The 57,671-nt window shown below is 62.4% G+C and carries 49 protein-coding genes and 1 pseudogene (2 of these 50 cut by a window edge); 22 read left to right on the forward strand and 28 right to left on the reverse strand.

The window, feature by feature from the left end; genetic code table 11:
* Window positions 1–281, forward strand: the final stretch of a protein-coding gene (locus F757_RS0120985) for a LysR family transcriptional regulator (RefSeq protein ID WP_027213109.1). Its footprint begins 601 nt before the window's first position; only the last 281 of its 882 coding nucleotides appear in the window; the start codon falls outside the window, past its left edge; its stop codon occupies window positions 279–281.
* On the opposite strand, the gene F757_RS0120990 is transcribed toward F757_RS0120985, so the two are convergent.
* The 5 genes from F757_RS0120990 to F757_RS0121015 all read right to left on the reverse strand — a co-directional run bounded on the left by F757_RS0120990 (window position 254) and on the right by F757_RS0121015 (window position 7,041).
* Window positions 254–715, reverse strand: coding sequence for a TerB family tellurite resistance protein (locus F757_RS0120990; protein WP_027213110.1), 462 nt, complete (start codon window positions 713–715; stop codon window positions 254–256). The genes F757_RS0120985 and F757_RS0120990 overlap by 28 nt on opposite strands.
* 200 nt (window positions 716–915) lie before the next feature.
* Window positions 916–2,352 carry an aspartate aminotransferase family protein gene (locus F757_RS0120995; protein ID WP_027213111.1) on the reverse strand — a complete coding sequence of 479 codons (1,437 nt, stop codon included), beginning with the start codon at window positions 2,350–2,352 and terminating at the stop codon, window positions 916–918.
* Window positions 2,353–2,381: 29 nt separating this feature from the next.
* Complete coding sequence (locus tag F757_RS0121000; RefSeq protein ID WP_027213112.1) at window positions 2,382–3,716, reverse strand: glutamine synthetase family protein; 1,335 nt, start codon at window positions 3,714–3,716, stop codon at window positions 2,382–2,384.
* Window positions 3,717–3,752: 36 nt separating this feature from the next.
* Window positions 3,753–4,538, reverse strand: coding sequence for a gamma-glutamyl-gamma-aminobutyrate hydrolase family protein (locus F757_RS0121005; RefSeq protein WP_027213113.1), 786 nt, complete (start codon window positions 4,536–4,538; stop codon window positions 3,753–3,755).
* A gap of 1,081 nt (window positions 4,539–5,619) precedes the next feature.
* Window positions 5,620–7,041, reverse strand: a complete 1,422-nt coding sequence (locus F757_RS0121015) for a UbiA family prenyltransferase (protein WP_027213114.1) — start codon at window positions 7,039–7,041, stop codon at window positions 5,620–5,622.
* A 634-nt stretch (window positions 7,042–7,675) separates the two neighbouring features.
* On the opposite strand from F757_RS0121015, the gene F757_RS0121020 reads away from it, so the two are divergent.
* Entirely contained in the window at window positions 7,676–9,286 is a 1,611-nt protein-coding gene (locus tag F757_RS0121020) for a hypothetical protein (RefSeq protein WP_027213115.1), read from the forward strand.
* A 30-nt stretch (window positions 9,287–9,316) separates the two neighbouring features.
* Here the strand turns inward: F757_RS0121020 and arcC are convergent, their stop codons facing one another.
* From arcC to arcD, 4 genes are read right to left on the reverse strand one after another with little or no spacing between them, the layout of a single operon-like run.
* The gene (gene arcC, locus F757_RS0121025) at window positions 9,317–10,222 is read right to left on the reverse strand and encodes a carbamate kinase (protein ID WP_027213116.1); all 906 of its coding nucleotides are present in this window, start codon (window positions 10,220–10,222) and stop codon (window positions 9,317–9,319) included.
* Window positions 10,223–10,230: 8 nt separating this feature from the next.
* Window positions 10,231–11,229, reverse strand: a complete 999-nt coding sequence (gene argF / locus F757_RS0121030; RefSeq protein ID WP_027213117.1) for an ornithine carbamoyltransferase — start codon at window positions 11,227–11,229, stop codon at window positions 10,231–10,233.
* A gap of 46 nt (window positions 11,230–11,275) precedes the next feature.
* Entirely contained in the window at window positions 11,276–12,493 is a 1,218-nt protein-coding gene (locus tag F757_RS0121035) for an arginine deiminase (RefSeq protein ID WP_027213118.1), read from the reverse strand.
* 25 nt (window positions 12,494–12,518) lie between these two features.
* A complete protein-coding gene (gene arcD, locus F757_RS0121040; protein WP_027213119.1) occupies window positions 12,519–14,000 on the reverse strand; it encodes an arginine-ornithine antiporter in 1,482 nt (493 codons plus the stop codon).
* A 304-nt stretch (window positions 14,001–14,304) separates the two neighbouring features.
* On the opposite strand from arcD, the gene atpD reads away from it, so the two are divergent.
* Genes atpD through F757_RS0121085 form a run of 9 tightly spaced genes read left to right on the forward strand, consistent with a single transcriptional unit; the run spans window position 14,305 to window position 20,891 of the window.
* A complete protein-coding gene (atpD, locus tag F757_RS0121045) occupies window positions 14,305–15,735 on the forward strand; it encodes a F0F1 ATP synthase subunit beta (protein ID WP_232221434.1) in 1,431 nt (476 codons plus the stop codon).
* On the forward strand, window positions 15,732–16,190 hold the full coding sequence (locus F757_RS0121050; RefSeq protein ID WP_027213121.1) for a F0F1 ATP synthase subunit epsilon: 459 nt from the start codon (window positions 15,732–15,734) through the stop codon (window positions 16,188–16,190). The genes atpD and F757_RS0121050 overlap by 4 nt, the downstream gene beginning before the upstream one ends.
* Window positions 16,187–16,504: an AtpZ/AtpI family protein gene (locus tag F757_RS0121055; RefSeq protein WP_027213122.1), complete on the forward strand. Its 318-nt coding sequence runs from the start codon at window positions 16,187–16,189 to the stop codon at window positions 16,502–16,504. The genes F757_RS0121050 and F757_RS0121055 overlap by 4 nt, the downstream gene beginning before the upstream one ends.
* Window positions 16,497–16,808, forward strand: coding sequence for an N-ATPase subunit AtpR (locus tag F757_RS0121060; protein ID WP_051376837.1), 312 nt, complete (start codon window positions 16,497–16,499; stop codon window positions 16,806–16,808). Before F757_RS0121055 ends, F757_RS0121060 begins: the two co-directional genes overlap by 8 nt.
* Window positions 16,805–17,503: a F0F1 ATP synthase subunit A gene (locus F757_RS0121065; protein WP_027213124.1), complete on the forward strand. Its 699-nt coding sequence runs from the start codon at window positions 16,805–16,807 to the stop codon at window positions 17,501–17,503. The genes F757_RS0121060 and F757_RS0121065 overlap by 4 nt, the downstream gene beginning before the upstream one ends.
* Entirely contained in the window at window positions 17,496–17,744 is a 249-nt protein-coding gene (locus F757_RS0121070) for a F0F1 ATP synthase subunit C (RefSeq protein WP_013339327.1), read from the forward strand. The genes F757_RS0121065 and F757_RS0121070 overlap by 8 nt, the downstream gene beginning before the upstream one ends.
* Window positions 17,745–17,753: 9 nt before the next feature.
* Complete coding sequence (locus F757_RS0121075; protein WP_027213125.1) at window positions 17,754–18,503, forward strand: F0F1 ATP synthase subunit delta; 750 nt, start codon at window positions 17,754–17,756, stop codon at window positions 18,501–18,503.
* Complete coding sequence (locus F757_RS33920; protein WP_035467284.1) at window positions 18,481–20,043, forward strand: F0F1 ATP synthase subunit alpha; 1,563 nt, start codon at window positions 18,481–18,483, stop codon at window positions 20,041–20,043. The genes F757_RS0121075 and F757_RS33920 overlap by 23 nt, the downstream gene beginning before the upstream one ends.
* Window positions 20,040–20,891 (forward strand): F0F1 ATP synthase subunit gamma, encoded by an 852-nt coding sequence (locus F757_RS0121085; protein WP_027213126.1) that lies wholly within the window; start codon window positions 20,040–20,042, stop codon window positions 20,889–20,891. The genes F757_RS33920 and F757_RS0121085 overlap by 4 nt, the downstream gene beginning before the upstream one ends.
* A gap of 291 nt (window positions 20,892–21,182) precedes the next feature.
* On the opposite strand, the gene F757_RS0121090 is transcribed toward F757_RS0121085, so the two are convergent.
* The gene (locus F757_RS0121090; protein WP_027213127.1) at window positions 21,183–22,871 is read right to left on the reverse strand and encodes a bifunctional aminoglycoside phosphotransferase/ATP-binding protein; all 1,689 of its coding nucleotides are present in this window, start codon (window positions 22,869–22,871) and stop codon (window positions 21,183–21,185) included.
* 314 nt (window positions 22,872–23,185) lie between these two features.
* On the opposite strand from F757_RS0121090, the gene F757_RS0121100 reads away from it, so the two are divergent.
* A complete protein-coding gene (locus tag F757_RS0121100) occupies window positions 23,186–23,503 on the forward strand; it encodes a hypothetical protein (RefSeq protein WP_027213128.1) in 318 nt (105 codons plus the stop codon).
* A gap of 275 nt (window positions 23,504–23,778) precedes the next feature.
* Here the strand turns inward: F757_RS0121100 and F757_RS0121105 are convergent, their stop codons facing one another.
* The 5 genes from F757_RS0121105 to F757_RS36860 all read right to left on the reverse strand — a co-directional run bounded on the left by F757_RS0121105 (window position 23,779) and on the right by F757_RS36860 (window position 31,196).
* A complete protein-coding gene (locus F757_RS0121105; RefSeq protein WP_027213129.1) occupies window positions 23,779–24,903 on the reverse strand; it encodes an ABC transporter permease in 1,125 nt (374 codons plus the stop codon).
* Window positions 24,904–24,905: 2 nt separating this feature from the next.
* Window positions 24,906–27,692, reverse strand: a complete 2,787-nt coding sequence (gene rbbA, locus F757_RS0121110) for a ribosome-associated ATPase/putative transporter RbbA (protein ID WP_027213130.1) — start codon at window positions 27,690–27,692, stop codon at window positions 24,906–24,908.
* Window positions 27,689–28,756 carry an HlyD family secretion protein gene (locus tag F757_RS0121115; protein ID WP_027213131.1) on the reverse strand — a complete coding sequence of 356 codons (1,068 nt, stop codon included), beginning with the start codon at window positions 28,754–28,756 and terminating at the stop codon, window positions 27,689–27,691. Before F757_RS0121115 ends, rbbA begins: the two co-directional genes overlap by 4 nt.
* Window positions 28,753–30,213: an efflux transporter outer membrane subunit gene (locus F757_RS0121120; RefSeq protein ID WP_035467285.1), complete on the reverse strand. Its 1,461-nt coding sequence runs from the start codon at window positions 30,211–30,213 to the stop codon at window positions 28,753–28,755. Before F757_RS0121120 ends, F757_RS0121115 begins: the two co-directional genes overlap by 4 nt.
* Window positions 30,214–31,067: 854 nt before the next feature.
* On the reverse strand, window positions 31,068–31,196 hold the full coding sequence (locus F757_RS36860; protein ID WP_269660468.1) for a hypothetical protein: 129 nt from the start codon (window positions 31,194–31,196) through the stop codon (window positions 31,068–31,070).
* A gap of 800 nt (window positions 31,197–31,996) precedes the next feature.
* On the opposite strand from F757_RS36860, the gene F757_RS35875 reads away from it, so the two are divergent.
* The 5 genes from F757_RS35875 to F757_RS0121160 all read left to right on the forward strand — a co-directional run bounded on the left by F757_RS35875 (window position 31,997) and on the right by F757_RS0121160 (window position 36,694).
* Entirely contained in the window at window positions 31,997–32,185 is a 189-nt protein-coding gene (locus F757_RS35875) for a hypothetical protein (protein ID WP_156923685.1), read from the forward strand.
* 635 nt (window positions 32,186–32,820) lie between these two features.
* Entirely contained in the window at window positions 32,821–33,660 is an 840-nt protein-coding gene (locus F757_RS0121145; RefSeq protein ID WP_027213134.1) for an ABC transporter permease subunit, read from the forward strand.
* A complete protein-coding gene (locus F757_RS0121150; protein WP_027213135.1) occupies window positions 33,657–34,397 on the forward strand; it encodes an ABC transporter ATP-binding protein in 741 nt (246 codons plus the stop codon). Before F757_RS0121145 ends, F757_RS0121150 begins: the two co-directional genes overlap by 4 nt.
* A gap of 33 nt (window positions 34,398–34,430) precedes the next feature.
* The gene (locus F757_RS0121155) at window positions 34,431–35,435 is read left to right on the forward strand and encodes an NrtA/SsuA/CpmA family ABC transporter substrate-binding protein (RefSeq protein ID WP_027213136.1); all 1,005 of its coding nucleotides are present in this window, start codon (window positions 34,431–34,433) and stop codon (window positions 35,433–35,435) included.
* A 14-nt stretch (window positions 35,436–35,449) separates the two neighbouring features.
* Window positions 35,450–36,694 carry an acyl-CoA dehydrogenase family protein gene (locus tag F757_RS0121160; RefSeq protein ID WP_027213137.1) on the forward strand — a complete coding sequence of 415 codons (1,245 nt, stop codon included), beginning with the start codon at window positions 35,450–35,452 and terminating at the stop codon, window positions 36,692–36,694.
* Window positions 36,695–36,740: 46 nt separating this feature from the next.
* On the opposite strand, the gene F757_RS0121165 is transcribed toward F757_RS0121160, so the two are convergent.
* Window positions 36,741–37,796, reverse strand: a complete 1,056-nt coding sequence (locus F757_RS0121165) for an LLM class flavin-dependent oxidoreductase (RefSeq protein ID WP_027213138.1) — start codon at window positions 37,794–37,796, stop codon at window positions 36,741–36,743.
* Between the two features lie 275 nt (window positions 37,797–38,071).
* Here F757_RS0121165 and F757_RS0121170 point away from each other — a divergent pair, with 275 nt between their 5' ends.
* A complete protein-coding gene (locus F757_RS0121170; RefSeq protein WP_027213139.1) occupies window positions 38,072–39,016 on the forward strand; it encodes a cupin domain-containing protein in 945 nt (314 codons plus the stop codon).
* A gap of 493 nt (window positions 39,017–39,509) precedes the next feature.
* Here the strand turns inward: F757_RS0121170 and F757_RS0121175 are convergent.
* From F757_RS0121175 to F757_RS0121220, 10 genes and pseudogenes are all read right to left on the reverse strand, one after another.
* Window positions 39,510–41,088: pseudogene (locus F757_RS0121175) on the reverse strand (amidase).
* 36 nt (window positions 41,089–41,124) lie between these two features.
* Window positions 41,125–41,889 carry an SDR family NAD(P)-dependent oxidoreductase gene (locus F757_RS0121180; RefSeq protein WP_027213141.1) on the reverse strand — a complete coding sequence of 255 codons (765 nt, stop codon included), beginning with the start codon at window positions 41,887–41,889 and terminating at the stop codon, window positions 41,125–41,127.
* A 47-nt stretch (window positions 41,890–41,936) separates the two neighbouring features.
* Window positions 41,937–42,587, reverse strand: coding sequence for an ANTAR domain-containing response regulator (locus F757_RS0121185; protein WP_027213142.1), 651 nt, complete (start codon window positions 42,585–42,587; stop codon window positions 41,937–41,939).
* Window position 42,588: 1 nt separating this feature from the next.
* On the reverse strand, window positions 42,589–43,743 hold the full coding sequence (locus F757_RS0121190; RefSeq protein WP_027213143.1) for a transporter substrate-binding domain-containing protein: 1,155 nt from the start codon (window positions 43,741–43,743) through the stop codon (window positions 42,589–42,591).
* Window positions 43,744–43,843: 100 nt separating this feature from the next.
* Window positions 43,844–44,830, reverse strand: a complete 987-nt coding sequence (locus F757_RS0121195; protein ID WP_027213144.1) for an acetamidase/formamidase family protein — start codon at window positions 44,828–44,830, stop codon at window positions 43,844–43,846.
* A gap of 13 nt (window positions 44,831–44,843) precedes the next feature.
* The gene (locus F757_RS0121200; RefSeq protein WP_027213145.1) at window positions 44,844–45,551 is read right to left on the reverse strand and encodes an ABC transporter ATP-binding protein; all 708 of its coding nucleotides are present in this window, start codon (window positions 45,549–45,551) and stop codon (window positions 44,844–44,846) included.
* Window positions 45,548–46,258, reverse strand: a complete 711-nt coding sequence (locus tag F757_RS0121205; RefSeq protein WP_027213146.1) for an ABC transporter ATP-binding protein — start codon at window positions 46,256–46,258, stop codon at window positions 45,548–45,550. Before F757_RS0121205 ends, F757_RS0121200 begins: the two co-directional genes overlap by 4 nt.
* Window positions 46,255–47,322: an ABC transporter permease subunit gene (locus tag F757_RS0121210; RefSeq protein WP_156923687.1), complete on the reverse strand. Its 1,068-nt coding sequence runs from the start codon at window positions 47,320–47,322 to the stop codon at window positions 46,255–46,257. The genes F757_RS0121205 and F757_RS0121210 overlap by 4 nt, the downstream gene beginning before the upstream one ends.
* 24 nt (window positions 47,323–47,346) lie before the next feature.
* Window positions 47,347–48,216, reverse strand: coding sequence for an ABC transporter permease subunit (locus tag F757_RS0121215; RefSeq protein ID WP_027213148.1), 870 nt, complete (start codon window positions 48,214–48,216; stop codon window positions 47,347–47,349).
* A gap of 68 nt (window positions 48,217–48,284) precedes the next feature.
* On the reverse strand, window positions 48,285–49,520 hold the full coding sequence (locus tag F757_RS0121220; protein WP_027213149.1) for an urea ABC transporter substrate-binding protein: 1,236 nt from the start codon (window positions 49,518–49,520) through the stop codon (window positions 48,285–48,287).
* 700 nt (window positions 49,521–50,220) lie between these two features.
* Here F757_RS0121220 and F757_RS0121225 point away from each other — a divergent pair.
* On the forward strand, window positions 50,221–50,925 hold the full coding sequence (locus F757_RS0121225; protein ID WP_027213150.1) for an FMN-dependent NADH-azoreductase: 705 nt from the start codon (window positions 50,221–50,223) through the stop codon (window positions 50,923–50,925).
* Window positions 50,922–51,350: a cupin domain-containing protein gene (locus F757_RS0121230; RefSeq protein ID WP_027213151.1), complete on the forward strand. Its 429-nt coding sequence runs from the start codon at window positions 50,922–50,924 to the stop codon at window positions 51,348–51,350. Before F757_RS0121225 ends, F757_RS0121230 begins: the two co-directional genes overlap by 4 nt.
* Window positions 51,351–51,423: 73 nt before the next feature.
* On the opposite strand, the gene F757_RS0121235 is transcribed toward F757_RS0121230, so the two are convergent.
* Window positions 51,424–51,735, reverse strand: coding sequence for a hypothetical protein (locus F757_RS0121235; protein WP_027213152.1), 312 nt, complete (start codon window positions 51,733–51,735; stop codon window positions 51,424–51,426).
* Between the two features lie 302 nt (window positions 51,736–52,037).
* Here F757_RS0121235 and F757_RS0121240 point away from each other — a divergent pair, with 302 nt between their 5' ends.
* The gene (locus F757_RS0121240) at window positions 52,038–53,390 is read left to right on the forward strand and encodes an MFS transporter (RefSeq protein ID WP_027213153.1); all 1,353 of its coding nucleotides are present in this window, start codon (window positions 52,038–52,040) and stop codon (window positions 53,388–53,390) included.
* 385 nt (window positions 53,391–53,775) lie between these two features.
* Here the strand turns inward: F757_RS0121240 and F757_RS0121245 are convergent, their stop codons facing one another.
* Window positions 53,776–56,367 (reverse strand): penicillin-binding protein 1A, encoded by a 2,592-nt coding sequence (locus F757_RS0121245; RefSeq protein WP_035467286.1) that lies wholly within the window; start codon window positions 56,365–56,367, stop codon window positions 53,776–53,778.
* Window positions 56,368–56,621: 254 nt separating this feature from the next.
* Here F757_RS0121245 and fabV point away from each other — a divergent pair, with 254 nt between their 5' ends.
* A protein-coding gene (gene fabV / locus F757_RS0121250) for an enoyl-ACP reductase FabV (RefSeq protein WP_027213155.1) crosses the window boundary here: on the forward strand, window positions 56,622–57,671 show its 5' portion. 147 nt of this gene lie beyond the right edge of the window; only the first 1,050 of its 1,197 coding nucleotides appear in the window; the start codon lies at window positions 56,622–56,624; its stop codon lies off the right edge, out of view.

Consider the following 57,671-nt stretch of genomic DNA (forward strand, 5'->3'; position numbering starts at 1 on the left):
CCGCGTTGCGCGGGCGGCTTGACCGCTGGTTCGATTCGCAGGGCATCCGGCCACGCGTTGTCGGCGAGTTCGAAGACAGCGCGCTGATGGCGGTTTTCGCCGCGCGCGGCCTCGGCGTTTTTCCACTTGCGGAACTCGGTGCTGAAGATCTGTCGCTGTTGCGCGGCTTGCGTCGGCTTGGACGCGCGGAGGGGGTGATCGAAGAGATACACGCCATCCGCTCGCGCCGCGGCCAGCATCACACGCTGGCGTCTCAGGTGCTCGCCACCGCGCGCTCGTAGTCCCGCAACACTTGCGACGGCAGTCCATGACGACTCGTGGCGGGCCTCAGTTCGTGTCCCCATGCGTCAAAGACGGCCGCGAGCAGCGCGATTTCACCGTCCGCGAGGTAGTCGTCGGCGACGGTTACCGCGACGCATAGGCGAACGACCTTGCGGCGCAGCGCGGGGTCGTCGATTTCGTCGATCAGCGCGGCGAGCAGCGCGGTGTCGAGACAACCCATGGGAGGCGTGCACGACAGCTGCGCAATTGAACGGTCCTCGCAAAGCGCCTGCACGATGCCGGCGAACTGCGCGGGCGCAAGGCCGAGTTCGCCGGCTATGTTCAGCTTTTCGAGCGCCCGTTCTTCGGAGCTGCATACGTAGCCGTCCGAGGTGAGGGCCAGCGCGACGATACGTGCTGCTGCTTCTTTACTGTTACGCGGATAGGTTCGCATGATCGGGTCCTTTCGCGGAAGATGTCCGTATTGACGACAACCCAGTCTGCGGCAACATCGGTATCGGATAAACCTGTTAATGGCGAAGCTACGCTTCGGAAAATCCGAATCTCCGCGCGGTGCGATCGGACACGCGGTTGCAGAATAACCGGCAAGACGCGCATTGCGCCGCTGCGCGCATTGCCGGGGCGCGCGAACCGTTACAACATGCCCAGTTGTTGTGCAGTGGCGTCGACGGCCATTTTTGCCTTCGCGACGATCTCGTCGATTTCCTGCCTGCTGATAACCAGCGGCGGCGACAGCAGCATACGGTCGCCAGTCGCGCGCATGATCAGGTTGCCGTTGAAGCAGAAGTCGCGGCAAAGGGTGCCGACATCACTCCCATTCACAAAGCGTTTTCGCGACGAAGGTTGTTGCGCAAGCTGAATTCCGGCGACCAGCCCGGCGCCGGCAATCTCACCCACAATCGGATGATCCGAGAAGGCTTCGCGCAGTTGCTTCTGGAAGTAGGGCCCCGTGTCCAGTCTGACTCGCTCGACGATTTTCTCGTCTCGCAGCAACCTGAGGTTCGCTACCGCCACGGCTGCTGCGACCGGATGGCCGGAGTAGGTAAGGCCGTGGTTGAATTCGCCGTTGTCGATAATCGCGGTCGCGATACGATCGTGCAGGCCGACCGCGCCCATTGGTACGTAGCCGCTCGTCAGCCCCTTAGCCAGCGTGATGAGATCGGGTTCGAAGCCGAAGTGCTGGTGAGCGAACCATTCTCCCGTGCGCCCAAAGCCGCCGATAACTTCGTCGGCAACCAGCAGAACATCGTATTTGCGGCAGATACGCTGAATTTCCGGCCAGTATGTCGACGCCGGGAAGATGACGCCGCCCGCGCCCTGGAACGGCTCGCCAATGAACGCGGCTACGTTTTCAGCGCCTGTTTCCAGGATCTTTGCTTCCAGTTGCTGCGCACGAGCGAGGGCGAACTCTTCGGGCGTCTCGCCGCTTGCAGCTTCACCGAAGAAATACGGCTGGTCGATATGGACAACATTCTCGACCTTTGACGGCATTTGCTCATGCATGTAGCCCATACCGCCGAGCGTGGCACCCGCGATCGTGGAGCCGTGGTAGCTGTTCCGGCGCGAGATCACCACTTTTTTCGAATGCTTGCGCTGCGTGGCCCAATATTGATGGACGATGCGCAGCACCGTGTCGTTACCTTCGGAACCGCTGTTGCAGTAGAAAAAGTGCTTGAACGGTTCCGGCGCAAGTTCGGCAAGCAGCGCCGACAGCTCGATAATCGGCGGATGAGTGGTCTTGAAGAAGGTGTTGTAGTAGGGCAATTCCTGCATCTGCCGGTAGGCCGCATCGGCGAGTTCTTTGCGCCCATATCCGACGTTCACGCACCAGAGGCCCGCCATGCCGTCGATGATCTTGTTGCCTTCCGAGTCCCACAGATATACACCCTGCGCTTTCACGATCACGCGGCTGCCGCTGCGATTGAGCGAGCCCATATCCGAAAAGGGGTGAATGTGGTGCGCAGCGTCGAGTGCGCGATATTCCGCGGTACTGCGTTGCGGTGCGGGGGCCGCGCTCGCGGCAGATTGCGCCGGTTGCACATAGGCGATTTCTTCCGTTTGGTAGCTCATTCTGCTCTCCGGGTTGTTTCTGTTTGCATTTAGACGTGCAATAGCAAATGCCGGCGTTCCCACGAACTGATTACGCGGAAAAACGCCTCGTATTCGGTCTCTTTCAAAGCGAGGTAGGCTCTCACGAACTTTTCGCCGAGCACTTCCGCAATGGGCTCGCATGCACCCATTAGCGTGAGGCCTTCCTCGAGGTTGCGGGGCAATTGATAGGGCAATTCATAGCCGTCGCTCAGCAGCGGTTCAGTGGCTTCGAGCCTTTGTGTGATGCCGAGATAACCGGCCGCGAGTGTCGCCGCAATCGCCAGATAAGGGTTGCAATCCACGCCAGGAATGCGGTTTTCTATGCGCCGCGCCGCAGGCCCCGAATGCGGAATGCGAAAACCTACGGTGCGGTTGTCGTAACCCCAGGCTACGTTGATAGGTGCGGCCATGAAGCGCGACAGTCGCCGATATGAGTTGATATACGGCGCGAAAATCGGCATCAACGCAGGCGTGTATTTCTGCAGGCCGGCTATATAGCTCGTGAAGATCGACGTCGGCTTGCCGTCCGCAGCCGTGAAAAGATTGTGGCCGGTTTCTTCATCTACGAGGCTCTGATGCATGTGCATGGCCGACCCGGGTTCGCCTTCCATTGGCTTGGCCATGAAAGTCGCGTACATCTTGTGACGCAATGCGGCTTCACGCACCGTGCGCTTGAAAAGGAAGACGCTGTCCGCAAGCTTCAGCGGATCACCATGCATGAAGTTGATCTCCATCTGCGCGGCGCCCACCTCATGAATCAGTGTATCTACCTCGAGTTCCTGCACCTCGCAGTACTCGTAGATGTCTTCGAAGAGCGGGTCGAACTCGTTCACGGCTTCTATCGAATACGACTGACGTCCCGTCTCGGGACGACCGGTGCGGCCGATCGGCGGTTGCAAGGGCAGGTCGGGGTCCTTGTTCATATCGACCAGGTAGAACTCCAGCTCCGGCGCAATGACCGGCTTCCAACCCTTCGCGCGGTACAACTCGAGCACGCGGCGCAACACACGGCGCGGTGAAATCGCGACGGGCGTGCCGTCGAAATGCACGCAATCGTGGATCACCTGGGCCGTGGGGTCGACAGCCCACGGGATCATCCGGATCGTGGTGGAATCGGGAACGCACACCATGTCTGGATCCGTGACGCCGGTTAGCGTACCGTCGTCCGGATAGTCGCCTGTGACGGTCTGAATCATCACGGCCTGCGGCAAGCGCATGGATTCGCCCGACTCGAACTTGCTGCGCGGAATGATTTTGCCACGCGCAATTCCGGCCATGTCTGGAATGATCGCCTCAATTTCGGTGACGTGGTTCTTCTTCAGAAAATCGTCGATGTGATGCATGATCTTTCTCTCTATTTCGTTGCACTACTGTTCGGGTCAAGCAGTGGCAGGTGCCACGACATAGCCGGCCTTGCCGCGCATCCGCTCGCGGCAGGCATCGCCGAATGCACTAAAAATCGCGCTGGAGAGTGCATCGCCCGCATGCTTCCACTCGGGATGCCACTGCACGCCCAGTGCGAAACCGCGCGCGTTTCTGACGCTGACCGCTTCGATCAGTCCATCGGGCGCGCGGGCTTCGATCGCGAGGCCCTCACCAAGCTGCGCCACGCCCTGGTCGTGCAACGAGTTCACACGTGCTTCGTCTGCGCCCCCTGCAAGGCGTTGCAATAAGCCGCCTTGAGTGAGCGAGATGCGATGAGCGGGTGCATATTGCAGCTCGAGGCTGTCTTCGTTGTTCTCGCGATGGTCGTGCAAGCCAGGCACCGCATGAACGCTTTGATGCAACGTGCCACCAAATACGACGTTCATTTCCTGGAGCCCCCGGCAGATGGCGAGCACGGGTACGCCGGCCCTGATCGCGGCATGCAGCAGGGGCAGCGTGGTTGCGTCGCGAGCCGCGTCGTAGAGCGCGCCGGGTTCGTCGGGCTCGCCACCGTAGCGATACGGCTCGACATTCGAGTAGCTGCCGGTAAAGAGCAGGCCGTCCACTGCGGCCAGCACGTCATCCGCCGGCTGACGCTCGCCGAGGGCAGGCAGCAGCATGGCCAGCGCCTTCGCGCCGTCCACGATCGCTGCGATGTACTTTTCGCCGACCAGGTGGGATGGGTGCTTTCCTATCGTCGTTCTATCGGCGGTGATGCCGACCAGAGGTTTATTTTGCATAACGAACCGTTGTGTTTGTCCAGCCACAAATGCGGCAGGAAAGGCTTTGAACCGGCGGGCGCTGCGCGTGCGAAGTGTGCCGCCGCAGGCGCCGCGTCAGGCCACCGAGGCAGGGCAGGAGGTCGCCGTCAACGGAACGCGCCGCGCGTCATGATCCGATGCGCAGTTCGATGCCGCCCGCGACGGTAGGCAGCAGGGCGCGCGCGTGCCAGACGGATCGAGGTCAGGCAAACGCGCACGCGCGCCAACCCTCGCCTCAGGCGAGTATGTTCTGGCAGACGGGTGGATCGAACGGCAAACAGTAGGGAGGCGCTAGGGCAACAGCGACGCGACTTCGTCTGTGCGCACCGCGATGAAGGCGCGCGCCGAGACAGAGTTGTGACGTCGAACTGAACGCCGGGACAGGATTGTGAAGACGGACAGAAAGCGGCGGAACGCAAGGCTGCCGCTGCTGCCGTTGGCGATGGCGCCGTCAGCGCGAGGACAGCTCGCCTGACTGCGGTTCCATCTCACCAAAGGGCCACGGACTCTCACGATGACACTCGATTAGCGACGTTGAACATGTTGAACCGGCTGCTGCATTGCATGGGGGCATGCACGGAAGCAGTCTGTCTGGATGATCGTGTTACCCGCTGCGAACCGGATTCGCTGCGCCGCAAAACACGATGTGTGTTTTCGTTCCGACGCCGGTTTCACGATCGCCTGTTACCAGCATATACGAGTCGGTCATGCCGTCAAATTGTTTTGTGAGCGGATATCGCTGCGGACTTTCCCGAGGGCGTCTGGTATGAGGTCGTCACATGGGGCCGGCTTTTGCGTAGTGCATCGTTCGAGGTTTCTGTGTTGTGCGCCGTCGGCATTTTCGGGTCGTTGCTGGATGATATAAATTTTTGATTTACAACGGAAACTGATCAATTCTGCCAAAAATGCCCGTTGTTCACGGTTGCACTTCTGATAAATGCCTCCCGGTGCCGAGCAATCGTGCTTGGAGTCAGCGAACGACCGCACTCGTGCATGAGTGACCGAAAGGCAGGAAGCTGAATAATTGCGCGCGTATCTGCTCTCTGCGCCGCGTCTTGTGTCAGGTCGCAACGACCACAGTCAGGACACACAACATGATGATGAACAGGCTCCCCCGGTTTTTGATAGCGAAGACGATCGGGTCGTCATTCATCTGTCCCCTGAAGGCGATCATCCATACGCGGCTGATCCAATAAAGGAGCAGGGCAAACAGAACCCAGAGCCAATGAGGGTGGCGATATAGCACGGTCACACCATCGGAGTTCATGTAGAGCGCGAGCACGAGCACCGCAACGTATCCTGCAGCCGTTCCAAACGACCGCACGATGCTCATATCGTCCGCCAGATAGCCTCGACCTGCTGCCGCTGTCTTGCCCTCCCGCCGGACTTTGTCGAGTTCCGTATAGCGCTTGACCATCGCGAGACTGAGAAAAATCATGACCGAGAACATGATGAGCCAGTCGGAAAGCACAATGTCGCCGGCCGCTCCGCCTGCCACAATACGTGCCGTATAGAGCGCGGCGAGCACGAACGCGTCAATCAACGTCATTCGCTTCAGGCGAAAGGAATAGGCCATCGTCATCGCGACGTAGCCCGTCAGCACGAGTTGGAACGCAGGCGTCAACATGACAGCAAGGCTTGCCGACACGGATAACAGCACTAGCATCAGGATGATGCCTGCGAGAAGCGGCAGTTCACCTGATGCAAAAGGGCGAGCGCGCTTTCGGCTGTGCCGCCTGTCTGCGTCAAGATCCAGCATGTCGTTCAACAGGTACACCGACGATGCGCAAAGGCAGAACGAAAGGAATGCGATGCCCTCGTCGATGAGAGTGCCTACTTGAGTGAAACGGTGGGACGCGAGCAACGGCACAAAGATCAGAAGATTCTTCACCCACTGATACACCCGCATTTCCCTAAGCGCGAGCCGTAGGAACGGACGGGACTCCTCGAAAAAGACAGTTGTTTGATTTTCCTTTTTGGCCGCCGCCTCAATGCTCTTGCTTCCTACCACAATCGCCTGGCGCGCCAGCTTCCAGACGGGAATATCGGCGCGTGCATTGCCGCAGTAATCGAAGCCTTGTATGCCAAACGCAGAGGACAATGCCTGCGCCTTGTGCACGCCGGAAAGATTGTGCGAGGCGTCGCTTGCCATTACACCTTTGAAAAATCCGAAGTGCGAAGCAACCTGATCGGCATACCGGTGATCACCGGCGGTACACAGATATAAATCGCGGCCGCTGGACCGTTCATGCCGCAAGAAATCGACCAGGCGGGCGTTATAGGGAAGCAAAGACACATCGATTGCGACGCGCGCGGCGATCTGGGCTTTCAGGTATCCCTTGCCGCGCAATATCCATGCTACGCAAAGGAAAACGTAGAGCGGGTTCTTTTTGATCAGTACCAGGAACGATTCGATCAAAATATCGCTATGGGTCAATGTGCCATCCAGATCCACGCAAAGAGGGACAGTTGCACCAGCCATCATTAGCCTCAACGGTTGCCGACCGAAGTTCATTGCTGCAGCCCTGACACCATGCGTCGCGACGCACCGTATTTAAGCTAGCACAGGTTTTTTTAATCGAAAGTCGATGAGAGATCATTGGCGCGGGGAAGGGAGGTCGTGGCTGATTTCGCCTGAAGCGCGATTGAACGCTGATTAATCACCTTTCACGAGAGAGCCATCGACGGATGAAAAAGTTAGTTTCTTATCTATTTGCAGCGTCGTCCGGCTTGAAAGCAGGCTACTATGTGTCGAGTTGCGGATCGTGCAGGCCGCGAGAAATTCCTCTGATTTCATTGTGCTTTCAAAATAGACCCGACGCTTTTTAAAGCGGATTTCGAGGCTGATCGGGGCGGTTATGGTTTCTCCGAAGACGCGCCATCCGGTTAATGCCTCGGCGGTATGGTTTCAGGTGCCTCTTCGCACCAGCCGGAATCGAGAGAAGGAAGTTCGCCAATTGTGAAGGCGCCCGAGTTTGAAGCCTCATGGAAAAGGAACTGAAACATACGCGTCTCGCGGCTCGCCCATGCAGGTTTTATATGAAGGAAGCGGCGTTCTGCGGACCAGCCGACCGAGCCAGGAGCACGAACGTCGTTTAGCAGCAGGAGGGCCATTCATGTCGACACCGGTGAGAAACGCCATTGAACGGATTTCGTGGCCCCAATTCTGCGATCACGTTGTCGTATTCGTGTTTGCGTCGTCTCTATATGCTGCGGTGCTCTACAACACCGGTTGGCATGCTCCGTTCTGGAAGGCGGTGCTCGGGCTGGCCATTCTGGCGGCAATCGCGTTCCACGGTTATATATCTCGCGCCGACTGGCGCACGGCGCTGCTGGTGGTAGCCTTTATCGCCGTCGTGCTATTCGCCTGTGGATTGCTGCGGGAGTTCAGTTACGATGGCTTGAACTACCATAGCGCCGTCGCTCTCGCATTAGATCAGCGCAACAGCGGGCAGACAGGCTCGTACGAGATAGGCGGAATGTTCTGGGCAGAGCACTACCCGAAGGCCTTTGAATTCTTCGCATATACCGCCCGCGTCCTTACTACTCGCTTCAACAGCGGAAAGTCCTTCACTTTTCTGCTGAGCGTTCCTGCGTTGGTTTGCCTGATGCAGGTGTTCCGAAGCGCGGGACACTCGGGAAAGACGGCATTCACCGCAGCGTTAGCGTGCGTCTATAGTCCGGTCGCGTTAGGACAGATCACGACGCTTTATGTGGATGCAGCGCATTATTATTGCTGGACCATTTTCTCGGTCCAGCTCATATTTGCAGTCGGGAACAGGCCGTATTCCGCAATCCAGTTAGGTGCCGCACTTGCACTTCTGATTGGCTCCAAGATGACTGGTCCAGTGTTCGCTGGCGTTTCCATACTAGTTGTTGTGGGTGCGGCGCTTGTGCAACAGAACAGGAATGGATTTCTGCGAAGACAATGGAAGGTGTTTGCTCATATTGCTCTCTGGTCAGGCGTGGCCGTCATGACTCTAGGCTATTCGCCTTACCTGCAGAATCTATCCGCCGGCAAGCACGTCTTCTATCCGATTCTTGGCAAGGACAGAATAGACGTCATATCGGGCCAGGCGTCGCCGCATTTTCTTGCCATGAATCCGTTGCACAGGCTCGTTCTGTCGTATTTCTCCATACCGAGTAACTGCAGTTCTTGCGCGGCAGCGGAGCCGATCTTCGTGCCATCGATAAGGCATCTACGTGAGGCGTTTATCGTTCTCCACACAGCAGATACCCGCTTCGCCGGATTTGGTCCGTTCTTTGGCGTAATGCTAGTACTTGGCGTTGCGGCAGCGTTAGGGAACAAGAAAGGCGCAAGCGTCGCAAAGATTTATCTGCTGGCCACGCTGGCGATCGTGCTGGTACATCCTCAATCGTGGTGGGCGCGCTATGTTCCCATGCTTTACGCGGCTCCTTTCCTGAGTTCAGCCGCTTTCTCCAACAGCCGAAGACTCTTCCGCTCGATAATTGCTCTGGCGCTGCTCAACTCGTTGCTGGCGGCAGGAAGTCTGGCGGGCTACATGGTATTGAAGCAGAACCACTATAGAAACGCCGTGGCCTCCGTTCTGGATATGTGCGGTCAACGCCCGCTTGCCTTGTCTGCTTCTGCAATGAACTGGCAGTTTGATTTGCGAGACGACAACTTCAATATGGCGGCAAACGGCGCGCCTTCGTGGAATGGATGCGGTGTGAATTTCGACGAATTGATGACCATGACGAAGTAGCCCGTTTGGGCCACGGCGCGTCGTCTTACTTCAAGTGATCTGGGTGCCCGCCGTTCCCGCTGCCATAGCCTCGATATGTTCGAGCGAACCGATTACCGCGCGTTTTCCCATGCGCGTGACGAAGTCGCACGCCGCTTCTACCTTGGGTCCCATCGATCCGGCCGGAAATTCCATGGACCGTAGCTCGGCGGCCGAAACGGTGCGCAGCACGCGCTCGCGCGGCGTACGCCAGTCAGCATAGACGGCCTCCACGTCAGTTGCGATCAGCAGCACATCGGCGTTTAACTGGGCGGCGAGCAATGCGCTGCACAGGTCCTTGTCGATTACCGCTTCGACTCCGGTTCTGGTTTGTCCGTCTGCGGCCAGCGTCACCGGGATGCCTCCGCCGCCGGCTGCAATGACGATGACATCGTGCTCCAGAAGCCATTGCACGGGCTTCAGCGCTGCAATATGTTGCGGCTTCGGCGAGGCCACCACGCGTCTGAAACCGCTGCCGTCCGCGGCGATGTGCCAGCCGTTTCGCTGTGCCAGCAGTTGCGCCTCGGCCTGGGTATAGACGGGCCCGATCGGCTTGGTCGGATGAGCGAAAGCGGGATCGCGAGCATCCACTTCGACGCGCGTCAGCAGGGTGGCTACCTGCCGGGTAGCCGGCAATGCGTTCGCCAGTTCCTGCTCGAGCAGATAGCCGATCATGCCTTCGGACTCCGCATCGAGCACGTCGAGCGGCGCGACGTCTTTCGCGTCCCCTGCGGCTGCCTGCATGGCAAGCAGGCCGACCTGAGGACCGTTGCCGTGGGCAATGACCAGTTGGTTGTGATCCGCGAGCTTCGCTATCTGCGTTGCTGCCTGGCGAATATTGGCGATCTGGTGCGCCATGGTCATAGGTTCGCCACGGCGAAGGAGCGCGTTGCCGCCCAGCGCTATCAGGATGCGCATGCCGGCCCCTATGCAAGGGTCGCCACAAGCACTGCCTTGATGGTGTGCATGCGGTTCTCGGCCTGGGAAAATACGATCGATGCGTTGGACTCGAACACCTCGTCACTGACTTCGAGTTCGGACAGCCCGAATCGCTCGTGAACCATGCGCCCGGTGTCCGTCTCCAGGTTGTGATACGCCGGCAGGCAATGCATGAAGCGTGTGCGCGGCTTGCCCGTTGCCTTCATCAGCCTGGCGTTGACCTGATAGGGCAGCAGCAAGTCGATGCGCGGCCCCCACGCCTCGACCGGCTCACCCATCGACACCCAGACGTCGGTATAGAGGAAATCGGCGCCGCTCACGGCCTCATACGGGTCCTCGATAATCGTGACCTTGGCGCCCGTGCGTTCGGCCAGATGCCGCATCTGCTGGACCAGTTCGTCGTGCGGCCACAGTTCGCGCGGCGCCGCGATGCGCACGTCCATGCCCATCTGCACGCCGCCGATCAACAGGGAATTGCCCATGTTGAAGCGCGCGTCGCCAAGGTAGCAGAACGAGAGCTCGTGAAGCGGTTTTTCTCCGAATTCACGCATGGTAAGCAGATCGGCGAGCACCTGTGTAGGGTGGAATTCGTCTGTCAGCCCATTCCAGACCGGGACGTGCGAATAGGTCGCAAGATCTTCCACCACGCTTTGGTGAAAACCGCGATATTCGATCCCGTCGTAAAGACGCCCGAGCACGCGCGCCGTGTCCTTGAGCGACTCTTTACGGCCGAGCTGCGAACTGGAAGAGTCAATGTACGTGACGTGCCCGCCCTGGTCGTGTACGGCAACCTCGAATGCGCAACGCGTGCGCGTCGAAGTCTTTTCGAAAATCAATGCCACGTTCTTGCCGCTTAGCCGTGGCACTTCGTTGCCGGCGTATTTCGCACGCTTGAGTTCTGCGGCAAGGTCGAGCAGAAAACGGATGTCGCGTGGGGTGAAGTCCTGCATGTTCAACAGGCTGCGATTGCGTAGATTGAATGCCATGCGCGAGTTCTCCAGAAATATCACGAAATGCGGCGTGCGCCCGGCATCAGACCGGCGCGCGTTCGATGGGGCAGGTCATGCAGTGGCCGCCGCCGCGCCCACGGCCGAGTTCTGCGCTCGGAATGGTGATGACTTCCACGCCCGCCTTGCGCAGCAGCGTGTTGGTGTACACATTGCGGTTGTAGGCAGCGACCACGCCCGGTGCGAGCGCGATCACGTTGTTGCCGTCGTCCCATTGCTCGCGCTCGGACTCCCAGGTGTCGCCACCGGTGGCGACGGTGCGCAATGCCGCGATCCCGAGCGCTTTGGCCACGACTTCGAGAAACGGTGCTTTCTCGGGGCGCACGTCGAGCTGATCGGGCAGGCGGCCAGGGCGCAGGCTCGTGCAGCGGATCGCATCGACCACTTCCGGGAAGATCGTCACGAGGTCGCGGTCGCAGAACGTAAACACCGTGTCGAGATGCATAGCACCTCTTGAGCGCGGCAGTTGCGCGGCGATGACCTGCTTGACCGATTCGCGGGCGAACAATGCGCGCGCAAGCTGAGCGACGCCCTGCGGCGAGGTTCGCTCGCCCATGCCGATCAGTACGACGTCGCGCGACAGCGGCATCACGTCGCCACCCTCCAGCGTCGCACCGCCGTGGTCCACGTCGGGACCGCCCCACCAGATGCGCGTGCCGCCGCTGAAAAGCGGATGAAAGCGATAGATCGCCGCGGCGAGCAGCGTCTCCTCGCGTCGTGCAGGCCAGTACATCGAGCCGAGCACGAGGCCGTCGTTGATCCAGCAACTGCTGTCGCGCGTAAAAAGCGTGTTGGGCAGCGGCGCAAGGATGAAGCCGGACGGTGGCGTGCATTGCGCGAGGAGACCATCGGGCTCGAATGGCAGCTCCGCACGCACGATGCCGCCGATCAGCCGCTCGGCAAGTTCCGCGGCCGGCATCTGAGCGAGCCAGATCTTCAGTTGAGAAGCGAGCTCCGCGTCAACGATGCCCGGCGCAAGCTTGCGCTCGAGTACCCACTCACGCGCTTCCCGTCCATGCAGAATGTCGGCAAGCAGGTCATGCATGTCGAACACTTCGACGCCGTGCTCCTGCATGGTGCTCACGAACGCGTAATGATCGGTCTTTGCCTGCGAGACCCAGAGCACGTCGTCGAACAGCAGGTCGCGGCAATTGGCGGGAGTCAAACGCGACTGCGCAAGGCCGGGCCGGCACACCATCACCTTGCGCAGCGCGCCGATTTCAGAATAAACGCCGAATGTCATTGTAGTTCTCCTGAAGATGGGCGGATCACAAGCCGATTGCACCTGTTGCCAGCAGCCACCCCGCAACGGCTGCAAGCACGAGAAGCGCCGCGAGGATCGCGAGCTCGAATGGCTTGAAAAGACGCGCGCCGCGCTCGCGTTTGGCCCATCCGTACAGGAGCACGCCCGGCGAGTAGAGCAGGGCCGAGAGCAGCAGATACTTCGGGCCTGCCGCATACAGCAGCCAGCAGCAATAGACGGTTGCCGCAGCCCCGATCAGCATGTCGCGAGTTCGCACGCTTTCGCCTTGTGCGTAGCCTTCGCCGCGCAGCGCAATGCGCGTCGCGTAAACCGCGGAGAACAGATAAGGAACGAGGATCATCGAGGTCGCGAGCGAGATCAGCGCCTGATACGTCGCGCTCGACACGAGCGTGATGACGAGGAACAGTTGCACGAGCCCGTTGGTGACCCACAGCGCATTGGCGGGAACACCCCGACTGTTGGAGCGCGCGAGAAACTTAGGCATGACGCCGCCGTTCGCCGGCGTGAAGAGCGTTTCGGCTGCCAGCAGCGTCCACGCGAGCAAGGCGCCACCCACCGACACCAGCAGACCGAGACTGATCAACACCGCGCCCCACGCACCGACCGCTCTTTGCAGCACGCCGGCCATCGACGGGTTTTTCATCGCGGCAAGCTCGCCTTGCGGGACGATGCCGAGCGAAAACAGGGAAACCGCCATCAGCAGAAGCAGAACGACGCTGAAGCCGAGCAGGGTGGCACGACCCACATCTTCGCGCCGCTGTGCGCGGGCCGAGAACACATTCGCGCCTTCAATGCCGATGAACACCCACACGGTGATAAGCATGGTGCTTTTGACCTGTGTGAACACGCTGCCGAGCTTCGCATTGCCCCAGAAATCCTGTGCGATGACATGGCTTCGGAAAGCCACTGCGGCGAGCACAATGAACAGCAGGAGCGGAATGACCTTGGCGACCGTGGTAATGGCATTCAGCACAGCAGCGCTGCGCACGCCGCGCAGGATCACGGCGTGCATGGTCCACAGCGCGATGGACGCCCCCAGCACGGCGGCAGATGTGTTGCCGTCGCCGAAGACGGGAAAGAAGTAGCCCAGGGTGCCGAATACGATCACCAGATAGCCGACGTTGCCGATCCACGCGCTGACCCAGTAGCCCCATGCCGAATTGAAACCGAGGAAATCGCCGGCGCTCGCTTGCGCATAAGCGTAGATGCCGTTGTCGAGTTGCGGCTTGCGGGTGGTCAGCGTCTGATAGACGAACGCGAGCATCAGCATGCCTGCGCCTGTGATGAGCCAGCCGATCAGCACGGCGGCGGCGCCTGCGCCCGAGGCCATGTTTTGTGGAAGGGAAAACACGCCGCTGCCGATCATCGAACCGATCACGAGCGCGGTGAGCAGGCCGAGTCGCAACTGCTTCACCGCAACGTTGCGAGCCGGCTCGGCGGGTCTCGTGGCAGACGATGCCGGTAATGAACCTGTCAGGTTTTTCATGACGGACCTCACTCCGTTTTGGAATAAGAGGATTAGGACATCGCGGGGGGCCTCGTGGATTGATCTGGATCATTCGGGCCAGAGTCGGCCGCGCCGCCTGCACAATCCCCGCAGGTCGAATGTGCGCGCACCCAACAGGGCACGAAATCGTGGCACTTATCGATGCGACAGTTGATGGAGATCAGTTCGTCTGAATGCTCGGGCGATATCTTCTGACTGTTCACGACCGACCGGGGGAACGCGTATGCCGACTCATGCCGAGCAAGCAGATCATGCAGCGTCACAGCCAGCGCGCAGCGCGACCATGCGCGAAGGCTACGTCGTCGCCGTGCGCGGGGCGATCGTCGACGTTGCATTCAGTGGCGCACCCCTGCCTGCGCTCGGAGAGGCGCTCGTCGTCAGGCCCGGCGATCTTGCGCCAGTGCTCGCTGAAGTAGAGGCGCATCTGAGCCAGACGACGGTCCGCGCGCTGGCGTTGCAAACCACTGCCGGTTTGCGGCGCGGCACACGAGTGGAGGCGTCCGGCGGTGCCATTGAGGCGCCGGTGGGCGAGGCTGTGCTCGGCAGGCTCATCGACGTGACCGGCAGAGCGTGCGACGGCGGCGATGCATTGCCGTCGCAAATCGAACGGCGCCCGATTCATCGCGCGGCGCCCCCGCTTCGATCGCAGAAGGGCACCACCGCGCTGTTCTCGACCGGCATCAAGGTAATCGATCTGCTTACGCCACTCGCGCAAGGCGGAAAGGCCGCGATGTTCGGGGGCGCTGGAGTCGGCAAGACAGTGCTCGTCATGGAGCTGATTCACGCGATGGTCGAGCACTATGAGGGAATCTCGGTTTTCGCCGGCATCGGCGAGCGCTCGCGCGAAGGGCACGAGATGCTGCTCGACATGCGCACTTCAGGCGTACTCGCCCGCACCGTACTTGTGTACGGGCAGATGAACGAGCCGCCCGGCGCGCGCTGGCGCGTTCCCTTCACCGCATTGACGATAGCCGAGTACTTCCGCGACGAACGCCGTCAAAATGTGCTGCTGCTGATGGACAACGTTTTTCGCTTCGTGCAGGCGGGCGCGGAAGTCTCGGGTCTGCTCGGGCGCATGCCCTCGCGAGTGGGCTATCAGCCTACGCTTGCAAGTGAAGTCGCGCAGTTGCAGGAGCGCATCGTCTCAGTGGGCGGTGTGTCCGTCAGCGCGATCGAGGCGGTGTACGTGCCCGCCGATGACTTCACCGACCCGGCCGTGACCGCGATCGCCGCACACCTCGACAGCAACGTCGTGCTGTCGCGCGCGATGGCGGCCGAAGGCATGTATCCCGCCGTCGATCCCATTGCGTCGTCGTCGATTCTTCTCGATCCGCTCGTGGTAGGCGACGAACATGCGACGGTTGCTACCGAAGTGCGCCGAGTCATCGAGCATTACCGCGAATTGCAGGACGTAATCTCGCTGCTCGGCATCGAGGAACTGGGCGCGGAAGATCGCATGCTGGTGGGCCGCGCCCGACGCCTGCAGCGTTTTCTCACGCAGCCCTTTGCGGTCACGGAGGCTTTCACGGGCGTGCCCGGCCGCTCGGTCGCGCTTGCCGACACGATTGCCGGTTGCAAGGCGATTCTTGCTGGCGAATGCGACACCTGGCAGGAGAGCTCGCTCTACATGATCGGTACGCTGGACGAGGCCCGCAGCAAAGAAGAGGTGGCGACACAGCAGGCCGCTGCTGCCGCGACGGAGCAACCGGCATGAGCAACAGCACATTACGGCTCACCATCGCCACGCCTTCGCGCGTGTGGTTCGACGGCGTCGAGATCGTTTCGCTGCGCGCGGAAGACGAAAGCGGTGCGTTCGGCATCCGCGCCGGTCATGCGGACTTTGTCACGCAACTCACGCCGTCGGTGGTCCGCTGGAGCGGCACGGACAACGTGACGCACTACTGCGCGGTGAGTGGCGGTGTGCTGCTCGTGTCGGGCGGCACGCACCTGTCCATCGCCTGCCGTGAAGCAGTTCCGGGCGACGCGCTGGACGATCTCGCGGCAATCGTTCAGAGCCACCACGCCGCCGAAGAGGAAGCCCTGCGGCGCGCGCGCGTCGACGAGTTGCGCCTTCATGCGCGCGCAGTGCGTCAGATACTGCACTACCTGCGGCCGCGCGCCGATGCAGGCAGTGCGCTGTCAACCGTTGCCGGTACGTCGCTGCCATGAACGAGCCGCGCCGTGACGATCGGCATTCCCGCGAAGACAGGCTTGCCGACGCGGCACGCGAGGCCGCGCGGCGCGCAGAGCGCGCACGCGAGGTTCCCGAACCGTCGCTTGGCAGCCGGCTCGGCCAGATCGGCATTCTAGGCTGGGCAATCGTCCTGCCGACATTGCTCGGGGTCGCCACGGGACGCTGGCTGGACCGGATCTTCGGCACGGGCGTGTTTTTCTCCGCACCTCTGCTGATGGCGGGGGCAGCGCTCGGCTTCTGGTCCGCGTGGAAATGGATGCATCGCGAACATAAGGAACCCCGTGATTAGTACGCTGAACACCTTGATCGTGCCGCTCCCTTCTCTTGCGATCCAGAGCGCGGTTGGACTCGCTGCGGGCCTCGCGACAGGCGCGTGGCATTTCCTGTCGTTGAAATGGAACTGGCCTTTGTTCTCAGAGGGAAAATTTGCTGCGGCACTCGGACTGCAGTGCGCGCGCATTGCGCTGACTTGCGCGTTGTTGCTGCTCCTCGCACGAATTGGCGCGCCGGCATTGCTTGCCGGAATGGCGGGCGTGCTGTTGGCGCGCCGCATGGTCGTGCAGCATCACAGAGCTTGCAAAGGCATGTCATGACCGAGTCCCCGCTCACCGTCTCGCCAGTTTTCGAGCTTGGCCCTGTCGTAATTACCGAACCGGTGCTAGCGACGTGGGCAATCATGGCCGTCGTGACGATCATTTCAGTCGTGATGAGCCGACAACTCTCGCTTGCACCCGGCAAGATGCAGACCGTCCTCGAACTGCTCGTGGACACTATCGACCAGCAGATACGCGACACCATGCAAGCTGAGCCGCGTCCTTATCGCGCGCTGATCGGTACGCTCTTCGTCTTCGTGCTGATCGCGAACTGGTGCGCGCTCGTTCCGGGCGTCACGCCACCTACCGCGCGCCTCGAAACCGATGCCGCGCTCGCGCTGGTGGTGCTCGGCGCTGCCGTCTTCCACGGCCTTCGCAGCCGGGGCCTCGGCGGCTATCTGGCGTCGTTCGCCGAACCGAGCTGGGTCATGATTCCGCTGAACGTGGTGGAGCAGATCACCCGGACGTTTTCGCTTGTGGTGCGCCTCTTCGGCAACGTAATGAGCGGTGTGTTCGTGGTCGGCATTGTGTTGTCGCTCGCGGGGTTGCTCGTGCCGATTCCGCTGATGGCGCTCGATCTGCTGACAGGTGCCGTTCAGGCCTACATCTTTGCTGTTCTCTCAATGGTCTTTATAGGCGCCGCAATCGGCGAACCGCAACCCGCTAACATCAAAGAGGCAAAGACTCATGAATAACCTTGTGCAGATTGTCAGCATCGTCGCGGCAGCGCTTGCCGTCTCGTTCGGCGCGATCGGGCCGGCCATTGCCGAAGGGCGCGCGGTCGCCGCGGCGATGGATGCGATCGCGCGTCAGCCGGATTCCGCCGGCACGGTGTCGCGAACCTTGTTCGTTGGTCTCGCGATGATCGAGACCATGGCAATCTATTGCCTTGTGATTGCGCTGCTGCTGTTGTTTGCCAATCCATTTGCGAAGTAGGTGGGTGCCATGAGGATCGACTGGTGGACCCTCGCGTTGCAAACCATCAATGCATTGGTATTGATATGGCTGCTGGCGCGGTTCCTGTTCCGCCCGGTCGCGAACATCATCGCCGAACGGCAGAACACGGCGCGAGCCCTTATCGCCGATGCCGGCGCTGCGAAAACAGCGGCAATGCACGAGCGCGACGAGGCGGCTCGCGAAACGCAACGGATCGTCGCGGCCCGCGACGACGCGCTAAAGGCCGTTGCCGCGGAGGTCGCGGCGCAGAAGGAGGCTCTTCTGGCCAGCGCGCGAGCCGATGCGCAGGCGTTGCGGGCGGCGGCGAGCGAGGAAGCGGCGGCCGCGCGCGCGCTCGAAGACAAACTTGCTGGCGAGCGGGCGAGCCGGCTTGCCGTCGACATCGCGGCGAAGCTGCTCGAAAGGCTGCCCGAAAGCGTGCGCGTCACGGCCTTTATCGATGGTCTTGCGGCGGGAATCGGGCAGCTTGCGCAGCCGGCGCTTGCCGCGCTCGGAGAAGACAGCGTCGCGCCGGTGCTTGCCGCGCCGCGCGCTTTGACTCCACAGGAACAGGAAAGCTGCCGCGCGATGCTGGCCGCCTGCCTGGGGCGGGATCTGCCGCTTCGCTTCGAGGTCGACCCGCAACTTATCGCGGGCCTCGAACTGCGGTCCCCGCACGCCGTCGTGCGTAACAGCCTCGGCGCCGAACTTGCCAGAATCACGGAGGCCCTGCTCGATGACAGCCATGCTTCGCGCTGACTCCTGCGACGACACCTGGCTCGCGGCGCAACGGGCGGCGCTCGCCCGCGTGCCGACAGGGCCATACGCCGACACGCTGGGGCGCGTCGAACGTATCGGCGACGGCATTGCGTTCGTGTCGGGACTGAGCGATGCCGCGCTCAATGAACTGGTGCACTTTGACAACGGTGCGAGCGGCTTCGTGCATACGCTCGAAGCCGACCTCATGAGCGTGGTGCTACTGGACGATGCCGCCACGGTGGAAGCCGGCGCGTCGGTGACTCGTACCGGCTCGGTGCTCGAGGTTCCGGTCGGCGAAGGATTGCTCGGCCGTGTGATCGACCCGCTTGGCCGGCCGCTCGACCGGGACGAACCGGTGAGCGCGGCCGGTCGCATGCCGGTGGAGCGTGCGGCGCCCGCTATCGTCGATCGCGATCTGGTTAGCGAGCCTGTCGAGACCGGCGTGCTGATCGTCGACGCGCTGTTCGCCATTGGTCGCGGGCAGCGGGAACTGATCATCGGCGACCGGGCGACCGGCAAGAGTGCATTGGCGATTGATGCGATCGTCAACCAGAAGCACTCGGACATGATTTGCGTCTATGTGGCAATCGGCCAGCGCTCGACCGCCGTGCAGCGGGTGATCGAAGCCGTGCATCGCTATGGCGCTCCCGAACGCTGCGTGTTCGTCGTTGCCGCCGCGGCGTCGGCGGCAGGATTGCAGTGGATCGCGCCGTTTGCGGGCTTCACGATAGCCGAATACTTCAGAGACCGTGGACAGCATGCGCTGGTTGTCATCGACGATCTGACGAAGCACGCCGCGACGCATCGCGAACTGGCGCTGCTGACACGCGAGCCGCCGGGCCGTGAAGCCTATCCAGGCGACATTTTTTACGTTCATGCGCGGCTGCTCGAGCGCGCTGCAAAACTGTCCGCGAGGCTCGGCGGCGGTTCCCTGACTGCGTTGCCGATTGCGGAAACCGATATGGGTAATCTGTCGGCGTACATTCCGACCAATCTGATTTCGATTACCGATGGCCAGATCGTGCTGGACGCCGGGCTCTTCGCGGCAAACCAGCGCCCAGCCGTCGACGTCGGCCTGAGCGTCAGCCGGGTTGGGGGCAAGGCCCAGCATCGTGGATTGCGCGACGTGTCAGGACGATTGCGGCTCGATTACGCGCAGTTTCTCGAGCTCGAAATGTTCAGCAGGTTTGGTGGACTGACGGACTCGCATGTCGCCGGCAAGATTGCTCGCGGCGAGCGCATTCGGGCCTTGATTGCGCAGCCCCGCTTTGCGCCGCTCTCGACGCTCGACGAAACCGCGTTGCTTGCAGCACTTGCTGAGGGCGTGTTCGATGCAGCGCCGCCGTCGATCGCGGCGGCAGTGCGCGCACAACTCGCCGCGCGGCTGCCGGGCGCGCATCTCGAAGGGGCCTATGACGACGCGTCGCTCGACGCGGCAGCTCAGGCGAGACTCGTTGCAGCGGTGCGCGACCTCGTGCAGCGTCTGTCGCGGGACAGCCGTACGGGTACGGCCGCGGCCGGGCCGCGGAGCGAGCGATGAGCGGAAAGCTGGCGGAAATCGAAGCGCGCAACGCGACAGCGCGTCAGCTCGATGCGGTGATCGGCGCGATGCGCGGCATCGCGGCAGCCCGCTCGCGGGAGGCGCAACGGCGGCTGCCCGGCATACGTTCTTCCGCGGCAACCGTGGGCGCGGCGATTGGGGCGGTGCTCGGGCATGGAAGACCCGAGCCTGCGCTCCAGGCACCCTCTGATCCGCGCGCGCGAATCGTGATCGCGCTATGTTCGGAGCAGGGCTTCGTCGGTGCCTTTAATGAGCGGATTCTCGATTATGTGCAGAACCGCATCGACTACGCGCAATCGGAGTTGATGCTGGTCGGCACGCGCGGCGAGTTGCTGGCCAACGAGCGTCGCTGTGCAGTGGTCTGGAATTCGCCCGCAGCTTCTCACGCAGACGACGTCCTGTCTCTGGCGGGCCGCATCACGGATGCGCTCTACGAGCGTCTCGCAACCCGTGCGATAGACAGTGTCTCTCTCGTGCACGCGCTGCCCGGTGGTCCGCTCTCAGGCGAGATTGTCGAGCACCCCCTGATTCCTTTCGATTTTTCACGGTTCGAGGCGCTCGAGCGCAGCTTGCCGCCACTGGTGAACCTACCGGTCGAACGTCTACTTGCTGGGCTCGTCGAATCCTATGTGTTTGTCGAAATCTGTGAGGCATTGATGCTCTCGTTCGCCGCTGAAAACGAAGCGCGGATGCGGGCGATGCTGGCCGCTCGTGCGAATGTGCGCGACAGGCTCGATGAACTGACGCAAAGCTATCGCAGGGTTCGCCAGGACGAGATCACCGACGACATCGTGGAGCTGGCGGCGGGCGCGGGAGAGGCGCGCTAGCGTCACGACGGCCGGGTGGCGGAGCCGTGAAATTGTGGCGCAGTTGCAGGCGATTTAACGAACAACCTGGCGCCCAGCGTCGGGCGCCCTGGTTGGTCGTGTGGCTGTTGCCGTTTTCGTGGCGCCTCCTTGCCGTGCGAGGCGCACTTTCTCTCAGGTGGCGGGGTGATTGCCGCGGTCGTCACCGTCCGCATTGCGACGTTTGCGTGGCTGCCGCAGCGGCTTGCTGGCAGGCTCGCCAGCGCGTCCGGCGGCGCTTGCACCGGAGGCCGGCTCACGCGGCCCTCATTTTCATACGTGAGCCGCCATCGCGTCGGGCGACACCGCTTCTTCGCTCAGCGCAGGCCCGTCGAGATGCGCGAGGCGCTCAAGTAAAGCGCGCCAGTACTTGAGATGCTCGAAAGCGTCAGGTGCGACTTCGGTGTCGAAGCACACCGCGCGCGCCCACTCTTGTGCGCTGAGCGGCTCCTCGTTCGCCAGTTGCCTGACGAGGACAACAAGCCCGGCGTCGGACTCGGCATGCACCTGCGCCTGCGCGGTGCGCCTGCTGACACGCTCCGCCAGCAGACAGGTCCGCGCGTGAAAATCGAGCAGGAGCACCGGCACGCCCATGGAGCCGGCAAGGGCCGCGAATCTCTCCCGGTGAGCGCGTTTCAGGAATGTCGCATCGACCAGCGCCGGATAGTCCGAAGCCAGCACCTGACGTGTGAGAGACAGCAGGGCGTCGTAATGTCTGTCTATGGCCTGAGCCGTATAAGCGCTGGGCGGCAACGGGCGCGTATCCGGCAATGCGAAAGGGCGCACGCGCTTGCGTTCGCTATCGCTGGAAACGCGTACCGCACCGATCAGACTGACGAGTGCCTCGCTCGCCGCGGATTTGCCCGAGCCCGAATAGCCGTGGCACAACAGCAAATAGGGCCGGGGCTTCGCAGCCAGCCGTTCAGCCAGTGCCAGGTAGCGGTTCACCTCGGTCAGCGGCTGATGCTTCGAGCCGCCGCGCGTTTTGAGCGCCGCCGCCAGTGCCCGCACCAGCGCGCGATAAACCGAGTAGTAGCGCAGCGCCGGCAACGCGCCGAAATCGCCAGTGCGTCGCAGCCAGCCGTTCAGCAAGCGGGCGGCGAGATCGTCGCGTCCGTGCGCCTGCAGGTCCATGAGCAGGAAGCTGAGGTCGCTGGCCACATCGATCCATCGCAACGCGTTGCTGAATTCGATGCAATCGAACATCACCACGCGCTTGCCTCGCCGCAGCACGTTGCCAAGATGCAGGTCGCCGTGGCATTCACGCACGAAACCGCCGGCGCGGCGCGCCTCGAAATGTTCCGCGAGCCGCACCCACTCTCTTTCGCACCATTCACGAATCGAGGCCGGCACGTGCACGCCGGCCTCGCGTCCCAGCTTGGCCAGGTTGTCCAGCACTGCTTGCATCTGCGTTCGCACGGTGGACGCCGCACCGAAGCTGCCGCGCGGCACCGCTCGCGATGCGCGACGATGAGCCGCGGCGAGACTGTCGGCCAGCGCGTCCATCTCCGGAAAGCCGAGCGCTTCGTGCGCGACTAATCCGTCGAACACCTCGCGTTCGTCGAAGCGCCGCATCTTCACCACATGTTCGACGACGCGTCCGCGCCGCCCAATCTTGCAGACCCGGCCCTCGCGGACGATAGTCCCCACCCCGCGATACAACTCGCGTGCAAAGCGCCGGTTCAGCCGCACTTCGTCTTCGCACGCGCGTTGCCGCGCGGCGGGTGAGGTGAAGTCGAGAAAGCCCGGATCGACCGGCTTCTTCAGTTTGTACGCGTAGCGTCCAGCCAGATAAACCACTGAGATATGGGTTTCGATCCGGCGGATACGCCCGGCGGGATGGCAATAGGATGCGGGCCGTTGCAAGGCCCGGTCGATATCGGACCAGCCGCGCCGTGCGAGGCGCTCACGTTGCCTCGCATGCAGCGTTCGGTGCTGCGGCGAAAGAAGAGGTTCGGCCATGATCGGCTCCGCGATTGCAATGACGACCGCTTCAGGATAGGCACAGCCCGACGTGCGTCTATTGATGGAAATCATTGTTCGCAGAAGCTGCCGCCGGTGAATGCCACTTGATACATGTCAACCGTCGGGGCGCGAGCCCATCTAAAGTCGGTCGTATGGCAAGCCGGCTTCAATCGTGCCGACCTGCGTTGCGCGGCGCGTCACAGGCGTATCGGACCTCGTGAGCATGAGCATCGGCAAGCTTGCGACGCCCTGAGCGCAGCGCATTCGGGTGCGGTTGGGTTAGCTCATCGGTCAGACATCAGGAGTAGCACATGACGCTTACTGGAAACGTTGGTGACGGACATTGGTCGGTCTCGGCGGTCACCCATTCGACGACGGGCGGATTCGACTGCTCAATCAAGATCAGCCACGCCGCTCCGGAGGGCGACTTCAATCACGAGTTCAAGCACAGCAGCATTTGGCCGACCGAGCGGGAGGCGGTACTTGCCGGCTTGCGCGAAGGCATGGTGTGGGTGCAGCTCAAAATGTCGAATACACTGTCGATTGGCCTGACCGGCGCACAGCGATCCCACCGCAGCGCGAGTGAGGAGGCTTGCCATGCCAGTGTCCGGGCGGGTGACGAGGAGTGATCTTCGCCGCTTGCGTCTGAACCGGCGGGCAATAGATCAGGCGAGGCGCGATGCCTCGTCCGCAGAGGATTCGATATTGATGGGGATCGCCAGGTGGCGCGCACCCTGAAAAAAGCAGACTTACTTCAGTCAAAGAGTCGGCGCCGCCGCCCAAAAAGACGGACCTGTGCGCCGTCAGTTTGAGACTCGCCGCATTATCCCGCGTATCTGCACCATCGGATTTCCGGTGCGAAGCGCATTTTCCAGATTCCATGCGACGACCGAAGGGCGCCACGTCACGCCATCTGACCAACCGTCCTGCGAAATCGCCGTAAGGCCAGAGCAAACAGGACCGACCCGATCGCGATCAGGATCAGGAACGGCCGCCAGGCGACGTCGAGGCCCGCGCCCCGATACAGAATGGCCTGCCCCAGTTCGACAAAGTGAGTGGTGGGCGCGAGCAGCATGACGTCCTGAACGATCTTCGGCATGCTTTCACGCGGCGTAATGCTGCCGGAGAGCATCTGCAACGGAAGAAGTACGAGAACCACAAGCATGCCGAACTGCGGCATGCTGCGCGCGAGCGTCGCCATGTAAATGCCCATCGACGTCGTGGCAAACAGATGCAGCGCCGTGCCGACCATGAACAGGCCCACGGAACCTTCAATTGGCACATGCAGCGCGCCTCGCACGACGAACGTCAGTGAAGCGGTCGCCACTGCCATGACCACGAGTCCCATCGACCAGACTTTTGCCAGCATGATCTCTGCCGGGGTGACCGGCATGACCAGCAGATGTTCGATCGTGCCGTGTTCGCGCTCGCGTATCAGCGCAGCGCCCGTGAGGATGATCGACAGCATCGTGACGTTGTTGATGATCTCCATCAGTGCGCCGAACCAGGTCTGCTCGAGGTTCGGATTAAAGCGCATATGCACGGCAAGATCGACGGGCGGCGGCGCGCTGTCCCGGTAGCGCGCCACAAAACCCGCAATCTCGCCGGACACGATCTGTTGCACGTAGCTGCTGCCTGTGAACGCCTGGCTCATGCGCGTCGCGTCGACATTGAACTGTATCGACGCAGGTCTTCCGGCCAGCACATTCCGCTGGAAGTCGGGCGGAATATCGAGCGCGAACGTGTATTCGCCCGTATCGAGCCCGCGGTCGACTTGCGCCGGGGTAATCAGACGCGCGGTGCCGAACTGCGGCGGAAAAAACGCAGCGGCAATGCGGGCGGACAAGGGCGAAGCGTCTTCGTCGACGATCGCAATGGGCGCCATATGCAGCGTGTCCGGTTGCGCGGTTGCGGCGGAATAGATCGCCACTGTAAAGGTGTAGGCGATCAGCACGACCATCATCGGATCGCGCCACAAACTCCACAGTTCCTTGACCCCGAGGCGGTAGATGTTCGCGATGTGGCGCATGCTCAGGTCTCCTGCTTTTTCAGCAACGCCGTGGTCAGGCCGAGCACCACCGGTATGGCGGCCAGTAGCGGCCAGAATTGCGCCTGAAGCTCGGCAAAGCCCAGCGCCTTGTTGATCACGCCGCGGCTGATCGTGAACATGTAGGTGGCCGGATAGATCGAGCCGATGAAGCGCCCGCTGCCGTCCATCGACGACAGGGGATTGATCAGGCCGGAGAACTGGATTGCGGGAATGAGCGTGCCGATCATCGTCAGGAAGATTGCGGCGATCTGACTGCGGGTGAACGTGGATGCCAGCATGCCGGCGCCGGTCGCGACGGTGCTGTAGACCAGCACCGCGGCGAGTAGCGTCAGGAAGTTGCCTTTGACCGGCACGCCGAAAGCAATTCGGGCAAATAGCGTCATCAGCAGGAAGTTGAGGACAGCCAGTAGCACATATGGCACCTGTTTGCCCAACAGAAACTCGCTGCGCGTGACCGGCGTCACATACAGATTGATGATCGAGCCCAGTTCGCGTTCGCGCACGACCGCGAGAGCGGTCAGCATGGCAGGCAGCATCAGGAGCAGCAGCGGGATGATCGCGGGCACCATTGCCGGAGCGCTTTTCACGTCAGGGTTGTAGCGAAAGCGCGTCTCGATTTTGACCTGCGCGGCAGGCGTCGTGCCGAGCCGACGGATGCTCTGGTCGATTAGCCACGCCTGATGCAGCCCGAGCACATATCCACGAATTGTTTCCGCGCGCTGCGGCATCGCGCCGTCGATCCATACACCGAGTTGCACGGGCGTGCCGCGTTGGAGGTCGCGGGCGAAATGCGGGGGAATTTCGATGGCGAGGGACAGCCGGCCGCTGCGCATGCGCTTGTCCAGATCGTCGTAGTCGGCGAGCGGGGCCTGTTCCACGAAGTAACGCGAGCCCGACATGGTCAGCGCGTAATCGTGACTCAGTTCCGTCTGGTCGCGATCGAGGACCGCGTAGGTGAGACTTTCGACATCGAGGCTGACGCCATAGCCCATCACGAGCATCAACACGACTGAGCCGAGCAGGGCGAGCGTGGCGCGCACCGGGTCGCGGCGCAACTCGAGCGCTTCCCGCCACATGTAGGTCAACGCCCGGCTCAGACTGAACACGCGCGGCTGCGCGCGGCCTGGTGAGCTTGCCGGCGCGGGTGTACTCGAAAAGTTCGTGCTGGCCGGCGCTTCGATCGTCGCTTCAGCGCCAGCGCCTGGCTCCGCTTTTTCGGCGCCCGCTTCGGTCAGGTAGCCGATGAAGGCCGCTTCGAGGGAGGCCGCGCCGCGCAGGCGTATGAGTTCCGCTGGGGAACCGGTCGCGAGCACGTGGCCGGCATGCATCAGCGAAATGCGGTCGCAGCGCTGCGCCTCATTCATGAAGTGCGTCGAGATGAAGATCGTCACCTTGTCGCGGCGGGCAAGCTGGATCATCAACTGCCAGAAATTGTCGCGAGCGACGGGGTCCACGCCCGACGTCGGTTCGTCGAGAATCAGTAGCTCCGGCTTGTGCACCATCGCGACCGCCAGCGAAAGACGTTGCCGCATGCCGAGTGGCAAGCTGCCGGGCAATGCGTCGCGCACTTCCGCAAGGCCGAAGCGGCTCACCATCTCGTCGACCCGGGCGGCAATCGCTTGCGGCGGCACGTGAAACAGCTGCGCATGCAATACCAGGTTCTGCTGAACCGTCAGTTCGCCATAGAGCGAAAACGCTTGTGACATGTAGCCGACGCGGGTACGCGTGTCGATATCGTTGGGGTCCACTTCGTGCCCGAACAGCTTCGCCGACCCTTCGCTCCCGGGCAGCAGGCCGGTCAGCATCTTCATCGTGGTCGACTTGCCGCAACCGTTGGAGCCCAGAAACCCGAAGATTTCGCCGCGTCGAATGCGAAAGCTGACGTGATCGACTGCGACGAAATTGCCGAAGCGCATGGTCAGCTTGCTCGCTTCGATGGCGAGTTCGCCCGCGGCGTCGGCGGCCAGCGGCTCCACGACGACCGGCTGATGACCGCGGCGGCGTTCCTCCGGCAGCAACGCGATGAATGCTGCTTCCAGCGTGTTCTGATGCGTGCGCGCGAGCAGTGAGCGCGGCTCGCCGGTCGCAAGGATCCGGCCTGCATCCATTGCGACCAGCGAATCGAAGCGCGCGGCCTCGTCCATGTAGGCGGTTGCGACGATGACGCTCATGCCGGGGCGGCCGGCACGGATGCGCGCGATCAGATTCCAGAACTGTGCGCGTGCCAGTGGATCGACGCCGGTGGTCGGCTCGTCGAGAATCAGCAAGTCGGGGTCGTGAATCAGGGCGCAACAGAGCGCCAGCTTCTGTTTCATGCCGCCGGACAGTTTGCCGGCCGGCCGCGCCAGAAACGGCTTCAGGCCGGTGCTGGCGGTCAGCGAGTCGATCCGCTCGCGGCGCTCGGCGGCGTCGTGACCGAACAGCCGCGCGAAGAATTGCAGGTTCTCCTCGACGGTGAGCGTCGGGTACAGATTTTTTCCCAAGCCTTGTGGCATGTACGCGATGCGCGGGCAGACGAGCGCCCGGTGTCGTCGCGAGCGCATGTCGCCGCCCAGCACCTCGACGCTGCCTTGCTGAACCGCGCGGGCGCCGGCCGCGAGCGCCAGCAGACTGGACTTGCCCACGCCGTCCGGTCCGATCAGTCCGGTCATGCGGCCGGCGGGAACGTCCAGAGTGAGATTGTCGAGCGCAACGGCATTCGCGTAGCGCAGCACGACGTTGCGCAGCCGGATGACCTGCGAGGCTTCAGCCGTTGTCGCGCCGCTCACTGCGGCACCTTGATCGCCAGCGAGGCCGGCCACGCGGCGTGCTCATCAATCCTGATCCAGGCCACGCCCGGCAGGCCTGTCTTGACAAGCTTCAGATGCTTGAGCAGCAGTTCGCGGTTGATCCGTGCCTTGACGCGGAACATCAGCTTCTGGCGCTCGCTGGTGGTTTCCACGGTCTTCGGCGTGAATTGCGCGGTACTGGCGACGAACGACACGGTGGCGGGAATCACATAGTTGGGCGCCGCATCGAGTATCACACGTACTTCGGCGCCCAACGCGACCTTGCCGACCACCGTCTCGGGCAGGAAGAACGTCATGTAGACGTCGGAGAGATCGACGATGTTCAGGACCTTGCCGCCCGCAGGCAGCACTTCGCCTGGCTCGGCGATGCGATATTGCACGCGGCCGTCGCGCGGCGCCGTCAACTGGCTGTCGCTGATGTCGGCTTCCACGCGCGCAACGGTCGCGAGCGCGGCATGCACAGCGGAGTGCGCGGCCACCAGTTGCGCGCGGGTTGCGTCGACGGCGGCCTGGGCGGCGGTGACCTGAGCTTTCGCGGCAAGGACGGTAGCTTGCGCGCCGCGCTCGCGAGCCCGATCGTCGTCGAGTTCCTGCATGGAGGATGCGCCTTCTCGCGACAGCGTCTCCGAGCGCGCCAACTTGCGCCGCGCCGCGTCGAGTTCGCTTTCACGCTGGGAGACAATGGCCTCGGCGGCAGCCTTGTCGCTTTGCCTTTGCACGACTTGCGCTTCGATACTGAGCGCGGTGTTGAGCGCCTGCTGATGCTGCGCGCGTGCTTCGGCGAGTTGCGCGTCGAGCACGCTCACCTGCATGGTCGCCAGGGGCTGGCCTACGTTGACGAAGTCGCCTTCATCGACGGTAATGGTTTGGACACGGCCCGCCAGCTTGGTGGCCACGTCGATTTCGGTTGCCTCGATCCGGCCGTTGCCGCTGACGAAATCCGCGGCGGGACGCGACCCACGCAGCATCTTCGGGACGTAGTAGGCGGCGGCAATCACGGCCAGTAGGGCGACAGCCAGTATCACTTTTCTTCTTGGGTTCATGGCAATGGGCCTTGTTCATGCGCGATGTCGGCGGCGGGGGGCGTGCCGGTCTGCTCCCGGTCCTGCACGTCGCCGCCGAGCGCGGCATAGAGTGCGACGCGGCTCGAAAGCAATGCGCGGCGCGTCTGTATCAGTTGCTGTCGTGCATTGAGCAGGTCCCGCTGCGCATCCAGCACCTCCAGAAACGGCGTCGCGCCATTGTCGTATCTCAGCCTGGCGAGGCGGGCGCGCTCTGTCTGCGCCGCCAGCGTGTCTGTTTCCGTTTGAACCTGCGCGGCGAGCCACTCTCTTGCCGAAAGCGCGTTGGCCACGTCGCGAAAAGCTTCCTGAATGGCTTTTTCGTATTGCGCGACCGCTTCGCCTTCACGGGCCCTGGCAAGTTCGAGATTGCTGCGATTGCGGCTGGCATCGAAGATAGGCAGCGAGATGTTGGGCATGAAGATCCATGCGCCGCTGCCCGATGCAAACAGGCCATGCAGATCGGTACTCGTCGACCCGACGGCGCCAGTCAGCGTGACGCGCGGAAAAAACGCCGCGCGTGCCGCGCCGATATTGGCGTTGGCAGCGCGCAACTGATGTTCCGCTGCGACGATGTCCGGACGCTTTTCAAGCAGCGACGAAGGCAGCCCTGGCTGCAGATTCGGGTACACGCTCGTGTCGGCGAGCGGCGCAGGTTGCAGCGGTGCGGGCGCGCCGACCAGGACGGCGAGTGCGTGGGCCTGAGTGGCGCGCGACTGTTCGAGCTGGGCAACCAGCACTTGCGCCTGCTGCAAGAGAATTTCTGACTGCCGGAGATCCAGCTTCGAGATCGCCCCGACCTCGAAGCGGCGGCGGAAGATTCGCAGCGATTCCGATCGGCTTGCGATCGTCTCGCGGGCAACGCAGATGCGTTCGTCGAGTTCGCGCAGCAGCAGATAATTGTCCGCTACGTTTGCGATGACGCCGAGCGTAGCGGCGCGGCGCGAGGCGTCGCTAGCCAGAAATTGCTCCAGCGCTGCGTCCTTGAGGTTGCGTACGCGGCCCCAGAAGTCGACTTCCCAGTTGCTTTCGCTGAGCCCGACCTGATATGCGTCGGCGTCGAGACTACCGCCGGGCGCCAGCACGCCCGGCGTATGCAAACGGACATAGCCCGCGCCGGCAGCGATCGTGGGCAAGGTGTCGGCCCGCCGCACGCCATAGGTGGCGCGAGCTTGCTCGACGCGCCGCACGGCAATGCGCAGATCACGGTTCCCGCTAAGTGCCTGTTCGATCAGGGCCTGCAACTGGGCGTCGGGAAAATAGCTGCGCCAGTCGAGCTGGACTGGGGCCGATATGCCGTCGGCGGGCACAGCGGCGGACGAATCGGCGTTCCAGCTATCTGGAACTGGCAGGGCAGGACGCACATAGGACGGCGTGAACGACATGCATCCGCCTGCGCAGAGCGCCGCGGACAGTACGACTGCCGAGGCGAACGTCATGCCGCTACAAGGCGATGGACGTGTTGCTGGCGGCGGTCGGGAGCGCGACGATAAGAACATGAGTGCGTGCTGTGAATTGGGCGGAATGGCTTCGGTCAAGGCAAGTGCCTGGGACGGACATTGGCTACGCAATGAGCGCTGCACTCCGCGCGGTCGCAAGCGGTTACTTGCGAGCAGGCGGAGCGCGGAGCGGCCGGGATTTCGACCCGCAACGCCCCATGTAACGTTTATGCTGCAAGTACTTATAACCGACGCGGTGGATGGTGCAACTTGATCTGGATCATCCAGGCCCGGACAGGTCAGGGCGGCTTGCTTCGTATCGCAGCGTGTTCGATCCGAGGCGCGATGCATGCCATGCCATCCGCGTGCATTGGCAATACAAGCCAGATACTCTTGCCGGACGGATGCGAAGGGATCGCACAAATCTGGGAGGGGTGTTCGTCATCGAAGCGAACGGGTTGACGTCAGTACAACAAGGTCCGCGGCGCGCACACCATAGAAGGCTACTGCACGGGGTAAGCCGTTCGGCAGAACGAGTGCCGCCCGCCAGAGTGGTGGCGGTTTGAATGGTTGACGAGCATCCTGGAGAAACGTTGCAATACGGCGCAACGTCCGATAGTTGAGCGTGAGATCAAACGGGCTGGATGCAAACGGGCTGGATGCAGCGCGCCGGGCGGGGGGGCCAGCAGGCGAGCTCGAACATGTCGCGCAATGTCCGGACGCTTCTGGTATCGATGCATGCGGCACCCCGACACGCGACGCGGCCAAGGCAATGTCCGCTGTTTCCGGGCGCGTCGTAGTCGCTCGGGTGCGCTCGGAAAGCATGGCAGGCGCGAGGCACTGCTCACTGCGCGCTACAGGAACCTGTCTGGCTTCGCAACTGCATGGCGAATCGGACGATGAGCCGGGCGCAACAGCAGCTTTTCCCGCATCCTCGCATGCGCCAGCCCCGCCTTGGTCAACGGATGGGATAGCCTGCTCATGCGCACTATTTCCTTGCGAAGTCGGGGATGAATACACGCTAGTGCGAGAACGAGAAACGAGCCCGGCATCAGTAACAGGCTAACGAGTATCGCGCTTCTGAACATATTGCCTCCGGAACTGTTTGGTTTTGCTCTGAATCGAGAATACGTTTCGCTTGCTGTGACCGATTGACGTGCGTCAAAGCTACGCAAAGCCCGCTGCAACGGATACGGCGATACCTCGTTGTTTGTGCGCTATTCGCGGTGGAGTTGGAGTGGCTGCCCGGAGCATGAAGTGCCCTGTGCCGCAACCTTAGATAGCCGCGACGACCGGCGAGCGAGCGGATTGACCCATGTCAGCGGAGACGGTGGCTCGCGCACTAGACTGCATCACGGGCGTAATCAAGCGGAGCAGCGCGCACCGGGTCGCGTCCAGCCATCAGCTACTACCACTCGTTGATTTTTGATCTGGCGCAAGTGGGTGCGGCAGGGCACCACAGGTAGACCACCGCTTGCGGGGATACCATGAACGCATCGGTACAGGGCGCAGCAAAATGACGCGGCCAAGTAGAGGATAAAGCAGTTGAGTTCCAGCAATCGATCATATTACTCAGGAGTATGAAATGTCCGCCACCTCCGTTCTTATCAGCATGGCCCCGATGTGGGGCATTCTGCTCATCGCATCCTGCTCCGCCGCATATCTGGTCTTTTGGCGCAAGGTAATCAAATAAGCGCCCGCAGATTCGGCTCACGAGTACCAGGTGGGACCCATGTGCTCGCGCAATGGCACGATCTCATGATGGCGTGCAAAGGAGCAGGGCGTGCAGGAAGCCTTTGCGGAGCAGGAAAACATCAACGACGAAGATTTCGCTCTGCACTGGCTGCGACGGCGTCGTTTATTGCTGATGAACTGGCAGGTCGGTAAGCCGCCGTCGACCGTGAGAACGGCGCCAGTGACATGCCAGGACCCGGGGGCCTGGTTCAACCAGGCTCGACCGATACCGACATGAACCCGCCAGGCTGAAGTCTGCGATCGTGTTGCAGAGAGCGATATCAGCGTCTGCGGATCGCACGAGGTGATGCATTCCATGTGCTCTCGTCGCGCTTCGAGAGGGCCGTTGCCGAGGGCGAGTTGCCGGAATCCGTTGACGTGGCGAAGCACGCGAGGTTTCTGCAAACGGTCCAGAGCGATATGGCGATCCAGGCGCGGGACGGCGCCAAAAGAGCAGAACCCCAGGTCGTCGCTGAGATGGCGATGGCTGCATGGGATCAGATTGTTCGCCACACGGACAAACTTCCAAAACTTCGTTGATGGCCAGCATCAACGATCGCTCCCGGCCCGCCATCAAATATGGCCGGCGAACCTTCCATCTGGAAATTGCGGGAAAGCAAAGCATAAAAAAGCGTTTGTCAGGGCCTCGCCTGACGGCTTCTAATAATCAGCTTGTCGCGACAGGTTTAAAGCGCTTCGGACTGGGAGCGAGCGTCCATGCTCGCTGCCCGGAACGAGTCGGCTTGACGCCCGCTAGAAAGTCGCACCGCGAGTCTCCTTCATCAAAGGCAAAGCAATGGCGCTCTGCGCAGTGACGATCAGCTTCTGATTCGCCCCGCCGCGCGCCGTCTGCACAGCTGACATGGAAATGGCATGGCCGACCTGACTTCTACCCGCAGCCGCTATGTCGCGGCCCAACCAACCCGCACGGGCATTCCCACGGCGACGCTGTACAGCTGGCTTTCGTGGATGATCCCGGCCGCCGTTGTGCTGCTCTGGGAAGCTGCGGCCCGCCTTGGGCTCATTGCACCGCAAGTGCTGCCTGCCCCAAGCAGCGTCCTGGAAACGGCGCTTAACCTGGCCCGTAACGGCGAGCTCTTCGTTCATCTCGGCGTCTCGCTGCTGCGTGCCGCGGGCGGGTTTGTCATCGGCGGAACGCTCGGCCTTGCACTAGGCATCCTCGTCGGTTTTTCGCCGCTCGCGCAGGCGCTTCTCGATCGCCCGATCCAGATGGTGCGCGCGGTTCCGTTCCTCGCGATGCTGCCGCTCGTGATCGTGTGGTTCGGAGTCGGCGAAACCGCAAAAATTTTCCTGGTCGTGCTGGCGGTGTTCTTCCCGATTTATATCAATACGATGCTCGGCATTCGCCAGCTTGACCCGAAGCTATTGGAGCTGGCGCGTGTCGTCGGGCTCGAGCGGACGGCGACCGTGCGGCGAATCATTCTTCCGGGAGCAATGCCGTCGATCCTCACAGGCGTGCGCTATGCGCTCGCGCATGCGTGGCTCGCCCTGGTCATCGCCGAAACGCTCGCCACCACGAAAGGTATCGGCTTCCTGGCGATGGACGCGCGCGAATTTCTCAACACGAACGTGATCGTTCTGACCATGATCGTCTACGCGATCATCGGTGTCGTGGCGGACGCGCTCGTGCGCCTGCTGGAAACCCGCTTCCTCTCGTGGCATGCGAACTACGCGAAAGGAGCACGCAAGTGAGCCAAAGCATCGCCACCGGCCGCGATCATTTCGCCGCAGATCCGGTCAACGTCAGCGCCGGCGCACACACATTAGCCGTAGCGGTCCGTGGATTGCAGCGGCGCTATGGCAGCCGCGTCGTGATCGACTCACTGGATCTCGACATCCACAAGGGTGAATTCGTCGCGCTGCTCGGTGAGAGCGGCTGCGGCAAGACGACGTTACTGCGCGCGCTTGCGGGACTCGATCTGCCCGACGCGGGGACCATCCGCGCGCCGGAGCGCCCGTCGGTGGTATTTCAGGAGCATCGTCTGTTGCCTTGGGCGACGCTGTGGGAAAACGTCTCGCTGGGTCACGAGAAAACGATTGACCGCCGCGGCGCCGCGCTTGCGCTCGCCGAGGTCGGACTTGCCGGCCGCGAAGACGACTGGCCGCGCAACCTCTCAGGCGGTCAGGCTCAGCGGGTAGCGCTCGCACGGGCGCTCGTTCCGGAGCCGGCGCTGCTCCTGCTCGATGAGCCGTTCGCCGCGCTCGACGCGCTGACTCGCATCAAGATGCACGGACTCGTCAAGGAACTCGTCGCGCTGCACCAGCCCGGCGTGCTGATTGTCACGCACGACGTCGACGAAGCGCTGACCCTCGCCGACCGGATTCTCGTGATGCGCGCCGGCCGCATTGCGGCATCCTTCCGGCCGAAAGAGCAGGCCGGCGAGCTGCGTCCCATTCTGCTCGACGAACTGGGCGTGCGTTCTCACTAACCCATATCGCCATCAATCGAAGGACCCAAAAGCATGACTGATTCATTGTTGAGCCGCCGCCAGCTGTTGCGCGCGGCGGGCGGCCTGCTGGCAGGCGTCGCTGCCGCAGGGCTCTTTCCTGTTCACGCAGCCGAGCCGCGCAAGCTGACGCGCAACACCGACACGGTACGCGTTGGCTGGGGCTATGGCAGCCTGCCCGACATCGCGAAGCAACGCGGCGTGTTCGAAAAGACGCTCGCGGCCAAGGGCATCAAGGTCGAATGGATCGGCCCGTTCCCGAACCATGCGCCGTCCATTCAGGCCGTCGTCGGCGGCAGCGCGGACTTCGGCTTCTGGGGCTCGACCACACCGGCACTTGCAGCGATGCTGGCCGGCTCGCCGATCGTCTTCAACGCGTTCGACATCTATTCGCCGCGCTCCACTTCGATCATCGTGAAGAAGACGAGCGGCATCAACTCGGTTGCGGATCTTGCGGGCCGCAAGGTCGCCGTGAACCGCTCGGGACTTGGCGAATTCCTGCTGATCGCGGCGCTGGAGAAACATCGCGTCGAGCGTGACAAGGTGCAGTTCGTTTATCTGAATCCCCCCGATGCCGCGCCGGCTTTTGCCCAGGGCAGGGTGGACGCGTGGTCGATGTGGTCGCCCGGCGTGGACATTGCGCGCTTCTCGAACGACGCGAAGGACATCTTCAACGAAGGCCGCGACCTGGACTTTTTGATCGACTACAGTTCGCTGGTGACGCGCCGCAAGTTCACCGAAGAAAACTCGGAGCTGATTCGCGCGGTAATCGACGCATATCACGTGGAAGGCGCGTGGCAATCGGCACACTCGGCCGAAGCGGAGCAACTTGTGCAGCGCGAGGGCAAATATCCGGATCAGGTGCGTGACTATCTGGCGAGTCTCAAGCGTGTGAACCAGTTTCACGAAGCCGACGACGCCGCCTTCATCGCGCAGTTTCAGCGCGCCGCCGACTGGCTCGCGGAGCGCAAGATCATCAACTCGCGCATCAAGGTCGCTGACTACAGCATCAGAGTTTGAACCCGGGCGCCCGCATGACTGATACCAATAGCAGCAAGGACGCGAGCCGCGCGCAGGGCATCTCGCCGTTGACCGTCTCACTCGGCTTCGCGAAGACTATCGCCGATATTGCGGCGACCGCGGCGGCGCGCGAACGGGAGCATCGCTTACCGCACGATGAGATTGCGGAGTTGAAGGCGCTCGGTTTCGGCGCGCTGCGCCTGTCGCCGGAGCAGGGTGGGCACGGCGTGTCGCTTGGCGATCTGTTCGTCGTCGCTCGCGACCTGGCGGCGGCGGATTCGAACATTGCGCATGCGTTCCGCAATCATTTGTGGCAGGTCGAGACGGCGCTAAGGAAGAGGGATCATCCGTTCCACGCGCACGTGCTGAGGCTTGCCGCACAGAGAAAGACCGTTGGCTTGAGCTTTACCGAGAGCGATGTAACGGCGGCCGGGGCGCGCCCGACGAAGGTGATGGCCCGACTCGAATGGGATGCTTCTCGCGACGTGTACGTCGGTTCGGGAGACAAGGTCTACGCGACAGGCAACCTCTACAACGACGCCTTTATCGGCTCGGCGGTGGAGAGCCGTATGGAGCGAACTGTGCAATACGTGCTGGAGCGGGGCGCGGGCGTTAGCAACGACGACGACTGGAATGGGTTCGGCCAACGGCTGACCGGCTCGGGCACGGCCCGCTTTCGGGACGTCACCGTGCCCGCGGCGCACCTGTACCCCCTCGATCCTCCACGACCGGACGAGGCCGCGCCCTGGGGCTTCACGTTCCATCAGGTCTATCTGACCAACTGCATTGCGGGCATCGTGCGCCGGGTCGCGCTGGATGCCGTCGAAGTGTTGCGCACGCGCAGCCGCAATTTCTATCACGGCGAAGCAGCGCATCCCGCCGACGAACCCGTGCTTCAGTCGCAACTTGGGCGCATTCGCGCCTATGCGGCAAGCGTGGAAGCTACCGCTGACCGCGCGGTCGCTGCGCTCCAGCGAGCGTGGGACGCTTACGGTACAAGCGGCGAATATGAAGCCACGCTTGCTGCCACGCTCGCGGCGTCGGAAGCCAAAGTCGTCATCGACGACCTCGCTCCGCAAATAGCAAGCTGGCTGATCGATCTGGGCTCGGGCTCGGTTGTCTCGCGTTTCGGCGCACTCGACCGGCACTGGCGCAATATCAAGGTGATTGCATCGCACAATCCGCGGCTATATAAGGAGCGTCTGCTCGGACAGCATCTGCTGACAGGTCAGTTGCCGCCGACCGGCGCGTTCTTTTAGACCCGCCCGGTCTTCGCTTGCGACTCGGGTGCGATGACCCGAGCGCTCAGCCAAGCAGACGACGCACGCGCGGCATGACTTCCTCGGCAAAAACGGACATGTCCGCCTCGAAAGGCTGGAACTGCAGCATGAACAGTTCGATGCCGGCACGGTGGAAGTCGACGACGCGTCGAGCGACCGTGTCGTAGTCGCCAACGAGCCCCGCAGCCGTGCCGCCGTTCGAACCGACGCGAGGTGAGCGCGCGAACGTTTGGTGCATGACTGCATTCGGATCGGTGTTGGCCTTTTGCCGCTCGCGCAGCGGCTTGTCGAGCTCCGCAAGCGCAAACAGGTGATCGAGGTGAGCATCGGCGAGGGCCTGCGTCTGCCGCGCGATCACGAAGGCCGACAGGCCGAAGCGCAACGCATCCTGGTGAGGAGGCCGCGCACGCGACGAGACATCCGCTATGAGGCGCGCCACGTCGTCGTGCGGTTGCCCGTTGATGAACCACACGTCGCCATGAGCCGCCACGAGCGAGCGCGCCGGCTCCGACTCGCCGCCGACATAAATGCGCGGCCGCGCGCGGAACGGATCGGCCGGACGCAACTGATAATCGTCGATGCGGAAGTTGTCTCCGCGATGGGTGACGGATTCGCCGCGCAACAATGCGTCCACGACCGAGATCCATTCGCGGCCGTATGCATAGCGCTCGTCGTGTTCGGCAAAGCCAATGCCGGCCCGTTCAAGCTCCGGACGATTCCACGCGTTGACGAGGTTGATCGCGAAACGTCCGCCGCTAATGTGTTCTATCTGCTGCGCCATTTTCGCGAGCACGACCGGATGGTAGAGATACGGCTTGATCGCGGCGATGATCTCGATGCGCGACGTCAGTGCCGCCAACGCGGCCGACGCGGTCCACGCTTCAAGTTGATCGAGCGAAGGGTCATGCGGATTGACGGTGTGCTGGGCGACAAGCACAGAGTCGTAGCCGAGCCGCTCCGCTTCGAGCACCAGGGCCTTGTTGCGCGCCCACGAAGCGTCGTACGGTTCCGCGGGATCCTGCAGCGCCGCACGGCTTCCATGTACGAGCGCCCAAACGCCGAAGCGGGGAGGGTTAGACATCGCCTGTGACTCCGGAGACAAAGTGGGGAAGCTGTCTATGCTAACGCGCGCCCGCTGATGGCTTTCGAACTTCTGACGATATGCAATTGCCGCATTGGCATTTAGGTGCGGAGCCGCGACCCAACGGATGGCGCACCGTTTTGCGCAAAACTGATTTCGACGTTCGGTACTTCTGGCGTGAACGCTCCGCGCCTACAGTCAGGTCAGCCTTCGGACGCGGCACTCTCCACCAGAATGGACCCGCACGAAGCTTCTAACCGCCGAAAGGAGCAAACATGCTGACCAGAACATCTTCCGCGCTTCTCGCCGAACCCGACATGGCGACCGAAGACGCACAGTATTTCGAATACACGGCATCGGCGAATGCGATTGGCTCGAAACTTATCTCACGCGTGCCGTTCCGCAATTTCCCGTCTGCGCTCTATGCCGACGGCGCGACCCGGGTCGTGCCGCTCGACCTGTCCGCCGAACTCGGGTGTCCCGGCCCCGCGACCGGTCCTGGTTTGAGCGCGAGCTTCCTGCGTATCGTGGCGGGCGAAGCCTTGACGCTCGATCCCAACGCGACCTCCCAGGTCTGCTACGTGATCGGCGGAGCCGGCAGCGTGAAGCAGGGCGCAACGCACTTTCCGTTTGCGCAGGGCGATTTCTTTACGCTTCCGGGCGGCGCTGCTGCTGTGCTTTCCGCGGATACGACCGCGACGCTGTATTACGTCAATGATGCGCCGCTGCTGACCTATCTCGGTACAACCCAAGTACAGCCGCGCTTTGCGCCAACCCGCTATCCGGCCGCTCGCGCGCAGGCAGAATTGCGCAAAGTCGCGGAGCAAAGCAACGCGGGCCGCCGCAATCGCATCAGCGTGCTGATGGGCAACGCCCAGTTCCCGCAGACGCGCACGGTCACGCACGTGCTGTGGGCAATGTTCGGCATCGTGCCGCCGAATTCCGTGCAGAAGCCGCATCGACACCAATCGATTGCGCTCGACTTCATCGCCGACGGCGGGCCAGGCGTCTATACACTGGTCGGCACCGAACTCGACGCGCAGGGCGATATCGTGAATCCGACTCGTGTCGATTGGGAAGCGGGTATGGCGTTCGTCACGCCCCCTGGATACTGGCACGCGCATTTCAATGAAACAAACGACAACGCGTATGTCATTCCAATCCAGGACGCTGGCTTGCAGACGTATCTGCGCACGCTGGACATCCGCTTCGCTCGCTAAGGCACACGTGGTGGTGCGAGCCCGTCGTCCCAGTGCGGCGGCTCGCCGAGTGCTTCGGCGCAGAAGTCCACGAAGGCACGCACTTTCGACGAAACTGCCTTCCTGGGCCGATACGCCGCCCAGACCGCGGGGGCGGCTCGTCCGGTGCGCGCCTCGCATTCCGGCAACGCCGGCTGCAAGCGTCCGGGGCACAGGTCGGCGGCAAGCCAGCCACGTCGGCAGCAGTGCAATGGCGCAACCGGCCACGCAATCTCGAATGAAACATGGCGGCAGGCGCGCAAGCGCGGAACGCCACTACACGTTCAGTTTCCTAATTTGACATAAGATAAATTATCAACCTGAACGATGTTAGTCCAAAGTTCAGATGTCGTGTTTGCGCCAAGTCCAAATGTCCGCTTTTTCGGATCATCGTAAGCTGACCGGCCTCTGTGTTCCCGGCGCCGGCTGCGTGATCCAGCCAGCCCGCGCGCCGCAGACAAAAGTTTCCGCATTTCTAGGAGCAACAACCCGTCGCGCCAACCGACCCGTATGAATCCACCATCCGCGTTTCCTTACGTCCTGCGCCAGGTTTCATACGCATACGCATATCCAAGCAGCGCCGCCTCATCCCATTGCCGCCCGACGAAGATCAGCCCAAACGGGGCCCCGGACTGGTAGCGACCCGCCGGCACCGCGATGCCCGGCAGCCCCGCAATGTTGATCTCGCCGACCGTCGTCTCCTGAATGACTTCCTTGCCGTGAAGCGGCGGAATTTCACATCGCATTTGCGGAAAAACCAGCGCGTCCAGCCGCTGCGAAGTCATGACCGTTTCGAAGATGCGCAGATAACGGGCCTTCAGTTCGATGAACTCCGGCATCTCCGGCGGCAACGATGGCTCAGCCAGCGCCGTCCTGAAATCGGCAAGGTTATGCAGGTAGCGCAGCACGCCGTCGGGTCCGAACGCATCGTCGTCCCGGGTCGCTTCGGCAAATTCCGCGAAAGTCTTCAGTGGCGCATGCTTGCCGAGCCGTTGCAGATACTTCTCGATATCGTAGGGAATCGATTCGAGACCGCGCGCATCGAAGTGCTCCAGCGGCGGAGTCGGCTTTCTCAGATCGGCGAAGCCGGAGCCCGCGAACGGATCGTCGATGAGGTCCGCGCCCAGAGCGGTCAGTTCCTCCTTGACGCGTTCATACAGCATGGCGGCTACGTCCGAAAGCGGCTGCGCACGCCAGCCGGGGCCATACAAGCCAATGCGCTTGCCACTTAGCGCATTCGGCTCCAGCGCCGACGTATAGCCGCCTTGCGGCTGCCGACCGACACTGGCGAGCGTTTTGGGATCCTCGCTAGAATAACCTGCGAGTACGTCGAGGCATAACGCGGCGTCCCTCACGTTCCGGGCAATCGGCCCGACGACGTCCCGGTTGCCCGACAGCGGCACGACGCCCGCATTCGGAACCAGCCCGATGGTCGGCTTGATGCCGACGAGTCCCTGCGCCGAAGCCGGGTTCTGAATCGATCCGCCGGTTTCTTCCGCAAGTCCCAGCACCGCCATGCCCGAGGCGACCGCCGCCGCCGTCCCGGCGCTGCTGCCACCCGGCACGCGATCGGGCATGGCAACATTGATCGTAGGCCCCGCCCAGCTATCGTTGGCATGCGATCCTGTATGGCTCAGGATGGGGACGTTAGTCTTGCCAAGCAGGATTGCTCCTGCACGCCGCATGCGCGCCACGACCGGCGCGTCCCGTTCAGGCATCAGGTCGACGCCGCCCTTCTTGCTGTACAGCCTGGCCCATCCTGCCGTAGTCGGAAAACCGACCATATCCATCGGATCCTTGATGACCACCGGCACGCCCGCAAGCGGCCCCAGCGCTTCGCCGGCCGCTCGCCGCGCGTCGATCTCGCGCGCATCGTCGATCGCTTGCGGATTGAGAAAGATCAGCGCGTTGTACTCCGCGTTGTCGCGCTCGATTCTGTCAAAGCAGGCGCGCGTCAGTTGCTCGGCCGTCAACGTGCCGGCCCTGAAACGCGCCTGCACGGCTTGCACCGTGAGAGCGTCGAGATCGATGTCCATCGCCCTGCCCTGTGTCATTTGATGCTCCTGTTGGATTGTCGGTGCGCCAAGCGCTCAAAGCTGGACGCCGCGTGTGAGCGCGCCGTCGACCACGAAATTCGCCCCGCTCACGAAGCTCGCGGCCGGACTGGCGATGAACGCCACCGCATTGGCAATTTCCTGCGGCCGGCCCATACGGCCGGTCGGGTTCAAGGCAAGCGCGCGCTGGAACAGCGCCGCATCGTTATGCTCGATCCAGTCCCACACGCCGCCCTCGAAATACACGTTGCCCGGCGACACGGTATTCGCGCGAATGCCCTTTGCTGCGAGCTGATTCGCCAGCCCTTGCATGTAGTGAACCAGCGCGGCCTTGAAGACGCCGTACGGGCCCGCGGCGAAGTCGATTTCACGCGCCGACACGCTCGATATCGCCACGATCGACGCAGCCGCGCTCGCCTCCAGAAACGGCATGGCCGCATCGACCAGATTGACGGTACCGAGAAGATCCGTCTCGAACTCCTTGCGCCACGATTCGGTGTCGTTGCCGATGGCGAGCGCGCTCACGTTGGCCACCACGATATCGAGGCCGCCCCACTCGTCGCCGACGCGGGCGACCCACGCCTTTAGCGCGGCGCCGTCCGACACGTCGACGGCTGTGCCCGACGCGCGTGCGCCGCTCAGTTCAGCGAGTGCGCTCGCGGTCGATTGCACAGCCAGCTCGTCGCGCGCACAGATGGCGACGTCCGCGCCTTCCGCAGCGAGTGTCCGCGCAATCGCAAGACCGATACCCTTGGTGCCGCCGGTCACGATCGCCCTCAAGCCTTTCATTTGCAGGTCCATGTTCGCCGCTCCTGTGCGTGTCGATCAGAAAACGTATGAAGGGGTGCTCAGTCCTGCTCCCGCCCTTCCCCGGATGTCATGCCGCGCGCGATCTGCAACACCTCTCCCGCCTGAATGACGGAGTGACAGATATCGTCAATGGTCACGCGCTTTTCCATCGCCTGAGCGCGCAGAATGTCGTATGCCTCGCGCTCGCTCACGCGATGCATGGTCATCAGAATGTTCTTTGCGTCCTGCAGGTGCCGGCTGTCGAGCAGCTTCTGTTCGAGCTTGGCGATACGCTGCGCATGCTGACGCGAACGCTTCGCGTGATACAACGCCATCACCACGGTCGCCAGCAGCCCCGACGCCCGGATCGGCGTTGTCACAATGCCGTCGGCACCGAGCTTGATGGCCTGATCGATGAAGGTCGGGTTCTCGTAGGCGACCACGCAGATAACGGGCGGCGCATCGGGCCCCGACCATTCGCCGCTCGGCGCGCGCTCCTCGGGTAACAGCGCGCGAAACACCAGGTCGACGCGCTCGGGCAGCGTGTCCATTGGCGGCCAGCATCGCTCTACCTGAAAGCCCATACGCCGCAGATGGTTCGCGAGCGTTTGCCCGTCATCGTCGTCCGGATGAAAAACGACCACGCGCGCGTTACGCTCGAGAATCGAACTGGTGAGGCTGCGTTGGCCTCTGCCCGGATGCGCGCTCACGTCAATAATCCCGCGTGCTCAGCTTCGTGACCCAGTCCCCGAGCATCTGACGCGTCATGTACGGGTCGGGGCCGACGGCAAACTTGGATTCGCGCAGGATCGTGAACTGACCGTCCGCATTGGCGCGGCCGATGCGCGGATAAAGCGCCATATGGTGATTCACGGGGTCGATGCGCACGCGGCCTTGCGGCGCGCTGAATTCCGAGCCCAGAAGATGCGGCATGATGGTCGCAAGCTCGTCGGAGCCTGCGCGCGCGAATGCTTCGGCGAACATGTGCATCTGATAATACGCAGCCTCCCAGTTCATGTCCGTGGGTATGTCCGTGCCGTAGCGCGACTGATGATGCGCAACCGCGCGATGATTCGCTTCGGTGTCGATACTCTGGAAATACGGGGCTGCCGTGATGTGCCCCGCCGCAATGCCGCGCTCCATTGCATGAATTTCGGTCTCCGAGGTATTGAGGCTGCCGATGGGTATTCTGGCCGGATCGAAGCCCGCGTGTGCATAGGCGTCGTAGAGATACGGCACGGTCTTGCCTATCACCGTGCAGAAAATCCAGTCCGGCGACTTGCGCCGGATATCGGCGACGACCTGCGCAAACTGATCGCGCGTCGCGTCTAGCGGCAGATAACGCTCACCGAGAATGGCGCCCTCCGGGTGCTGCAGGATCAGTTCCTGCATGGTCCGATTGCATTCGTATGGATAGACATAGCTGGAGCCGACGAAGTAGACCCGGGCGCCAAAGGTTTCCGTCATGAAGTCCGCGAGCTGCACCCCGTTCTGATTCGGCGATGCGCCGCTGTAAATGATGTTGTCGGAGTACTCGAAGCCCTCGTACATCTGCGCGTAGATGAGAAGTCTGTTGTGCTTTTCGACAATGGGCAGCATCGCCTTGCGGCTAGTCGAGGTATAGCCGCCAAAAATGGTGTTGACGCCGTCTTTCACGATCAGCCGCTCGGCGAGTTCGCGAAACGCGGCGGGGTCGGAGCCGGGGTCGTAATGGAGCGCGACGAGTTCCCGTCCGTCAATACCGCCGCGCGCGTTGATCTCCTCGATGGCGAGGCAAGCGCCGCGCCATTGAGATTGCTCGAGCAACCCGGTGGAACCGCTCGTCGAGCACAGCAGGCCCACTCGGATGGTATCGGACAAAGCCATTTAGTCACACGCTCACGGATATGCGCGAAGCGGTGCGCTTCGCGCTTGGGTCGATTCTTTTGATTGATGCTTCCGGCAAGCCTTTCGCCGGGGCACTGCGTTACTTGAGGTAGTGCTTGGCGACCATAGCGCCGACCGTATACTTTGGATCGACAAAATTGCCGAGTCGAACTTTGCCCACCTGACTCAGCATCATGTAGGCATCCCATTTGTCGAAGCCGTATTCGGCGGCCATCCACAACACCAGTTCGCGATAGGCGATGCGGGTGGCGTCTTCCAGTGGCCGTGCGCTGCCGATGCTCATCAGCGCGTCCTCGTTTTCGAGTCGCGGCCAGTCGATTTGCCATTTCTTGATGAGATCGACGCGCACGGTCGTCGTGCTTTGATACTCGACGGCCGTGCCGCACACCTCGCCGTCGCCCTGACAGGCATGCGCGTCGCCGATGAAAAGGCGCCCGCCGGGCGAGCGCACCGGCAGATACGTGATGCTGCCCGGCCCCATGTCCGGCACGTCCATGTTGCCGCCGTGGTTGTCGGGCGTGAGCGAATTGATTGAATCGATCTCCGGCGAGAGGCTGAGCGTGCCGATATGCGGCTTATAAGGCAGCGTATTGCGCTTGCTCCAGTACACGTTCTCTTCGTCGATCTTGATCTTGCGCACGACTTCCGGCAATGGCTCGTTGAGCAAGGCCGTATAGTCGGTGCCGGTCAGCCCGCCGAAGTTCGGAATCATGCAGCAAAAGCCGTGCGGATCGTCGCCGCGCGGCGCCATTTTTTCGATGTACACGGCGACCACGTCGCCCTTCTGCGCGCCCTCGATCATGATCGGCCCATTCTGCGGATTGAGAAATGGGACCTGCAGCACCTGCGACGGCTTGTCGGTCTCTTCCTTGATCTTGCCCTCGAACGCATCGCGCGTTTCCACCACTATCCGATCGCCGGGCTTCACGTGCAGCACCGGCTGCGAATAGGGGCCGATGGTGTAGTGATACGTTTTCTGCAACTCTTCCGTGAGATGGTGTTCCACCGGTTCCCGACCGGCACCCACACCGCGCCTCATCATGATCGAATCTTCAAGCCATTTCATGTTCCGCTCTCCGTCACAGCGCCAGATACTGGCGAATCAGTTGCTCATCCCCGAGTTGCGCGGGACTCAATGTGTCGACAATCCGGCCTTTGTCCATCACGCAGCAGCGTGTCGCGATCCGTTCGACCATGCCCATGTCCTGCTCGACGAGCACGACGCCGATACCGGTTTCGCGTGCGATCTGCTGCAACGTCTCGCCGATCAGATCGACGATGGAAGGCTGGATGCCTTCAGACGGTTCGTCGAGCAGCAGCACCTTGGGCGCGCTAACGAGGGCGCGTGCAATGGCCAGTTGCTGCTGTTCGCCGCCGCTCATGGTTCCCGCCTTTTGCGCATAGCGTTGCTTCAGAACAGGAAAGTAGCCGACGACCTGCTCTCTCATGCGCCCCGCCTGCGCGCGATTCGCCTGCGCGCCGACCTGAAGGTTTTCGGCCACCGTCAACGCGCCGAAAATCTCGCGGCCCTGCGGCACATAGCCCATGCCTTTCTGCGCGCGAACGTAGGGTTTCTCATGACCGATTGCTTCGCCGTCCAGTCTGATCTCGCCGTTGTCGAGCCTGACCAGTCCGATGAGCGTGCGCATCAACGTCGTCTTGCCGACGCCGTTGCGGCCGATCAGCGCGAGCACCTCGCCTCGCGCGACGCGCACCGACACGCCGTTGAGCACGCGGCCGCCGCCGTATCCCGATTCCACGCCTGAAACGTCGAGCAACACGCTCATTTCTTCTTCCCCAGATAGACTTCGGCGACATCGTCGCGCGCGAGAATCTCGTCGAGCGGTCCGTCCGCGAGCAGGCTTCCGCCATGCAACACCGTCACCCGCGAGGCGATCTGCCTGACGAAGGTCATGTCGTGCTCGACCACCATCATCGTAAGGCCGGCGTCCGAGAGACGCTTGATGAGCTCGCCCGTTGCATGCGTTTCTTCCACCGACATCCCCGCCACCGGTTCGTCCAGAAACAGCAGTTTCGGACGCAGCGAGACGGCCATCGCGATCTCGAGCCACTGTTTCTTGCCGTGCGACAGGTTGCGCGCGAGCACGTTCTCTTCGTTTGCCAGCATGAAGCGCTGCAGCAGCTCATCGAGGCTTTCAGGACGATCGTCCTTCGCGCGATGCAGCGACAGCTTCAGGTGCTGGCGCACGCTCAGGTCCGGAAATACGCCGGGAATCTGAAACTTGATGCTCATGCCCATGCGGATGCGCTCGTGCGGCAGCACGTGGCTCATGTCCTCGCCGAGAAATATGACACTGCCTTCCGAAGGACGATGCTCGCCGGTGATGAGTTTGAAGAACGTGCTCTTGCCCGCGCCGTTCGGGCCGATCACGCAGCGTATCTCGCCCGCCTCGATTTTGAAGTCGATGCCGTTGATGACGTGCGCGCCGCCAAAGTGCTTCTTGAGTCCGCGCGTTTCCAGCAGCGTCGTCATGACTTGCCCTCCTCTTGCTTCAGGCATGCAGTACGCTGGTGCGCCCCATCGCGTGCAGGGCCCGACAGACGTTTCAGTTGCCGCGTGACGAATGGCAGCAGGCCCTCGGGCGCGGCCAGCACGACGATCAGCAGGATCGCGCCGAGCAGGATCAACGCATACTGGCTGCCGTACACGGCGAGATTCTGCGAGAGCCAGACCAGCAGCGCGGTGCCGAAAATCGTGCCGCCAATGGTCTTTCTGCCGGAGGTCGCGACCCAGATCACGGGCATCGCGGCCGCGGTGAGGCCCATTGTGGACGGCGTGATGTAGGACCCCCAGATCGTGTAGAGAGCACCCGAGAGGCCGCCCAGCGTGCAACCGAGCACGAACACCAGCAACTGGTGTCGGCGAATATCGACGCCCAGCATCTCAGCGCGTTGCGGATTCTCGCGGATGGCGATGAGCGTGAGACCGAAGGTGCCGTCGAGCAGTCTGCGCATGACGGCATAGACCACGATCAGCAGGGCCAGCACGAGGTAATAGAAGCTTGCGTTCTCCAGTGTCAGCGGCCCGCCCGGCCAGGGAATCGTCAATGGCGCCATGCCGCCCATGCCGTTGTAGCCGTTCAGCCGCGCCTCGCCGATCGCCCATTGCGGCCCCGCCGTCTGCGACATGAACGTTTCGAGCACCAGCGTGACCGACAGCGTGACGATGCCGATGAACACGCCCTTGATGCCGCCATAGAAAATCATGTAGCCGATCAGCGCGGCGACCACGACGCTCACCATGAGTCCCACGCCCAGACCGAGCCAGGACTCGAACCACATGTCGCCGTAGTTCAGCGTGAAGATGCCATAGCTATAGCCGGACAGTCCGAAGAACGCGGTCTGTCCGAACGACAGGATGCCGCCATAGCCCCACATCGCAGCGAGGCCGACGGCGCCGAAGGCCCATAAAAGGCAGTACGCGAGGTTGCCGCTCGTATTTGCGTCGACGATGAGCGGCAGACACAGCGCCACAAGCCACGGGGCGGCATGCAGCGCGCGTGACGTGCCGCTTTTGCGGGCCAGATGCGAAGACATGTTCGATTGCGTCACATCTGCCTCCTAGCGCAAGCGTGTGAAGAGATTGCCGAGGCCTTGCGGCAGCAGGCGGATGACGACGATGACCGTCACCAGCAAGCCGATCTGCCCGAACAACTGCCCATAAGAGGCCGTTAGCGCCGTCTGGATAATGGCGAGCACGCCGGCGGCCGGCGTTGTCCCCGCAATTACGTTCGCGCCTCCAACGACCACTGAAACGAATGCCTGCACGATAAAGTTGCTGCCCATTGTCGGAACCGCCGTCATGGTCGGGGCATACAGCGCGCCCGTGAGACCCGCCAGTCCCGCGCCGAGAGCGAAGGTCAGCGTATAGAGCCTGTCGGTACGCAAGCCGAGGCATTGGGCGATGTTCGCGTTCTGGATCGTTGCGCGTGCACAGACGCCATAGTTCGTCCTGAAGAACAGCAGATAGAGACCGAACAGAATCGCCAGCGCGATGAGCGGCAGCAACGCGCGATACGTCGAGAACGAATAGTCGCCGACCGAGAACGAACCGAACGGCGTGCCGATCCCTTCCATCGACGGCCCCGCGACCAGCAGCATGGTCTGCTGCACGATCAGGCTGATTGCCCACGTCGCCACGACGGAATCGAACAGACGGTTGTAGAGATGACGAATCACGAGCCGTTCGATGATCACGCCGGCAAGCGCTGCCGCGATCGCGCCGAGCAGCATGGCGAGCGGCAGCGGCAAGCCGCGCTTCGCCGCGATGATGGTGACGTACGCCCCGCACATGATGAACTCGCCGTGCGCGAGATTGATGACGCCCATCATGCCGAAAATCACCGCAAGACCGAGCGCCGCGAGTACCAGATAAGCGAAGTTGTCGCCGAACTGATAAACGAGCGAATAGAGAACCGATAAAGTGGCCATGCATGCTCCACGGTCAGGAAGCCGGCGTGCGCGCATGCTGCAGGTGTCGGCCGCGCGCCGGCTTCGGATCAGGACTTCTTGGGCAGGTTCGAAGGCGTGTACTGACGGTGATCGGGCTTCTTCGGCAGATCGCAGCCGACCTTGCCGAGCCAGTACGGCTGAACGTCGTCCCAGACCTTCGGAATCTCGACGGAGTGATCTTCCTTCACGTGCACGAGATAGATGGTATGACTCGCGTGATGGCTTTTCGGATCGATGCAGACCTTGCCCTGCGCGCCTACCGTGCAGATGTCGCCGCTTTCCAGCGCTTTGCGCACCGCGTCCTGATTCGTCGACCTGGCCTTTTCAGCGGCGGCCTTGTAGAGATAGATCGCATCGTAAGCATTCGCCGCTTCCTGGTTGATATACGGCTCGTTCGGGAATTTGGCGTGAAAGCGCTTCTTGAAGTCGTTGCTAGCCGGTGAATCGACCTCTTCCACATAATTCGCCGTCACGTACATGTCCTTCAGAGCGGGCGGTTTGAAGCGCTTATGCTCGTACGCCTGACCGACGTTGACCGAACTCGCCATCGGCAGATTCAGATGCGCGGACGCCTGCTGCTCGTAATACGACGCCTGATTCGCGCCGACCAGCAGCGTGACCACGAAGTCGGGCTTCGCCTTCTGGATGTTCTGGATGGTCTGGCCAAACTGCGATACGGATAGCGGAATGAACTCCTCGCCGGCCATCGTGCCGCCGTTCTCCTTCACGATGTTGCGCACCCATTCCGCCGAAATCTGCCCGAAGTTGTAGTCGGCGGCGATGGTGTACACCTTCTTGCCGTATTTCTGCATCATCCATGGAATGAGCGTCGAGAACTGCTGCTCGGGCACCGCGCCGGTCACGAAGGTGTTCGTATCGCACACGCCCCCTTCGTACTGGTTGTCGTACCAGTAAAGCTGATGCGCGCGGTCCATGATCGGTCGGATAGCCTCGCGTGAGGCGCTGGAGAACGCGCCGAAAATCACATCGGGCTTGTCCGTCTGAACGAGACGCCGCGCGAGTTCCTGAAACTTGGTGTTATCCGACTGCGTGTCGTAGGCGATCAGTTGGACGGGGCGTCCCAGAATGCCGCCCTTCGCGTTGATCTCATCCACCGCGAGCTGGGTGGCGTGAATCTTCGGAATGGTTGCCAGCGCGAAGTTTCCGGAAGCGTCCTCCAGCAAACCGATTTTCACGGGATCGGCGGCGCTCGACGCGAGCGAGGTCAATGCAAGTCCTGCGGTGAGGGCGAGACGGATCCAGCCCGACGGCTTCAGCAACATGCGGGTTCTCCAGAGGTAGGCGGCCAAACACGGGAAAAATCTGGACAAAAAAAGCCCCCTGACGAACTGTCAGTTCGTCAGGGGGCTTCTGTGCCGGGTCCCCGGGCGGACATCTTTGTCAGGCCACGAGGGATGGCCCAAGTCTAAAGCGCCGTATTTTTGATTGTCAACAGCGGACAAAAATCCGCAGAAGCGTCCGCTTCCGTATTTCCCGGGCGCGCGCCTCCGGTGCTGCGGCTGCAAGAAGGAGCGCCGTAGCGGCGGACGAAAACCACCACGCCCGACTTTGCGCCACATCGTCTGCGGGCTGCTCAGCTTCGTTGCGTCAGAGAACGTGCGAGTCTATCAGGACGAGTACCGGATTGCGGCGCCTCGTCGAAAGCAGCCGATGTTGCCTGCGCCTGTCGCCGCACGCGAGCTGATCCAATGCGCCACGCCCTCCTTTCAAGCGATGCCTCGGCTGCCCGCTTGCCTCGCTTCGTCATAGGGTCAGCGCATTGATACAACGTTAGTTATCCAGATCATGTTGAAAGCAAGTAGAGCTATCAACGAGTGCGAACAGCCGGCTTTGCAAGCGCGCCCGGCCACCCCCGACTGGCCACCTAAAAATCCCCAAAACCGGTCATTTCCCAAAGCCACCTGCACAGCTAATCTCTGCATCACTGAGTCACTCACTCATTCATCTGCAAGGAAACCGACAATGAAGCTGATGCATGTCGATGCCAGCGCGAAACGGGAGCGGTCCAACTCGCGTGCATTGAGCCGCTACTTTCTTGAATGTCTTCGTGTCGCGCACGCAGCCATTCAGGTCGACTATCTGGATGTTTCAACCGATACGCCGCCGCACGTGGACGAAGCATTCGCGATAGCGACATACGCTGCGCCGCATGAGCGCACGCCGGCTATGAGAGCGCGGCTCGCGGCCTCCGATGCGCTGTGCAGTCGCGTGCTTGCCGCCGATGCACTGGTATTGGCCATGCCCATGTACAACTGGTCGATGCCATCCGCATTCAAGGCGTTCGTCGACAGCATCTCGCGCACCGGCGTGACGTACACGCATGCGGACGACGGCAGCATCGTCGGCCAGCTCGCGGGCAAGAAAGTGCTGTTCATTACGAGCCGCGGCGCCGATCTGCGGCCGGGCTCGCCGTACGAGTCCATGGATGCGCTCACGCCCGCGCTCAAAGCCGCGTTCGGTTTTCTCGGCGTGAAGAACCCGACTTTCGTCGACGCACAGCCACTGCAGTTCGCGAACCAGCAAGCGCGCGCCGAAGCGCTCGAACGGGCGCGTGCCGAATTGGCGTTGATCGCGCTCGATTGGGCCAACGCGGCGCGTAACGCGGGCGACGGGCAAGTCACGTGCGCCGCGCACTATGGAAACCTCGACCCGGAGATCGCACAATGAAACTGCACACACTGATGGTTGCCGCAACGCTTACGGGCGCAGCCATGCTCGCCACACCGCCATTCGCATGGGCCGCCGATGCAGCCGCCCACGAGACCGTTACGCCCGCCTTCGCCGAAGCCATTGCAAATGTGCCCGGCAAAAAGATGACCGCACTCGTGGTGGACTATGCACCAGGCGGCAAATCTTCGCCGCATCGGCACGGGCAGGCGTTCGTGGTGGCTTACGTGTTATCCGGCTCGATTCGCAGCGGTGTCGACGGTGGGGAGCCGCGCGTCTTTCATGCGGGCGAGCACTGGGTGGAAAAACCGGGCGCGCATCATACGGTTAGCGAGAACGCAAGCGCCACGGAGCCGGCGAGGCTTCTCGCCATCTTTGTGGCGGACAGGAACGACAACAAGCTCGTAACCTTCGACCACCAGTAGACGCCCCGCTTCTTTCAGATGGATTCGGCTTCGCTGTTACGCCATGCCTTTTCCGCTTCTCCGGCTTTTCTTGCTAGAACTTCGGATGGCATTCGAAGTTCACCGAAGAAGCGTGTGTAGTCAGCACGGCCACCCCGCTCACCGATTCTTCGTTGATGCTGCTCTGCATACCGAGGCGCTCGCAGTAATCGCGCGCCTCGTTCAGCGCTTCTCCATGCGCGCGGGCCCAGGCCATGCGCCCGCCTGCGGCATGTGCGGCGACCGTGTAGGTGCCGGGTTTATCGGTAGCGACGACATGGGTCGACGTTGCGCAGCCGGCAAGCAAGCCGCCTGCCGCGAGCACCGCAATGGCGAGGCGCGCCCAATCGCGAAGCTTGTTCAACATGATGCACCTGAGTGTTCTGATCGTTCCGTGCATGACCGCCGGGTGCGGTCTTGCTGGTCACATTGGTTGGCAATATTTCGAATCGGATTATCGCGAATCTGCCGCGCGAGATCAGCCTCACCGGTCGAAAACACTGTTGCCGCTGTCCGAACAATCGTCCGCGCACAGGCACCCCGGGCGCGCCGCCCCTGCGTGCATTGGCGTGCGGGAACTGTTTAAAGCACTTCCCCATTCATGGTCCAGCGACTAGTCTTTAACGGCATCTTCTGAACCATCCGGACCATGAACTGGAGGAGACATCGATGGAACTCGAAACACGTACCATGAAACGTGTAACGGTTCGGCTCGTGCCGTTCCTGATCGTCTGTTATTTCATCGCCTATCTGGACCGCGTAAACGTCGGCTTTGCGGCGCTGCAGATGAACAAGGCGCTCGGCCTGTCCGCGAGTGCATTCGGCTTTGGCGCAGGGATTTTCTTTATCGCGTACTTCTTCTTCGAAGTGCCGTCCAATCTTCTGCTCGAGAAGTTCGGCGCACGCCGCTGGATTGCGAGAATCATGTTCACGTGGGGCGTGCTGGCGGGCGCAATGGCGTATATCCCACATATCGCGCAATACACGGGGCTTTCGGCCGCGCATGTTTTTTATGGCTTGCGCATTCTGCTGGGCGTGGCCGAGGCGGGGTTCTTTCCCGGCGTCATTTTTCTGCTCACATTGTGGTTTCCCGCAGCGTATCGCGGCCGCGTCGTCGGCTATTTCATGGCGGCCATTCCGCTCTCCACGGTGATAGGCGGGCCGATCTCGGGTGCCCTGCTCTCCATGGACGGCTTCGGCGGCCTCGCCGGCTGGCAGTGGGTCTATCTGATCGAAGCGCTGCCCGCCCTGCTGCTGGCATTCGCGGTGTGGTTCTACCTGACCGACAAGCCGGCCGATGCCACTTGGCTTGCCGCCGACGAACGCACGTGGCTAGTCGCGCGGCAGCAGCAGGAACGCGAACATCGCGAGGCCGTGCGTGCCTTCAGCGTGAAGGAAGCGCTGTTCAATCCGCGTGTGCTCGCCATCGCCCTGATCTACTTCGGTGCGAATGCAACCAACTACGGCCTGAGTTTCTTCCTGCCGCAGATTGTGAAGTCCTTCGGCCTGACCAATCTGCAGACAGGCTTTGTCACGTCGTTGCCGTATATCGTCGGCGTGATCAGCATGGTGCTGTGGGGGCGTCATTCCGACCGCAAGCTCGAACGCAAACGCCATGTGGCCTTTGCATTGACGGTGGCGGCGGCCGGCATCGCGGCGTCGGCGGGGCTGGATAATCCGGTGGAAAAAATGATTGCGCTGTCGATTGCGGGCTTCGGTATTTTCGGCTGCCTGCCCGTCATCTGGACGCTGCCGGCGGCGTTTCTGTCGGGCGCCGCGGCTGCGGGCGGCATCGCTGCGATCAATTCGCTCGGCAATCTGGCGGGATTCTTCGGACCTTACGCGATGGGCTGGATCAAGGACAGCACCGGCGGTTTCGGCGCGGGCCTTTTGTGCCTGGCAGGCGCGGGACTGGTCGGCGCCGCGGCCGCCCTGCTACTGCATCATGACGTCTCGCTCGAGACCTCGGCGGGTGCGGCAAGGCGCGAGGACATGGCGCGGCCGAGCGTGGCGGAGTATTGAACGGCGCGGGTGCACAGGTGCACAGGTGCACAGGTGCACAGGTGCTGAGGGCGCTGAACGCCCGATGAAAGCGGACTCAGCGCCTGCTTAAAGCCTGCTTGAAGCCAACGTTAGGTCTGGTCAAGCCGAGGTCAGGGGGCAACTTGAGGCCAGCTCGAAGCGAACGCAAAGCACGCTTCAAGCCGACCAAGAGCGAACTAAGAGCCACCTCCAAACCCAACCCAAGGCGAAACCAAGGCGAAACCAAAGCCCACTCCAAGCCCACCCAAAGCACGGTCAAAGCACGGTCAAAGCACGGTCAAAGCACGGGTCAAAGCATGCTCCAAGCATGCTCCACGCCCACTCAAACACGGGTCAAAGCACGCTCAAACCCAGTCCGGCGCGCTCAAGGCGCGTTACCCGCCCTGCCGGCCTGACCGTCGACGCCCGCTGCGTCCGGCGGCATGACATCATCGGGCGTCGGCGTCGGCGCCGATGCGGCCGTGCCGGCGCCGCGCGCCTCGCCGTGAACGGGATCGCCGGGCTGTGCCGGACCTGAAGCGCTGCCAGGCGCCGTAAGCAGCGGCGGCAGCGCCCGCGATTCTTCGGCCGCCACGCCCGATGCGCCCGCCGCTCCCACCGCTTCCGACGCCCCACCAGCCAACGCGGACGCCGGCGCCCCTTCAGCCGCAGCCGCAGCCGAAGCAGAAGCCGAAGCCGAAGCCGAAGCCGCAGACGATGCCACCTCGACCGGCTCACGCCGCGTCACACCGCGCGCCGCGACGGGCGCTTGCGGCCTCGTCGGCGACGGCGTCGACGCAAACAAGTGCTCGAACCACGCGCGCAGCCGCTCGGTGCGCTCGGCAAACCAGCCCGGCTGCTGCTCAGTGGCGAATTTCACACGCGTATCGACAAGTTTCGAGCGCTGCGCGCGCTGAAAGAAATCGCCGACGATAGGCAGCGCGCTATGCGCCCCCTGCCCCCAGTAGTCGCTGCGCAGGGTCACGCGGCTGTCGTTGAAACCGACCCACGCTCCCGCCACCAGTTGCGGATGGATCAGGATGAACCAGCCGTCCGCGTTGCCCTGCGTGGTGCCGGTCTTGCCGGCCACGTCGCCGCGCACGCCGAAGCGGCTACGTATAGCCGAGCCGGTGCCGCGATTGACCACGTCGCGCATCACGTCGACCAGCGTGCGGGCTGCGTCGGCAGGCAGTTCCTGTTGTGGCGGCACCGACGCGAAGTCGGCCAGCACTTCGCCGTTGCGGTCCTCGATACGCGTGACCATTACCGGCTCCACGTAGCCGCCCAGGTTGGCAATCGTGCCGTACGCCGACACCATTTCCTTCAGCGTGACGGGGCTCGTGCCCAACGCGAGCGAAGGCACGGCCTCGAGCGGACTGTCGCGCACGCCCATTGCGCGCGCGAGCCGCGCGACCTTGGTCGGACCGACCGTTTGCATCAGTTGCGCGGTGATGCGGTTGCGCGAATACGCGAGAGCGTCGCGCAGCGTGATGGGCCGCTCGCTGGGGTCGTCTTCGTCACCCGGACGCCAGACTTCGCCGCCTGCCAGTTGAATTTCGACAGGCTGATCCAGCAGCGTGTCGGACGGCTTTGCGCCCGCCGCGAAGGCCGCCGCGTAGACGAACGGCTTGAATGTCGAGCCCGGCTGACGCCGCGCCTGCTGCACGTGATCGAACGGATCCTGGCTGAAATCGCGGCTGCCTACCCACGCCTTGATCTGGCCGTTGCGCGGGTCCATCGCGAGAAAATCGGCCTGCACGCGCGTTTTCGATTCGCACACCGACTGCACGAGGCTGTGGTTTGCCGACACGCGCTTGAGCGCGTCGTCGTCGGAGAGTCCGGCGTCTTTCGCTGCGCGGTAGTCGGGAGTTTCGCGCAAGAAGGTCGAGAGCAGCTCCTTGCCGTTCGAACAACCGGCGCGGCTGCCCCACGCCGCGTTCGCAATGCCTTGCAACTCGTTGCCCTGCAGAATCACCGCCTGCGTGGCCATGGTTTGCAGACGCGAATCGATCGTCGTGCGCACCACGAGGCCGTCGGAATAGATGTTGTAATCGTTACGGTCGGCCCACGCCGCGAGCCACTTGCGCAATTGCTGCGAGAAATGCGGCGCGGGTCCAGGCGGCTCGGTCTGCCGTTCGAAGTCGATTCGTAACGGTTTTTTTCGCAGCGTTTCGTACGCGGCGGGCGTGAGCTTGCCGAACTTCACCATCTGGCCGAGCACCGTATTGCGCCGCTGCAAGGCGCGCTCCGGGTTAAGCACCGGGTTGTAATAACTGTTGCCCTTCAGCATGCCGGCGAGCGTCGCGCTTTCGAGCACGTTCAGCTTCGACGCGGACTTGTCGAAATACGTGCGTGCCGCCATCTCGATGCCGTAGGCGTTGTAGAGGAACGGCACCGTGTTGAGGTAGGTCTCGAGAATCTCGTCCTTGGTGTAGAGCGCCTCGATCTTGAAAGCCGTGATCGCTTCCTTGAGCTTCCTCGTGAGCGTCGGGGCGCGGCCGATTTCGTCGGGATACAGGTTGCGCGCGAGCTGCTGCGTGATCGTGGAGCCGCCCTGGCGGTCGCCGGAAAACGTGTGCAGCGCGGCGGATGCAGTGCGCCGCCAGTCGAGCCCGAAATGCTGATAGAAGCGGTGATCTTCGGTGGCGATCAGTGCGTTCACCACGTTCGGCGAGATGTCCGCAAGCTTGACCCACTCGCGGTTGGACGGCTTGAACTCGGCAAGCAGCTTGCCGTCCGCCGAGAGAATGCGGGCGGGCTGTTCGACCTTCGCCTTGCGGATATCGCCGATACCGGGCGTGAACGGAATCAGGATCAGCACATACAGCACGACGAGCACCGGCAGCGCCGCGCACGCCTTCAGAAGGCCGCGCCGCGTCGGATGGCGCACGTGCCACAGCGCCCCGGCCACGAGCGGGTTCGCGCGGGTCAGACCTCGGTCGAGTGTCTCGAGAAACAGGGAGAAAAGGCGCTTCACACTGGCTACCGTCGGCGGGAAAAGGCTGAATCGTACCAAGATGCGTGGCGCGAGCCGATTTTTATGCCGCCGGGATACGCTTGCCGCTTTGCGTCGCTCGTTGGCACCCGGCGGCCGGCTTGCTGCGCCTCTTGCCGGTCGCCGGCCGCTGTCGCTTGCTGTCGCTTACTGCTGCTTGCTGCTGCCGTCCCGCGTGCCGTGCCGCAGCCGGCGCGGCCCACTATAATGTCGCGAATTCCGACAAGAGGTGCTTCATGATCATCAAACCGCGCGTGCGTGGCTTTATCTGCGTCTCCACCCATCCGACGGGCTGCGAGGCCAACGTCAAGGAACAGATCGACTACGTCAAGGCACGCGGCCCTATCGCCAACGGTCCGAAGAAAGTGCTCGTGATCGGCGCATCCACCGGCTATGGACTTGCCGCGCGCATCAGCGCGGCATTCGGCTGCGGCGCGGCCACGCTCGGCGTGTTCTTCGAGCGCGGCGGCAGCGAAACCAAGTCCGGCACGGCCGGCTGGTACAACAGCGCGGCATTCGAGAAATTCGCCAGCGCCGAAGGTTTGTACGCAAGCAGCATCAACGGCGACGCGTTTTCCGACGAAGTCAAGGCGCGCACCGTCGAGATCATCAAGCGCGATCTCGGCCAGGTGGACCTCGTGGTGTACAGCCTTGCCGCGCCCAAGCGCACGCATCCGAAAACCGGCGAGGTGTTCACGTCCACGCTCAAGCCGGTGGGCCGTGCCGTCACGCTGCGCGGCATCGACACAGACAAGGAAGTGATCAAGGAAACGGTGCTCGAACCGGCCACGCAAACCGAGATCGACCACACGGTCGCGGTAATGGGCGGCGAAGACTGGCAGATGTGGATCGACGCGCTGCTGGAGGCCGGCGTGCTGGCGGACGGCGCGAAGACCACCGCGTTCACCTACCTCGGCGAGAAGATCACGCACGACATCTACTGGAACGGCTCGATCGGCGCGGCCAAGAAGGATCTCGACCAGAAAGTGCTCGGCATCCGCGAAAAGCTTGCGGCGAAGGGCGGCGACGCGCGCGTTTCGGTGCTGAAGGCGGTCGTCACGCAGGCGAGTTCCGCGATCCCGATGATGCCGCTGTACCTGTCGCTGCTCTTCAAGGTGATGAAGGAGAAAGGCACGCACGAAGGCTGCATCGAGCAGGTGTATGGGCTCCTGAAGGACAGCATGTACGGGACGGCGCCGCACATCGACGACGAAGGCCGTTTGCGCGCGGACTACAAGGAACTGGACCCCGAGGTGCAGCAGCGCGTGGAAGCGCTGTGGAGTCAG

It is taken from the genome of Burkholderia sp. WSM2232 (genome assembly GCF_000472545.1).
GTDB lineage: Bacteria > Pseudomonadota > Gammaproteobacteria > Burkholderiales > Burkholderiaceae > Paraburkholderia.

Coding starts and splice junctions, on each gene's coding strand:
- F757_RS0121210 (WP_156923687.1), bottom strand. CDS start 47,322: ATGTCTTCGCATCTGGCCCGCAAAAGCGGCACGTCACGCGCGCTGCAT.
- F757_RS0121200 (WP_027213145.1), bottom strand. CDS start 45,551: ATGAGCGTGTTGCTCGACGTTTCAGGCGTGGAATCGGGATACGGCGGC.
- F757_RS0121160 (WP_027213137.1), top strand. CDS start 35,450: ATGACTGATACCAATAGCAGCAAGGACGCGAGCCGCGCGCAGGGCATC.
- arcC (WP_027213116.1), bottom strand. CDS start 10,222: ATGCGCATCCTGATAGCGCTGGGCGGCAACGCGCTCCTTCGCCGTGGC.
- F757_RS0121085 (WP_027213126.1), top strand. CDS start 20,040: ATGAGCGGAAAGCTGGCGGAAATCGAAGCGCGCAACGCGACAGCGCGT.
- F757_RS33920 (WP_035467284.1), top strand. CDS start 18,481: ATGACAGCCATGCTTCGCGCTGACTCCTGCGACGACACCTGGCTCGCG.
- F757_RS0121120 (WP_035467285.1), bottom strand. CDS start 30,213: ATGACGTTCGCCTCGGCAGTCGTACTGTCCGCGGCGCTCTGCGCAGGC.
- F757_RS36860 (WP_269660468.1), bottom strand. CDS start 31,196: ATGAGCAGGCTATCCCATCCGTTGACCAAGGCGGGGCTGGCGCATGCG.
- F757_RS0121220 (WP_027213149.1), bottom strand. CDS start 49,520: ATGTTGCTGAAGCCGTCGGGCTGGATCCGTCTCGCCCTCACCGCAGGA.
- F757_RS0121065 (WP_027213124.1), top strand. CDS start 16,805: ATGACCGAGTCCCCGCTCACCGTCTCGCCAGTTTTCGAGCTTGGCCCT.
- F757_RS0121155 (WP_027213136.1), top strand. CDS start 34,431: ATGACTGATTCATTGTTGAGCCGCCGCCAGCTGTTGCGCGCGGCGGGC.
- F757_RS0121170 (WP_027213139.1), top strand. CDS start 38,072: ATGCTGACCAGAACATCTTCCGCGCTTCTCGCCGAACCCGACATGGCG.
- F757_RS0121075 (WP_027213125.1), top strand. CDS start 17,754: ATGAGGATCGACTGGTGGACCCTCGCGTTGCAAACCATCAATGCATTG.
- F757_RS0121070 (WP_013339327.1), top strand. CDS start 17,496: ATGAATAACCTTGTGCAGATTGTCAGCATCGTCGCGGCAGCGCTTGCC.
- F757_RS0121055 (WP_027213122.1), top strand. CDS start 16,187: ATGAACGAGCCGCGCCGTGACGATCGGCATTCCCGCGAAGACAGGCTT.
- arcD (WP_027213119.1), bottom strand. CDS start 14,000: ATGAAAAACCTGACAGGTTCATTACCGGCATCGTCTGCCACGAGACCC.
- F757_RS0121165 (WP_027213138.1), bottom strand. CDS start 37,796: ATGTCTAACCCTCCCCGCTTCGGCGTTTGGGCGCTCGTACATGGAAGC.
- F757_RS0121195 (WP_027213144.1), bottom strand. CDS start 44,830: ATGAAATGGCTTGAAGATTCGATCATGATGAGGCGCGGTGTGGGTGCC.
- F757_RS0121215 (WP_027213148.1), bottom strand. CDS start 48,216: ATGGCCACTTTATCGGTTCTCTATTCGCTCGTTTATCAGTTCGGCGAC.
- F757_RS0121100 (WP_027213128.1), top strand. CDS start 23,186: ATGACGCTTACTGGAAACGTTGGTGACGGACATTGGTCGGTCTCGGCG.
- argF (WP_027213117.1), bottom strand. CDS start 11,229: ATGGCATTCAATCTACGCAATCGCAGCCTGTTGAACATGCAGGACTTC.
- F757_RS0121115 (WP_027213131.1), bottom strand. CDS start 28,756: ATGAACCCAAGAAGAAAAGTGATACTGGCTGTCGCCCTACTGGCCGTG.
- F757_RS0121035 (WP_027213118.1), bottom strand. CDS start 12,493: ATGACATTCGGCGTTTATTCTGAAATCGGCGCGCTGCGCAAGGTGATG.
- F757_RS0121090 (WP_027213127.1), bottom strand. CDS start 22,871: ATGGCCGAACCTCTTCTTTCGCCGCAGCACCGAACGCTGCATGCGAGG.
- F757_RS0121180 (WP_027213141.1), bottom strand. CDS start 41,889: ATGGACCTGCAAATGAAAGGCTTGAGGGCGATCGTGACCGGCGGCACC.
- F757_RS0121050 (WP_027213121.1), top strand. CDS start 15,732: ATGAGCAACAGCACATTACGGCTCACCATCGCCACGCCTTCGCGCGTG.
- F757_RS0121015 (WP_027213114.1), bottom strand. CDS start 7,041: ATGGCTGGTGCAACTGTCCCTCTTTGCGTGGATCTGGATGGCACATTG.
- F757_RS0121145 (WP_027213134.1), top strand. CDS start 32,821: ATGGCCGACCTGACTTCTACCCGCAGCCGCTATGTCGCGGCCCAACCA.
- F757_RS0121005 (WP_027213113.1), bottom strand. CDS start 4,538: ATGCAAAATAAACCTCTGGTCGGCATCACCGCCGATAGAACGACGATA.
- F757_RS0121230 (WP_027213151.1), top strand. CDS start 50,922: ATGAAACTGCACACACTGATGGTTGCCGCAACGCTTACGGGCGCAGCC.
- F757_RS0121000 (WP_027213112.1), bottom strand. CDS start 3,716: ATGCATCACATCGACGATTTTCTGAAGAAGAACCACGTCACCGAAATT.
- atpD (WP_232221434.1), top strand. CDS start 14,305: ATGCGCGAAGGCTACGTCGTCGCCGTGCGCGGGGCGATCGTCGACGTT.
- F757_RS0121105 (WP_027213129.1), bottom strand. CDS start 24,903: ATGCGCCACATCGCGAACATCTACCGCCTCGGGGTCAAGGAACTGTGG.
- F757_RS0121235 (WP_027213152.1), bottom strand. CDS start 51,735: ATGTTGAACAAGCTTCGCGATTGGGCGCGCCTCGCCATTGCGGTGCTC.
- F757_RS0121240 (WP_027213153.1), top strand. CDS start 52,038: ATGGAACTCGAAACACGTACCATGAAACGTGTAACGGTTCGGCTCGTG.
- F757_RS0121190 (WP_027213143.1), bottom strand. CDS start 43,743: ATGGCTTTGTCCGATACCATCCGAGTGGGCCTGCTGTGCTCGACGAGC.
- F757_RS0121225 (WP_027213150.1), top strand. CDS start 50,221: ATGAAGCTGATGCATGTCGATGCCAGCGCGAAACGGGAGCGGTCCAAC.
- F757_RS0120990 (WP_027213110.1), bottom strand. CDS start 715: ATGCGAACCTATCCGCGTAACAGTAAAGAAGCAGCAGCACGTATCGTC.
- F757_RS0121020 (WP_027213115.1), top strand. CDS start 7,676: ATGTCGACACCGGTGAGAAACGCCATTGAACGGATTTCGTGGCCCCAA.
- F757_RS0120995 (WP_027213111.1), bottom strand. CDS start 2,352: ATGAGCTACCAAACGGAAGAAATCGCCTATGTGCAACCGGCGCAATCT.
- F757_RS0121205 (WP_027213146.1), bottom strand. CDS start 46,258: ATGACGACGCTGCTGGAAACGCGCGGACTCAAGAAGCACTTTGGCGGC.